The 57671-nt window shown below is 45.3% G+C and carries 46 protein-coding genes (1 of these 46 running past the window's edge); 27 read left to right on the plus strand and 19 right to left on the minus strand.

Annotated features, from left to right (window positions below; genetic code table 11):
• Window positions 1-439: 439 nt before the first annotated feature.
• From aspA to ABS362_RS17640, 6 genes are all read right to left on the minus strand, one after another.
• A complete protein-coding gene (gene aspA / locus ABS362_RS17615; RefSeq protein ID WP_434086532.1) occupies window positions 440-1849 on the minus strand; it encodes an aspartate ammonia-lyase in 1410 nt (469 codons plus the stop codon).
• Window positions 1850-1892: 43 nt separating this feature from the next.
• The gene (locus ABS362_RS17620) at window positions 1893-3065 is read right to left on the minus strand and encodes a ribonuclease D (protein ID WP_350414142.1); all 1173 of its coding nucleotides are present in this window, start codon (window positions 3063-3065) and stop codon (window positions 1893-1895) included.
• A 148-nt stretch (window positions 3066-3213) separates the two neighbouring features.
• Window positions 3214-3447 carry a hypothetical protein gene (locus tag ABS362_RS17625; protein WP_350414143.1) on the minus strand — a complete coding sequence of 78 codons (234 nt, stop codon included), beginning with the start codon at window positions 3445-3447 and terminating at the stop codon, window positions 3214-3216.
• A 263-nt stretch (window positions 3448-3710) separates the two neighbouring features.
• Window positions 3711-5483 (minus strand): M28 family metallopeptidase, encoded by a 1773-nt coding sequence (locus ABS362_RS17630; protein ID WP_350414144.1) that lies wholly within the window; start codon window positions 5481-5483, stop codon window positions 3711-3713.
• A 118-nt stretch (window positions 5484-5601) separates the two neighbouring features.
• Complete coding sequence (locus ABS362_RS17635; protein ID WP_350414146.1) at window positions 5602-7722, minus strand: T9SS type A sorting domain-containing protein; 2121 nt, start codon at window positions 7720-7722, stop codon at window positions 5602-5604.
• A gap of 117 nt (window positions 7723-7839) precedes the next feature.
• A complete protein-coding gene (locus ABS362_RS17640; RefSeq protein ID WP_350414148.1) occupies window positions 7840-8145 on the minus strand; it encodes a hypothetical protein in 306 nt (101 codons plus the stop codon).
• 524 nt (window positions 8146-8669) lie between these two features.
• Here ABS362_RS17640 and ABS362_RS17645 point away from each other — a divergent pair.
• The 4 genes from ABS362_RS17645 (at window position 8670) to ABS362_RS17660 (ending at window position 18777) form a co-directional block, all read left to right on the plus strand.
• Window positions 8670-11426 carry a 2-oxoglutarate dehydrogenase E1 component gene (locus tag ABS362_RS17645; protein WP_350414149.1) on the plus strand — a complete coding sequence of 919 codons (2757 nt, stop codon included), beginning with the start codon at window positions 8670-8672 and terminating at the stop codon, window positions 11424-11426.
• A 100-nt stretch (window positions 11427-11526) separates the two neighbouring features.
• Window positions 11527-13119, plus strand: coding sequence for a 2-oxoglutarate dehydrogenase complex dihydrolipoyllysine-residue succinyltransferase (gene odhB / locus ABS362_RS17650; RefSeq protein WP_350414150.1), 1593 nt, complete (start codon window positions 11527-11529; stop codon window positions 13117-13119).
• A 268-nt stretch (window positions 13120-13387) separates the two neighbouring features.
• Entirely contained in the window at window positions 13388-14791 is a 1404-nt protein-coding gene (gene lpdA, locus ABS362_RS17655; RefSeq protein WP_350414214.1) for a dihydrolipoyl dehydrogenase, read from the plus strand.
• A gap of 164 nt (window positions 14792-14955) precedes the next feature.
• The gene (locus ABS362_RS17660; protein ID WP_350414152.1) at window positions 14956-18777 is read left to right on the plus strand and encodes a DUF7619 domain-containing protein; all 3822 of its coding nucleotides are present in this window, start codon (window positions 14956-14958) and stop codon (window positions 18775-18777) included.
• A gap of 88 nt (window positions 18778-18865) precedes the next feature.
• On the opposite strand, the gene ABS362_RS17665 is transcribed toward ABS362_RS17660, so the two are convergent.
• On the minus strand, window positions 18866-19861 hold the full coding sequence (locus ABS362_RS17665) for a S41 family peptidase (protein WP_350414154.1): 996 nt from the start codon (window positions 19859-19861) through the stop codon (window positions 18866-18868).
• Window positions 19862-20037: 176 nt separating this feature from the next.
• On the opposite strand from ABS362_RS17665, the gene ABS362_RS17670 reads away from it, so the two are divergent.
• Window positions 20038-20829, plus strand: a complete 792-nt coding sequence (locus ABS362_RS17670; RefSeq protein WP_350414156.1) for a pentapeptide repeat-containing protein — start codon at window positions 20038-20040, stop codon at window positions 20827-20829.
• 60 nt (window positions 20830-20889) lie between these two features.
• On the opposite strand, the gene ABS362_RS17675 is transcribed toward ABS362_RS17670, so the two are convergent.
• A complete protein-coding gene (locus tag ABS362_RS17675; RefSeq protein ID WP_350414157.1) occupies window positions 20890-21519 on the minus strand; it encodes a hypothetical protein in 630 nt (209 codons plus the stop codon).
• A 186-nt stretch (window positions 21520-21705) separates the two neighbouring features.
• On the opposite strand from ABS362_RS17675, the gene ABS362_RS17680 reads away from it, so the two are divergent.
• The 3 genes from ABS362_RS17680 to ABS362_RS17690 all read left to right on the plus strand — a co-directional run bounded on the left by ABS362_RS17680 (window position 21706) and on the right by ABS362_RS17690 (window position 23564).
• Window positions 21706-22206 (plus strand): CHRD domain-containing protein, encoded by a 501-nt coding sequence (locus ABS362_RS17680; protein WP_350414158.1) that lies wholly within the window; start codon window positions 21706-21708, stop codon window positions 22204-22206.
• A gap of 296 nt (window positions 22207-22502) precedes the next feature.
• Window positions 22503-22976: a CHRD domain-containing protein gene (locus ABS362_RS17685; protein ID WP_350414160.1), complete on the plus strand. Its 474-nt coding sequence runs from the start codon at window positions 22503-22505 to the stop codon at window positions 22974-22976.
• 111 nt (window positions 22977-23087) lie between these two features.
• Window positions 23088-23564 (plus strand): GNAT family N-acetyltransferase, encoded by a 477-nt coding sequence (locus ABS362_RS17690; RefSeq protein WP_350414162.1) that lies wholly within the window; start codon window positions 23088-23090, stop codon window positions 23562-23564.
• 13 nt (window positions 23565-23577) lie between these two features.
• On the opposite strand, the gene ABS362_RS17695 is transcribed toward ABS362_RS17690, so the two are convergent.
• Window positions 23578-24138: a DUF4864 domain-containing protein gene (locus tag ABS362_RS17695; protein ID WP_350414163.1), complete on the minus strand. Its 561-nt coding sequence runs from the start codon at window positions 24136-24138 to the stop codon at window positions 23578-23580.
• A gap of 111 nt (window positions 24139-24249) precedes the next feature.
• Here ABS362_RS17695 and ABS362_RS17700 point away from each other — a divergent pair, with 111 nt between their 5' ends.
• The 5 genes from ABS362_RS17700 to ABS362_RS17720 all read left to right on the plus strand — a co-directional run bounded on the left by ABS362_RS17700 (window position 24250) and on the right by ABS362_RS17720 (window position 28717).
• Entirely contained in the window at window positions 24250-25029 is a 780-nt protein-coding gene (locus tag ABS362_RS17700; RefSeq protein ID WP_350414164.1) for a phosphatase PAP2 family protein, read from the plus strand.
• Window positions 25030-25080: 51 nt separating this feature from the next.
• Window positions 25081-26361 carry a zinc dependent phospholipase C family protein gene (locus ABS362_RS17705; protein ID WP_350414165.1) on the plus strand — a complete coding sequence of 427 codons (1281 nt, stop codon included), beginning with the start codon at window positions 25081-25083 and terminating at the stop codon, window positions 26359-26361.
• A gap of 167 nt (window positions 26362-26528) precedes the next feature.
• Window positions 26529-26972 (plus strand): hypothetical protein, encoded by a 444-nt coding sequence (locus ABS362_RS17710; protein WP_350414166.1) that lies wholly within the window; start codon window positions 26529-26531, stop codon window positions 26970-26972.
• 166 nt (window positions 26973-27138) lie between these two features.
• Window positions 27139-28224, plus strand: coding sequence for a DUF3616 domain-containing protein (locus ABS362_RS17715; protein WP_350414167.1), 1086 nt, complete (start codon window positions 27139-27141; stop codon window positions 28222-28224).
• A gap of 52 nt (window positions 28225-28276) precedes the next feature.
• On the plus strand, window positions 28277-28717 hold the full coding sequence (locus tag ABS362_RS17720) for a hypothetical protein (RefSeq protein WP_350414169.1): 441 nt from the start codon (window positions 28277-28279) through the stop codon (window positions 28715-28717).
• A gap of 63 nt (window positions 28718-28780) precedes the next feature.
• On the opposite strand, the gene ABS362_RS17725 is transcribed toward ABS362_RS17720, so the two are convergent.
• The 5 genes from ABS362_RS17725 to ABS362_RS17745 all read right to left on the minus strand — a co-directional run bounded on the left by ABS362_RS17725 (window position 28781) and on the right by ABS362_RS17745 (window position 32331).
• Window positions 28781-29011: a hypothetical protein gene (locus tag ABS362_RS17725; protein WP_350414171.1), complete on the minus strand. Its 231-nt coding sequence runs from the start codon at window positions 29009-29011 to the stop codon at window positions 28781-28783.
• A 97-nt stretch (window positions 29012-29108) separates the two neighbouring features.
• Window positions 29109-30452: a lysophospholipid acyltransferase family protein gene (locus ABS362_RS17730; RefSeq protein ID WP_350414172.1), complete on the minus strand. Its 1344-nt coding sequence runs from the start codon at window positions 30450-30452 to the stop codon at window positions 29109-29111.
• 1 nt (window position 30453) lies between these two features.
• Window positions 30454-31368, minus strand: a complete 915-nt coding sequence (locus ABS362_RS17735) for a M28 family peptidase (protein WP_350414173.1) — start codon at window positions 31366-31368, stop codon at window positions 30454-30456.
• A gap of 119 nt (window positions 31369-31487) precedes the next feature.
• Window positions 31488-31898, minus strand: coding sequence for a hypothetical protein (locus ABS362_RS17740; protein ID WP_350414174.1), 411 nt, complete (start codon window positions 31896-31898; stop codon window positions 31488-31490).
• 187 nt (window positions 31899-32085) lie between these two features.
• Window positions 32086-32331 (minus strand): hypothetical protein, encoded by a 246-nt coding sequence (locus ABS362_RS17745; protein ID WP_350414176.1) that lies wholly within the window; start codon window positions 32329-32331, stop codon window positions 32086-32088.
• A 190-nt stretch (window positions 32332-32521) separates the two neighbouring features.
• Between ABS362_RS17745 and ABS362_RS17750 the strand changes: the two genes are divergently transcribed.
• From ABS362_RS17750 to carB, 3 genes are all read left to right on the plus strand, one after another.
• Window positions 32522-32998, plus strand: a complete 477-nt coding sequence (locus ABS362_RS17750; RefSeq protein WP_350414177.1) for a hypothetical protein — start codon at window positions 32522-32524, stop codon at window positions 32996-32998.
• Window positions 32988-33188 carry a helix-turn-helix transcriptional regulator gene (locus ABS362_RS17755; protein ID WP_199111737.1) on the plus strand — a complete coding sequence of 67 codons (201 nt, stop codon included), beginning with the start codon at window positions 32988-32990 and terminating at the stop codon, window positions 33186-33188. The genes ABS362_RS17750 and ABS362_RS17755 overlap by 11 nt, the downstream gene beginning before the upstream one ends.
• Before the next feature lie 142 nt (window positions 33189-33330).
• The gene (gene carB, locus ABS362_RS17760) at window positions 33331-36144 is read left to right on the plus strand and encodes a carbamoyl-phosphate synthase large subunit (protein ID WP_350414179.1); all 2814 of its coding nucleotides are present in this window, start codon (window positions 33331-33333) and stop codon (window positions 36142-36144) included.
• A gap of 728 nt (window positions 36145-36872) precedes the next feature.
• Here carB and ABS362_RS17765 read toward each other — a convergent pair.
• The gene (locus ABS362_RS17765) at window positions 36873-38813 is read right to left on the minus strand and encodes an LTA synthase family protein (RefSeq protein WP_350414180.1); all 1941 of its coding nucleotides are present in this window, start codon (window positions 38811-38813) and stop codon (window positions 36873-36875) included.
• A 265-nt stretch (window positions 38814-39078) separates the two neighbouring features.
• Between ABS362_RS17765 and ABS362_RS17770 the strand changes: the two genes are divergently transcribed.
• The 5 genes from ABS362_RS17770 to ABS362_RS17790 all read left to right on the plus strand — a co-directional run bounded on the left by ABS362_RS17770 (window position 39079) and on the right by ABS362_RS17790 (window position 45152).
• Window positions 39079-39354: a DUF4834 family protein gene (locus ABS362_RS17770; protein WP_350414181.1), complete on the plus strand. Its 276-nt coding sequence runs from the start codon at window positions 39079-39081 to the stop codon at window positions 39352-39354.
• 83 nt (window positions 39355-39437) lie between these two features.
• The gene (locus ABS362_RS17775) at window positions 39438-40364 is read left to right on the plus strand and encodes a hypothetical protein (RefSeq protein WP_350414182.1); all 927 of its coding nucleotides are present in this window, start codon (window positions 39438-39440) and stop codon (window positions 40362-40364) included.
• A 445-nt stretch (window positions 40365-40809) separates the two neighbouring features.
• A complete protein-coding gene (locus tag ABS362_RS17780; RefSeq protein WP_350414184.1) occupies window positions 40810-43242 on the plus strand; it encodes a YfhO family protein in 2433 nt (810 codons plus the stop codon).
• Window positions 43243-43391: 149 nt separating this feature from the next.
• On the plus strand, window positions 43392-44291 hold the full coding sequence (locus ABS362_RS17785) for a 1-aminocyclopropane-1-carboxylate deaminase/D-cysteine desulfhydrase (protein ID WP_350414186.1): 900 nt from the start codon (window positions 43392-43394) through the stop codon (window positions 44289-44291).
• A 228-nt stretch (window positions 44292-44519) separates the two neighbouring features.
• The gene (locus ABS362_RS17790; protein WP_350414188.1) at window positions 44520-45152 is read left to right on the plus strand and encodes a DUF4230 domain-containing protein; all 633 of its coding nucleotides are present in this window, start codon (window positions 44520-44522) and stop codon (window positions 45150-45152) included.
• Window position 45153: 1 nt separating this feature from the next.
• Here the strand turns inward: ABS362_RS17790 and ABS362_RS17795 are convergent, their stop codons facing one another.
• Genes ABS362_RS17795 through ABS362_RS17805 form a run of 3 tightly spaced genes read right to left on the minus strand, consistent with a single transcriptional unit; the run spans window position 45154 to window position 46737 of the window.
• The gene (locus tag ABS362_RS17795; protein WP_350414189.1) at window positions 45154-45393 is read right to left on the minus strand and encodes a PLD nuclease N-terminal domain-containing protein; all 240 of its coding nucleotides are present in this window, start codon (window positions 45391-45393) and stop codon (window positions 45154-45156) included.
• A 30-nt stretch (window positions 45394-45423) separates the two neighbouring features.
• Window positions 45424-46173 carry an energy transducer TonB gene (locus ABS362_RS17800; protein WP_350414191.1) on the minus strand — a complete coding sequence of 250 codons (750 nt, stop codon included), beginning with the start codon at window positions 46171-46173 and terminating at the stop codon, window positions 45424-45426.
• A gap of 60 nt (window positions 46174-46233) precedes the next feature.
• Window positions 46234-46737, minus strand: a complete 504-nt coding sequence (locus ABS362_RS17805; protein WP_350414192.1) for a regulatory protein RecX — start codon at window positions 46735-46737, stop codon at window positions 46234-46236.
• A 237-nt stretch (window positions 46738-46974) separates the two neighbouring features.
• Between ABS362_RS17805 and ABS362_RS17810 the strand changes: the two genes are divergently transcribed.
• The 3 genes from ABS362_RS17810 to ABS362_RS17820 all read left to right on the plus strand — a co-directional run bounded on the left by ABS362_RS17810 (window position 46975) and on the right by ABS362_RS17820 (window position 50897).
• Window positions 46975-47844, plus strand: coding sequence for a DMT family transporter (locus ABS362_RS17810; protein ID WP_350414194.1), 870 nt, complete (start codon window positions 46975-46977; stop codon window positions 47842-47844).
• Between the two features lie 98 nt (window positions 47845-47942).
• Complete coding sequence (locus ABS362_RS17815; protein WP_350414195.1) at window positions 47943-50537, plus strand: DUF5686 and carboxypeptidase regulatory-like domain-containing protein; 2595 nt, start codon at window positions 47943-47945, stop codon at window positions 50535-50537.
• Window positions 50538-50603: 66 nt separating this feature from the next.
• On the plus strand, window positions 50604-50897 hold the full coding sequence (locus ABS362_RS17820) for a hypothetical protein (protein ID WP_350414197.1): 294 nt from the start codon (window positions 50604-50606) through the stop codon (window positions 50895-50897).
• 687 nt (window positions 50898-51584) lie between these two features.
• Here ABS362_RS17820 and ABS362_RS17825 read toward each other — a convergent pair.
• Window positions 51585-52535 (minus strand): EamA family transporter, encoded by a 951-nt coding sequence (locus ABS362_RS17825; RefSeq protein ID WP_350414198.1) that lies wholly within the window; start codon window positions 52533-52535, stop codon window positions 51585-51587.
• A gap of 243 nt (window positions 52536-52778) precedes the next feature.
• On the opposite strand from ABS362_RS17825, the gene ABS362_RS17830 reads away from it, so the two are divergent.
• The 3 genes from ABS362_RS17830 to feoB all read left to right on the plus strand — a co-directional run.
• Complete coding sequence (locus ABS362_RS17830) at window positions 52779-55247, plus strand: bifunctional UDP-N-acetylmuramoyl-tripeptide:D-alanyl-D-alanine ligase/alanine racemase (RefSeq protein WP_350414200.1); 2469 nt, start codon at window positions 52779-52781, stop codon at window positions 55245-55247.
• Between the two features lie 265 nt (window positions 55248-55512).
• On the plus strand, window positions 55513-55761 hold the full coding sequence (locus ABS362_RS17835; protein WP_350414202.1) for a FeoA family protein: 249 nt from the start codon (window positions 55513-55515) through the stop codon (window positions 55759-55761).
• Window positions 55762-55774: 13 nt separating this feature from the next.
• A protein-coding gene (gene feoB, locus ABS362_RS17840) for a ferrous iron transport protein B (RefSeq protein WP_350414204.1) crosses the window boundary here: on the plus strand, window positions 55775-57671 show its 5' portion. It continues 257 nt past the right edge of the window; only the first 1897 of its 2154 coding nucleotides appear in the window; the start codon lies at window positions 55775-55777; its stop codon lies beyond the right edge, outside the window.

Raw genomic sequence — 57671 nt, forward strand, 5'->3', positions numbered from 1 at the left:
CTGGGGTCACACCCGGGAGAGTAGGTGGCCGCCAACCCTTTCAAAACACCCCGCTTTAGAAATAAGGCGGGGTGTTTGCGTTTGAGGGCAGTATCTAATTAAATAGACGCTCTTACATGTGTTAGTGTTAGCTATATAAAATACCTGGTACCCCTATTCTTTAGGATCAGACTGAAACCACAAATGTTATAGAAATGCATACAAGCTGGAACTATAAGTTGTAATTGTAAGAACTTTACACACCAAATGCATATTATAGTTAAGTGTATACTATGGGATACAGTTTTATGGATTTGAGTTATAGCTTATACAATCATAATAAAGTATACTATTATGATTATATCTAAAGCCCAGATGCATATATTGATTTCTTATATAAACGAAAACGCCTCACTACAACTATAGCAGTGAGGCGTTTCTGTCTAAATATTTTATTTTATTAATTCATTATAAATTTAGGGTGCAGTAGATTCTCTAAGGAGAAGATCTCATCCCATTTAGTTTGCTCTATAAGTCCTCTTTCTAAAACAGTAATTTGATGCACAGATTTACCTGTCATTAAAGCCTCTTTGGCAATAGATGAAACAGTTTCGTAACCTAAGATCGGGTTTAAAGAGGTAACTATACCGATGCTGTTCATAACCATGTTTTTGCATATCTCTTCATTAGCAGTAATGCCAACAATACATTTATCTGTTAAAGTATGTGTTGCATTGGTGAGGTAGCTAAGAGAACTGAAAAGACTAAATGCTATAACAGGCTCCATAACGTTTAACTGTAATTGGCCAGCCTCTGCAGCCATAGTTATAGTTACATCACTGCCAATTACATAATAAGCTGTCTGGTTTACCACTTCAGGTATTACCGGGTTAACTTTACCTGGCATAATAGATGAGCCGGGCTGCATGCGTGGCAGATTTATCTCATTTATTCCTGCGCGTGGCCCAGATGAAAGCAGACGTAGGTCGTTACAGATCTTTGATATCTTAACAGCGCATCTTTTCAGTACACCCGATACCTGAACATAAGCCCCGGTATCACAAGTCGCCTCTATAAGGTCTTCTGCAAGAATTACCGGTATGCCAGTGATCTCTCTTAAGTGTTTTGTTACTATTTCAGGGTAGCCTTCAGGGGCGTTAATAGAAGTACCAATAGCTGTGGCACCCATGTTTATCTCGCAGATCAACAATCTGGCTTCTTCAAGACGCTGGATATCTTCTTTTATAGTTGTAGCAAAGCCATTAAATTCAGCTCCCAGTGTCATAGGTACAGCATCCTGAAGTTGGGTACGGCCCATTTTAAGCACATTTTTAAATTCAGTTGCTTTTGCTGCAAATGCTTCTCGTAGTTTGGTAAGCGCATCTATAAACTGACCGATCTTTATGTAAAGCGCTAAACGGAATGCTGTCGGATAGGCATCGTTGGTTGACTGAGAGAAGTTTACATGGTTATTTGGGTGAAGATGATCATAGTCTCCTTTCTCGTAACCCAGCAATTCAAGTCCTATATTGGCTATTACTTCATTTACGTTCATGTTAACAGAAGTTCCTGCACCTCCCTGGATCATATCCGTTACAAACTGATCCATGAATTTACCTTCTATTAGTTGGTCGCAAGCTTTAGAGATAGCATCCGCTAATTTTGGATCTAGTACACCACATTCCTGGTTAGCCATAGCAGCAGCTTTTTTAACATAACCAAAGGCCTGTATCAGTAGTGGCTCTTTTGAAATGGGAATACCCGTTATGTTAAAGTTTTCTAGAGCCCTTAATGTTTGTATGCCATAGTATGCTTCGTTGGGAATATCTTTTTCACCTAAGAAGTCATGTTCTTTTCTGAAAGTAGTCATTATATAAGCGAAATGATGTGATACCTGATTTTATAGTTTCCTTTTAATTAATCGCTTCCGGTTGAGGCAACTGTACGCCAATACTTGTTGCTGTATCAAGTACAATCTGCGTTGCATACCTTTTTGTACATCTTAGCTTTCCTGTGTAGCTGTATTCGTTTATCAGGCTCTGGTTTATAATAAGGCGTCCGGCAAACTCACCAAACTGCTTTACTATTTCAGCCTGTACGCTTGTCAGTTCCTCTTTGCGCTTCTCCGTTTCGGATGTACGGAAAGGACGTTTGAACTGGCTGCCCGCATAATCATGGGATATGTGTTGCGCTTCTGCCGCTTGCATTGTTTTAGAGATCGTATCTCTTAACTTATTTTCATAGTTAGGGCTTTTTAACCGGCCATGTATACCGCGCGTATGGTTAAGCCACTCATGCAGATCAACATCGGGGTTAATGGCAAGTTCTATCAGCGCATCGTTCGGAATGATGTAAGACGAAGGCTTATTTAACTGCTTACCAAGGTTCTCCCTGAAATTATAAAGTGCCTTCAAGAAAAACTGATTATAATATGTCAGGCGGGAAGCATTTTTCAGACGGAGATGCGGATTTTCTGATTCGGTGTATCGCAATTTTTCTAACAGGCTATTCTCTTCTTGCAGCCAATGCATGCGGCCTACCTGTTCAATTTCTGTTAACAGCTTATCTTTTACCTCATGCAGGTATACAACATCTATAGCAGCGTATTGTAGTTGTTGTTCTGTAAGCGGGCGCTTGTTCCAGTTACTGGATTGCTGAGATTTATCTATCTCAATATTAAATTCTTCTTTAAGAACGGTAGCCAGGGAAGAGCGTTCATAGTTCAGAATTTTAGCAGCAACATCGGTATCCATTACATTTTGTATGCTGCAGCCCAGTTTATCCAGGAGCAGAATATCGTTGTTAGAGTGATGGATGATCTTCATGATGGCTTTGTTTTCCATCAGTTGGAAGAATGGCTGCAGGTCTGGCAGGTCAAAAGGATCAATGATATAGCAGATACCTTTGCCATCGGTTATCTGGATAAGGCAAAGGTTAAAACCATAGGTAAACCGGTTCTGGTCAAATTCCAGGTCCAGGGCAAGCTCCTTTTTAGTGCTAAGGTCAGCTATAGCCGCCTGCAGTTGCTCCGGAGTACTCACCAGTTTAATCTTGATAGTATTATTTGACAGTGTAGTAAATTCCATTCCCTAAATTTAACAAGTATTATAGTTTGTGCATCACAATCAGGAAATGTTTTATAAGTAATTAAGACATGTGTGGATGCGGATAAAAGAAAAGTCTCTGCCTTTAATAAGGCAGAGACTTTTGAGTTCTATAGTTTAAGATTGATAATTATTGTACCGGTGGTACTTCTTCTTCAATATCATCTGCTACTCCGTCATTTACAGTGGTATCCTGAACAGTTGTAGTATCTACATCCATGTCAGTATCCATGTCCATGTCGGTTTCCATTTCAGTATCAACCTGTTCGGTAGTTTCTGTTTCTGTAGTATTGTCGCTTCCGCCACATGCTGTAAACGCTGCAAGAGCAAAAACAACAAGAGCTGATTTCCATATCTTTTTCATAAATAACATTATTAGTTCAACAACCAATTTTGTACATATTTATACGGAAGCGCCTGATAAGTAACCTCTGCTAAACTACAAATAAGACATTTTTAAAGGCAACATACCTTATTCATAAGTGAACGGCCTTATTTACCTGACGACCGCAGGTATTTATGTAAACGGCTATATATTATTAGTTAACAGCTTTATTTTCATGTTTAAAAAAAATACCTGATAAGTTATAGTTGCGATTTTACTATACTTAGCTATATAAACTATAGTTACATTTCTACAGTACTTGCAGCAGTAGTGTCATTTGGCTGAGATAGCATTTTATCGCGACGTGCTTTAAACTCAGAGCCTTCTTTCCAGTTAGGGTAGGCGGTTGTATTCGCGACATTATAGCCAACCCTGAAGAAAAGTTTAAGGTCTTCTACAGCGCCATCCAGGTTCCAGTCCGTTCTTACTTCGTCTGTCAGTTTGTGGTAATCATCAGTGGTGTATTTGTCCTGCCATTTCTTTACATAGTCTGCAGGTTGGTTTTTAGCTTTAACCCCAGATTTAGAATAAAGGGCTGGTACTCCTTTTTTAGCAAACTCAAAATGATCAGAGCGGTAGTAAGATCCTTTTTCAGGACTGGTTTCTGGTACAATCTGGCGGTTCTGTAATTTTGCTTCCTGGGCTAAAACATCCTCCAGATCCGAGTTGCCATACCCGATCACGATCACATCTTCGGTTGGGCCATAAGCATTCAGGACATCCATGTTGATATTGGCAAGTGTTTTATTGAGCGGGTATAAAGGGTTCTCGGCATAGTACTTGGAGCCCAGCAGCCCTTTTTCTTCGGCAGTAACTGCCAGGAACAGGATGGAGCGTTTCGGTTTTTGCTCCAGCTTGGCATAGGCCTCTGCCAGTTCCAGCAAGCCAGCGGTACCCGATGCGTTGTCAAGTGCTCCATTATAGATCTGGTCGCCTTTCAGGTTAGGATCTTTGCCCAGGTGGTCCCAGTGTGCAGTATAAACGATGTATTCATCTTTCAGCTGCGGATCACTTCCTTCAACTTTTGCTACCACGTTCTTAGATTTTATTTCGCGCAGCTTATTCTTGATACTGAAGTTTGCTTTTGCGCCCAGAGCTACCGGTTTAAAATCTTTTTTGGCAGCTGCAGCTTTTAATTGTTCAAAGTTTTTACCGGCGGCCGTAAACAGCTGCTTTGCTTTTTCCCGGGTTATCCAGGCTTCTACGGCAGCTTTGTCCATGTTCTTGTTGGGGTTGCTGATATCAAAGTTCTCGCGGCTCCAGCTTCCTGAAACCACCTCGTAAGGGTAACTGGCTGGTTCAGTCTCGTGGATGATGATGGCTGCTGCGGCTCCTTTTTCGGCAGCAATTTCATATTTGTAAGTCCAGCGACCATAGTAGGTCATTGCTTTACCGCCAAACATCGTACTGTCTAGTTTCGATTTATCTGCTGATGATGGAACAGGAGGGTCGTTGATCAGCATAACTATAGTTTTGCCTTTCACATCAAGGCCTTTGTAATCGTCCCAGCCATATTCCGGGGCAACTATTCCATAGCCCACAAACACCATATCTGAATTGTTAACATCAACAGTCGGCACGAATCTGCGCGATACTGCTACATAATCTGTCGGGAAGTTGAGGTTTATAGTTTTGCCACCTGCTACAAAAGATGCTTTGGGTGTGGCCGTAAACCCGAACATAGGTACTTCCTGTACATAAGTGCCATTCGGGTTGCCCGGTTGCAGGCCCATTTTCTTAAACTGGCGGGTGAGATAGTTTACGGTAGAGTCTTCGCCACGGGTTCCCGGGCCACGGCCCTCAAATGCATCCGAAGCCAGCACTTTGGTATGGTTAAGAATATCGGTGGTGTTGATGCTTTGAAGTGCCGGATTAAGGTTTGCAGAGTCGGGAAGGGCCTGAGTTTGGGTTGTAGTTTCAGCTTCTTCTTCCTCTTCTGCTACCTGGCGCGAGTTTTCGTTACAGCCAAAGGCAATGCCTGCCAGGAGCATCGAAAACAGGATGGTCTTTTTCATAGTTCAGTGGTGTTATAGTTCAATAAAAAATGGTCAGGGTTTATAGTATAAACTATAGCCTGACCACTTGTACGATATAAGGTGAATTAGGTGTTATTCGCGCCTCGTAATGTCTGTTTTATTGCTTAAGCAGCTTTGTTCTGTGTACTGTTTCCGGTGTTTTTATGGTCAGCATATACATGCCTGAAGTTTTTACCTGGCTGGTATTTAATCTGAAGTAGCCATCAGCAGTGCGGTTATGTAACGTAAGGTTTTGCGATAGTACTTCTCTGCCATTCAGGTCGGTTAAGGTTACTTCCACAGTTGGGGCCTCAAAAGCAAATTTTATGTGATCCTTAAAAGGGTTTGGCGATGCCTGAACTATAAAAGTTGAATTATCAGCGTTAACAACCTGGATTTTAGAGTAGCTGAATTTGCCAGAGTAGTCCAGTTGCTTCAGGCGGTAGTAAGCAACCTGTCGGCGGGTCGGGTTGATGTATACATAACGATACTGCTGCACCATGCTGCTGTTCGGAGACTTACTTTCTACAAAGGCCAGTGTTTCAAAAGTACGACCATCAGCAGATAGCTGCACTTCAAAACCCATGTTATCACGTTCAGAAGCTGTCTGCCATTCCAACACTACTACCTGGTCCTGGCGCTTTGCTTTAAACCACATTAGCTCTACTGGTAAAGGCATAATAGGTGGGGCAAGGGTGTAAGTACCGAACCTGTTGGAGCTAGTATGGCGCATGGTGCGCTGGTCAATTATAGAGCTTGGTACTGGAAAGGCTTCCTGGTTTTTGCCTTTGTTGTATAGTTTGTAATCGCCGAGCGGCTTGGAATTGAGTTCATTTGGCAGGAATTCCAAGTCCATGGTCATGCTCAGGGCTGTAATATCGCTGGTGGTATCGGTTCTGGTAATATTATATTGGCGGGTTACGCTTTCAGTGCCATCCGAAATAATAGTTGTTACTCCGGTCAGGCGCTCAACTGTTACCTGCCCCGGATCTACATTGTTCCTGGTTAATCTAAGGCCAATCTTTCCAAAATCTTCTTCAACGGTCGGTGCTAATGTACGACTGGTTTGTACAGTGCCTATAATATGCGATGCATCGGTTTCGAGAGTAGCTAAAGCAGCGTTTGGTCCTAGCCATACAGTGTTTGCTCCGGTATTCAGGTGACTGTTGTTAACGCTTATGTTGTTAACTATAGTTATGTCTTGTTGCAGCTGGGCCTGCGCAGTTCCGGCAAAGCTGAAGTTGTAAAACGTGTTGTTACCCGAAATCTGCTGTAGCGTGTTGCCCTGCAAAGCTATAGTGGAGGTAGCTGCATTAAAAGTGCCTGTATTGTTCCAGTTACCGGCTATAGTATATGTTGCGTTGCCTGCTGTTATAGTTCCGGAATTTTGCATATCGCCGCCAGCCGTTATAGTTGTAGCCTGGGTAGTAAGCGTACCGTTATTCCGAATATCCCCTGTTATAGTATGGCTATAGTTGCCTGCATTTAAAGTAGTTCCCGAGCTTATCTCCAGGTCGCCGGTAATGGTCAGGTTAGCTGAAGGTGTTTTGGTGTTGTTACCTGCTAAGTTCAGGTTGTAATAAGGTAGTGAGGGTATAGTTTGCCCGGTAGTAGCGATACCGTTTAAGGTAACTGTACCTATCCCTTCAGTAAAGATACCTGTACCACCGTACGAGCCACCTAGTTCCAGCAAACCAGCAGTCGTGGTAATATCTCCATTGTTCGATATATTGCCTTTAACCGCAACTTTCCCTGTATTGTTGTTTAATATACTGCCTCTGCCAATGGTAAGTGCAGCAGCAGTTACAGTCGCACCCATGTTTATCAGGCTGGCATACCGGCGTTCGTTTTTAGAGTTTAGCGTAAGTGTGCCCGTCGTAAGCGTTGCGCCACTTTCCAGTACCAACTCAGACTTCTCATCTATTTTAGAACTATTGACAGGCGGGATAAGGTCCAGATTTGCGCAGGAGGCCGTACCGGTTAACGTTATCTTATGCCCATCTACTATCTGTACATTCTCTCCAACTTTAGGTGGTGTGTTGCTTGACCAGGTGCTTCCGGTGTTCCACTCTCCGTTCTGTACAGTTTTTACAGTGTTTGCCTGTGCGCTGCATACCTGTGTATACAACAGCATAAGGCAGATCAGGATAGTAAGGCCAATTAATGTTCTAACATCAGCGTTCCCCTTTGTGGTGGTTTTCGGCTCGTCAGAAGGGTAGGGTGTCAATTCATTTTCCATTTTACATACGATTAAAGGTGAACTGAATCTTATGCAAGAAAATATCTCTCTTTATCTGACTGATGGAGGATATTTGGGTAATGTATAAGGTAACTATAGCAGTGTATTAAGTATCGTTTATGCCCGGTAATAGATCCGGCTCATTGTGCTGTCGTAAGGGTCATAACCAGGGCGCGTTTTACTAAATCTCTTTTCAAGTATCTTCAGATCTTTCACATCCTCCAGTAAAAAGCAGTGCCACCCAACTTTTGTACCTGCCGATTCTCCTTTGTCACCACCCCATCCGCACATGCAATCTTTCCGGCTCTTGTTCTGACCCAGTAAATGCGGCTCTAATAAATAGGTATGGCCGCCATATGTAAATTGAATAAACTGTCTTGCCCCGATAGCTTTTGAAAGTTCTTCCAGCAAAATGTTATTCATAGCTGATTAATTAAGCTTATACTTCAGGACTAATCTTTCTCTTAGTATGTGTATAAAGCTACTTTCATAATAACTCAAATAACAGGAAATGATATGCTTAAAAGTAACATGTACTCAGTGTCGTTTTTTATGTAGGTTGAGTAGCTATAGCTTGCTTTAAGGGTATTTAATCGCAGTTTTATATAGTTGTAAATATTTGGAATAGTAACATTTGATAGGTGATTGTCTTCATTTAATTCTTGATAAGGCTATATCTATAGTTACATAAGTATTATGATTGGAGAGACTTAAGTGCAGCTTTAAGGAGAGGGTTACTAAAATAGAATAACCTTTAACTGATCTTATAGCTATAACTACTATTTGGGCGTTACTAAAAAAGGTATAAAGGCTATTATTATATCATAATAAGGAATATAGTTAAAAGCTATGTGTTTGTTTATTAGATATATTTGCTTATGCGAGTATGTGTAATTTGATTTTTGAATAATACTTCTAACTTTGCCTTTATACAAAGAGGTAATCTTATGGATAAATATACTTACATCGCTAATGCGCACGGCGATTACATAGATCAGCTATATAAAGCTTATCAGCAGGATCCGGAGTCTGTTGATGCCGGATGGCGCAAGTTCTTTGAAGGTTTTGAGTTTGCAGCAACTTATGGCGAAAATGGCCACGAAGTTACTGAAGGCTTAGTAGCTGCACCGGCAAAAGGCACAGCTGCAACTATAGATTCTGATAAAGAAGTTGCTGTACGAAACCTGATTCATGCATACCGCACACGCGGCCACCTGCGTTCCAATACCAACCCGGTTCGTGCCCGCATTGACCGCAAGGCAAGACTGGACCTGGCTGACTTTGGCTTATCGGAAGCAGACCTGGACACCGTTTTCCAGGTTGGGGAAATCATTGGTATTGGTGCTGCAACACTGCGCGATATCGAGGCTGCCCTTAAAAAGATTTACACAGGCACCATAGGTTTTGAATACATGTACATCCGCAACCCGGAAGTACTGGAGTGGTTTAAGAAAAAGATAGAGGAGGAGTCGCTTAATTTTAATCCATCTATCAACTATAAAAAACGCATACTTTCCAAGCTCAACGAAGCAGTTGTGTTTGAGAACTTTTTGCATACAAAGTTCTTAGGCCAGAAGCGCTTCTCACTGGAAGGTGGCGAAACAACTATACCTGCCCTTGATGCTGCGATCGATAAGGCGTCAGAGCTTGGCGTTGAAGAGGTAGTGATAGGTATGGCGCATCGTGGCCGCCTGAACGTACTGGCTAACATCATGGGTAAAACCTATGAGCAGATTTTCTCTGAGTTTGAGGGTACTGCCGTTCCGGACCTGACTATGGGTGATGGTGACGTGAAATATCACATGGGCTTCTCTTCTGAAGTAATAACCCCGTCTGGCAATAAAGTTAACCTGAAGCTGGCACCAAACCCATCGCACCTGGAGGCAGTTAATCCGGTAGTAGAAGGCTTTGTGCGTGCCAAAATCGACTGCATGTATGGCAAAGATGAAGATAAGGTACTGCCAATATTGATACATGGCGATGCAGCTGTTGCAGGTCAGGGCATTGTGTACGAAGTGACGCAGATGGCCAACCTGGAAGGCTATAATACAGGGGGTACCATTCACTTTGTTATTAATAACCAGGTTGGTTTTACTACTGACTTCGAAGATGCCCGCTCTTCTATTTACTCAACAGATGTTGCCAAGGTAATTGATGCCCCAGTGCTGCACGTTAACGGCGATGACCCGGAGGCAGTAGTATTTGCCATGCGTATGGCAATGGAATATCGCCAGCGCTACAACAATGATATCTTTGTTGATATGGTGTGCTATCGCCGTCATGGCCACAACGAGTCTGATGAGCCTAAATTCACACAGCCGCAACTATACAATATTATCTCGAAGCACCCGAACCCACGCGAGGTTTACAATAAAGAGTTAATATCGCACGGTGAGATAGATGCTGAGCTGGCAAAAAGTATGGACAAGGAATTCCGCCAGATGCTACAGGATCGCCTGGATATGGTGAAGCAGAAGCCATTGCCATATAATTACCAGCAAATGGAAAAAGAATGGCAGAGCTTACGCCGTTCGACTCCGGAAGACTTTAACCAGTCACCGGAAACAGGTATTTCCCCGGATGCAGTTGAAACGGTAGGCCGAGCCCTTACTACCTTGCCACAGGGTTTTAAACCGCTGAAACAGATCGAGAAGCTTCTGAAAGAACGTAAAGAAATGTTCTTTGAGAGTAAGCAACTAAACTGGGCTGCTGCTGAGTTGCTGGCCTATGGATCGGTATTGCTGGATGGTAAGATCGTACGTTTCTCAGGGCAGGATGTACAACGTGGTACGTTCTCGCATCGCCATGCTATGTTACACGATGCCGTAACCAGTGCACCTTACAACAGCCTGAACTATATGAAAGAGGGCCAAGGCTCTTTTGAGATCTATAACTCCCTGCTTTCTGAGTACGGCGTGCTTGGTTTTGAATTTGGATATGCCATGGCTAACCCGAATGCACTGGTGATCTGGGAAGCCCAGTTTGGTGACTTTGCCAACGGTGCCCAGGTAATGATCGACCAGTTCATCTCTTCTACAGAGTCTAAGTGGCAGCGTATGAACGGACTGGTAATGCTGTTACCGCACGGTTACGAAGGCCAGGGCCCTGAACACTCAAACGCACGTCCTGAACGATTCCTGCAGCTGGCTGCCGAGAATAACATGTTTGTAACGTATATTACAACGCCTGCTAACCTGTTCCACTTTATGCGTCGCCAGCTGGCTCTGCCTTTCCGCAAGCCTGCTATCAACATGTCGCCTAAATCGTTACTCCGCCATCCGGCTGTAGTTTCCCCGGTAGAGGATTTTACATCAGGCGGTTTCAAGGAAGTGATCGGGGATGTGTATGCTGCTGCGAAGTCGGTTAAGAAAGTACTGCTTTGCTCTGGTAAAGTATACTTCGACCTGCTGGAAGAGCAACAGAAAAATAAGCGTAAGGATGTAGCCATTATCCGTTTGGAGCAATTGGCGCCGTTCCCGAAAGTGCAGTTGGAAGCAGAACTTAGCAAGTATAAGAATGCTAAAGTATATTGGGTACAGGAAGAGCCTGAGAACATGGGCGGCTGGACATATATCCTGCGTATCATGCGCAACAGCATCGAAGATGTAATTGCCCGTAAAGCAAGTGCATCGCCGGCTACCGGTTACCTGAAAGTGCATGCTAAAGAGCAACAGGAACTGATCGCCCGCGCTTTTGCTGTTTAATGAATAATTATTGATGGGTAATGATTAGTGAAAGGATATTAGTCATTACTCATTATTCATTCGTAATTCTTAAATCGTAATTCATAATTAGAAGAATAATATGAGCTTAGAAGTTAAAGTGCCTGTTGTAGGTGAGTCGATCACCGAGGTAACTATAGCCCAGTGGCTGAAAAAAGACGGTGACCGTGTGCAGATGGATGAGGTGATTGCGGAACTGGAATCTGACAAAGCCACATTTGAACTGCCAGCCGAAGCCGCAGGCATTTTACGCATTGTAGCACAGGAAGGCGACACTGTAAATGTGGGTGCCGTGATCTGCAGAATAGAGCAGGACGGTGCTGCAACTGCTCCATCAGCTCCTGCTGCAACCGAGGCTGCTCCGGCGCAAGCCGCAGCTCCTGCCCAACCTGCTGCTCAGCCAACCGCTGCAACTACTACCGTTGCCGGTGAGACCGTTGAGATGAAAGTACCAACCGTAGGCGAATCCATTTCAGAAGTAACTATAGCCAGCTGGCTGAAGAAAGACGGCGACTTTGTGCAGATGGACGAAGTGATCGCGGAACTTGAATCAGATAAAGCTACTTTTGAGTTACCGGCAGAGGCTGCAGGTACTTTGCAGATCGTGGCGCAACAAGGTGATACAGTTGAGATTGGTGGATTGCTTTGCAGAATTACGCCAGGTGGCGCAGGTACCACTGTAGCAAACGCTGAAGCAAATGCGAAGCAGGAAGCTGCAACACAACAAGTGGCGAAAGCTGCTTCTGCTCCGTCGGGCGCACAAACCTATGCTTCTGGTACGCCGTCACCGGCTGCCGGAAAGATTTTAGCTGAAAGAGGTATTAACGCTTCTGATGTGCAGGGTTCTGGCCGCGATGGCCGCATCACGAAAGAAGATGCGCAGAACGCACAGGCAAGACCAGCTGCACAGCCAACTACTGCTCCGGCTGCTAAACAGGAAGCTACTACTGATACACCTGCTACTACCACTGGCGACAGAAACCAGCGCCGTGAAAAAATGAGCTCGCTGCGTAAGACTGTTGCCCGCCGCCTGGTAACAGTTAAAAACGAAACGGCTATGCTGACAACCTTCAACGAGGTTGATATGAAGCCGATCATGGACATCCGCGCCAAGTATAAAGACAAGTTTAAAGAGGTACACGAAGTTGGTTTAGGCTTTATGTCGTTCTTTACCAAAGCTTGTACTGTCGCCCTGAAAGAGTGGCCAGCCGTAAATGCGCAGATCGATGGCAATGATATGATCTTTAACGATTTTTGTGATATTTCTATTGCAGTTTCTTCGCCAAAAGGTCTTGTAGTTCCGGTTATCCGCAACGCAGAGCAGTTAACGCTGGATGGTATAGAGAAAGAAGTTGTGCGTCTCGCAAAGAAGGCCCGCGATGGTAAATTGTCTATCGAGGAAATGACTGGCGGTACCTTCACCATCACCAACGGTGGTGTGTTTGGCTCTATGATGTCTACGCCGATCATCAACGCGCCGCAGTCAGCTATATTGGGTATGCACAACATCGTGCAGCGCCCTGTAGCTATCAACGGACAAGTAGAGATTCGCCCAATGATGTACTTAGCCCTTTCTTACGACCACCGCATTATCGATGGCCGTGAGTCGGTTAGTTTCTTAGTTCGTGTTAAAGAACTGTTAGAAGATCCGATGAGATTACTGTTGGGCGTTTAATTTATTGAGATAGAAGAGGAGGGGTAAGCGAAGAAGTTTGCTCCTCCTTTTTATTGTAATCATAGTTATAGATGGCGCGAGCGTCCTCGCTCGTGACGAACTATAGCTGGGGCCTCTGGCCTAAGTTAAATTAACCCACCCCTACCCCTCCCAAGAGGGGAATTGGATACTGCAGAAAATTCCCCTCCTCGGAGGGGTAGGGGTGGGTTTACAAATGCAGAAAATCAAATACAAAAACGAGAGCTTGCTCTCCTTAAAGTATAGAAAAATGAAATACGATGTTACAGTAATCGGTTCTGGTCCTGGTGGATATGTAGCAGCTATACGTTGCGCACAGCTGGGGCTTAAAACGGCAATTATTGAAAAGTATAACGTGCTGGGTGGTACATGCCTTAACGTAGGCTGTATCCCGTCAAAAGCACTACTTGATTCATCAGAGCATTACCACAATGCAGCGCACCATTTCAAGACGCACGGCATCGAGCTGAATGATCTGCAGGTGAACATGGAGCAGATGATCAAGCGTAAGGGGGAAGTGGTGAAGTCGAACAACGATGGTATTGCTTTCCTGATGAAGAAGAACAAGATCGATACCTACTATGGCCTGGGCTCTTTCGTGAATAAAAACACGATAAAGATAACAGACGCAGAAGGAAAAGAGCAGCAGATAGAGACGGATAAAACCATCATCGCGACGGGTTCTAAGCCCACTGCCCTGCCATTCCTGCCGGTTGATAAAAAGCGTATCATCACATCTACAGAAGCTTTAACACTTACAGATATTCCTAAGAACCTGATTGTGATCGGTGGTGGTGTTATTGGCCTAGAACTTGGTTCGGTTTATGCCCGCCTGGGTGCTAAAGTGCAGGTAATCGAGTACATGGATGCTATTATCCCAACTATGGACCGTGCGCTAGGTAAAGAACTGCAGCGGGTGCTGAAGAAAACACTTGGTTTTGAGTTCTTCTTTAACCACAAAGTAACCGGCGCTACCAACGAAGGCGAAATTGTAAAAGTGACTGCCGAGAATCCTAAAGGTGAAGCTGTAACGTTTGAAGGCGACTATGTGCTGGTATCTGTTGGTCGTAAGCCATATACCGAAGGCCTTGGCTTGGAGAATGCTGGCGTACAGATGGGTGAGCGTGGTATGATCGCTGTGAACGATCACCTGGAAACAAACGTGCCGGGTATCTACGCGATTGGTGACGTAGTGCGTGGCGCGATGCTGGCACACAAAGCCGAAGAAGAAGGCGTGTTGGTAGCGGAAACTATAGTTGGCCAGAAGCCACACATTAACTATAACCTGATACCGGGTGTAGTATATACCTGGCCGGAAGTGGCTGGTGTAGGCTTTACCGAAGAGCAACTGAAGGAGCAGGGTCGTGCTTACAAAGCAGGTTCGTTCCCGTTCAAAGCGTCTGGCCGTGCGAAGGCCTCCGGCGATACAGATGGTTTTGTGAAGGTGCTGGCTGATAAGGAAACAGATGAGATTTTAGGTGTGCACATGATCGGCCCGCGAATAGCTGACCTTATTGCTGAAGCTGTTACGGCCATGGAGTTCCGGGCATCTGCTGAAGATGTGGCTCGTATGAGTCATGCGCATCCAACCTATGCCGAAGCCATGAAAGAAGCCTGTTTAGCAGCAACTGAAAACCGCGCGCTGCATATTTAATCAACAAGCACAACTATAAAACACAAGCGCCACTCTGCAAAGGGTGGCGTTTTTTGTTTGGAAATAGTTGAAGTGCAAGTTTATAGATCTGTTAATTACTATATAGGTTATACTTTATTTGATCTAAATTTGTAATTTACTGCTGCGCCCATATATCTACCCAAATGAAGCACCTTATACTCACATCTATTACCTTATTCCTCCTCTTTTTTTCCATTGCTGCACAAGCCCAGTTTAACGATAACCTGCAGTCTATAGGTGGCAGTTACGACGACGCGGTAACCAAAGTAATGTATGATAAACATGGTAACCGATACCTGATGGGCAGCATCGGGATGCCTGATAAGCTGGAGAGCTTTAACGACTACAAACCTGAAACTATAGACTTTGGGACGATCAAAAAAGAGATCACGAACGGGTTTATTGCCAAGTATGATAAAAACAACCAGTGCGTTTGGGTGAAGGAAGCGCCAAGATCCATGCATAATCCATTAACGGCTTTAACTGTAGATGCTGAAGGGTTTGTTTACGTGGCAGGTAATGTTGATTATGGGCACTATTTTTTGCAGAAAATTGACCAGAATGGCATAGTAATTTGGGAAAAGACTTATCCGCACAATAGGTATAGCGACAGATTTTACACCGTAGCCTTAGCCCTGGACGCTGATGGTAATTTGTATATGACAGGTAGTTTTGACGGCTCCCCTATTGATGATTTTACCTTCACACTTGCACCCGAAAACAGCGCTGGCATGACGGAATATGTAGCTAAATTTGACCCTAATGGAAAAGCTTTATGGGTTAAGACTTCACTAGGAAATGATATACGGTTTTCAGAGCTACTTATCGACTCGCAGGGGAATTTGCTGACAATAGGGCTGCATTTGGCTACCGTAACAATAGGAAACGATACATTTGAAAACAACAACCCACCAAACACCTACGGAAGGGTTGGGAACAAGCTTATAGTTAAAAGAGACCCGGCCGGGAACATTTTATGGGCCAAAAGCTATCCGATCCACCAATTCAACCGGTCAGCTGTTTTAGACGATGATGACAATATCTATTTTACGGTAGATAATTACATAGGAGATGCCCCGGCAACTATAGATGGGGTTGTAGTTGATATAACCTTAGCACAGACACTTATAAAGTTAGACGCAAAGGGGAAAGCTGTATGGACCGTACCTTGCGGAAGAGGGTTAAATAATACGTTATCCTACGGAAATCAGAAACTATATTTAGGTGGCACTTTTGAATTAACTAGCAAATTCGGAAGCCATAATATAAAGACTGCTGAGAACCAAGAGTATGATACATTTCTGCTCGATGTTAGCCTGGATGGTGAACTGCTGGATATCAGAGGCTTTAAAGGATTTGCAAGAGTGTATATAGTACCGCAACACCAGAAGTTTGCTGTAGTTGGGGAGTTTCAGCAGGAGTTGCAGAACAACGATAAGTTTCTGATCAGTAAAGGCAAAAGAGACATTTTTTTCGGGGAATTAAGAGACACCACGCTTGCGAATGCGCCTGTAACTATAGTTAGCGGGAAGGTATATAATGATGATAACGGAAACTGTGTAGTAGATGGAGGAGAAACAGGACTTGCCAACAAATTACTGAAAATAGAGCCGGGGTCACAGTATGTTAAAACCGATGAGCAGGGCAACTATAAGTTTAACCTGCCATCCGGCAACTATACGGTTACACCACTTATAGGCCCGCTTGCAAAAACGCAGTTAATTTCGAGTTGCAGGGATAACGCTCCTCTGGCCATAGATGCATCTCAACAACAGGTTAAAGATCTTAACTTCGGCTACACCATACGCGACTGTTACCAGCTTACTGTTGATATTGCAGCTGACCGCCGCCGCCGTTGCATGCGCAGCAACACAACTGTTACCTATGCCAATGAAGGCACCCTGGATGCCCATAATGTTAAAATAAAAGTATTGTACCCTAAGTATGTAGTTCCGGTCAGCAGCAACTTACCCTGGACTGCCAGACTCGATTCCGCACTTATTTTTGATATTGGAACCTTAAAGGCTGGTGAACGAAAAAGCTTTGTTATAAGCGACTCCACCATTTGTGGTATAGAAGAGATAAGAGGGCTGAGCCAGTGTGTAAAGGCCATTATCACGCCTAAGAATAGCTGCGAACAGCAAGACCCAGTTTGGAGTTATGCCAGTGTTGCAGTTATGGCCAATTACATAAACGAAGAAAAGGTTGCGACTTTCGCTATAACTAACAACGGAGAAGGCGATATGCCAGACAGCACGTCGTACAGGATGTATGCCAACTATACACTGCTTAAAAAAGGAAAGGTGAAGTTAGCGAAAGGAGCATCTGCTCTGTTTGAAGTGCCGGCCAATGTAGCTACTTACCGGATCGAAGCCGACCAGGTACCACATCACCCGGGAGATAGTCGACCTGCTGTTAGCATACAGCCGTCCACTATACCTACCGGTAATATTCTTGCAAACACGGCTCCTATCCCTATCGATGCTTTTTACCTGGATGATGCCGATGCAGAAGAAGACATTTTCTGCCTTGAAATTACAGACAGCTTTGACCCGAATGATAAGCAGGTAAGTCCGAGAGGTATCACCAGCAAAAGGTACATTAAAGCCGAAGATGAACTGGAGTATCTTATCCGTTTCCAGAATACAGGCACCGATGTAGCCTACAACATAGTGGTAAAAGATACTATAAGCGATCACCTGGATATTGCTACGTTACGGGTCGGGTCAGCTTCTCATCCTTTTACTTACACTGTTTCGGGAGAAGGGAAGCCTGTCGTTACTTTCCGATTTAACGATATCAACCTGCCAGATCATAAAACAAATGAGCCGGGCAGCCATGGGTACATCAAATTCAAAATAGCGCAGCGCCCCGACAATCCGAAAGGCACTGTAATCCGAAACACAGCTTATAACTACTTCGACTTTAACAGCCCTATTGCTACAAATGAGGTTATAAATATTATTGGCGATACGGTATTAGCACCAACTGTGCCGATGGTTGTTTTTGATTGCGCTGAAGATGAACCAACTATAGCCCAGGCTAACCCAACTATAGCACTCTGCGAAACAGACCAGGTAACACTACAGGCCAATGCGCCGGTTTTAGGTCTAGGCAAATGGAAACTGATAAGCGGACAGGCAACCATTGTTAATCCCGATAACCCTACATCTGAACTAAAAAATATTGGTTACGGTGAAACAGTTTTGGAATGGACGGTCACGTTATGCAAAAAAGTATCCAGGGCGCAGGTAAGAATTAACCGTTACAAATTGCCATCAGCTCCACAAATAACAGCGCTGCCAGTGCAATGCGAGGGCAACGAACTGATGCCTTTGGTGGCGACCGGTGAAAACATTACCTGGTATAAGGATGCGGCCAAGCAATTTAAACTACACACCGGAAACAGCTACACCCCAGTAGCTTCGGTAACAACTACTTATTATGCTACCCAAACTATAAATGGCTGCGAAAGCCCGGTTCAGGAAGTGGAGGTTACCATTCAGCCTGCAGAGGTAATTATAACTACTAACGCAGACACACTGATTGCCCCGGCAGCAGATAGTTACCAGTGGTATTTTAACGGTGAACCGGTAGCTGAAGGTGTAGGCAAGAATCTGGTTGTTAAGAATACAGGGCAGTACTATGTGAAAACGACGGTCAATGGCTGCGTATCAGTTAGTAAAGGTTTACAGCATACTATTAACCTGCCTGTTTCTGTTTTAAAGCTGAGCCCAAACCCGGCAGGCAAAGACCTGGTGTTAGAATTTGCAGCTAACCCTACCGGTGAGATGCGGGTTATTGTTCGCAACCAGCTGGGGCAACAGGTGCTAAGTTATGTAACGTATAAAGGTACTACCGTGCAGGAGCAAACTATAAATGTAGCGAGCCTGGCACCAGGTCTGTATTTTATAGATGTGCAGGTAGGTAACCAAATGCAGAAATCGAAATTCATTAAACTATAATGTAGCAGGTTTACCTGATCAGCTTAAAAATAAATTAAAAGCGCCACTCTTTACGGGGTGGCGCTTTTGCTTTATAGGTAACTATAGTTTATTTCTTTTTTGGCTTATCGATGTGGTTAATAGCAGCCCTGATGTACAGATAGCCGTTGGTGATTGTGTTCTTTGTCAGGTTCAACTCAATGTCAGGTGTTATACCTTTGCCGTACACTTTGCCTGTTCTATCCACCATAGTTGATACAGTTAGGTTAAGGTAAGACCCATCTGATAGTTTATAAAGTTCGTTGCTCGTTGTAAGGCTCCCGGTATAGGTGCCGATCAGCTTTGTTTTTGGTTTACCAATAAATGCACCTGCTATCATTTCTGCTGAACTTGCTGTTTTATCGCTCACAAGTATACTTACAGGCGCTTTCGTATTTTTGATGGTATAAGGTGTTGCCAAAAAGTATTTTCCACCGGTTACGTCCCGAACCATACCATTTCGTACTGTATCGTAGGTAATAACATTATCAGCAGACTGCCAGCCGATAAATTGTCCTTCGCCCAGGATTGGAGCCAGCCCGGCCAGCAACGGGTGCATGTTACCACCATCGTTCAGGCGCAAATCAATTATCCAGCCTTTCGGATTTTGCGTGTCCAGTTGCCGGATTATAGTTTGCAGAGAATCCGCATAGGCCAACTGCTCATCCTTCTCAAACATATAAAAAGGAGGCACAAGTATAAAAGCATACTTTTTGTCGATCATGTGGCCCGATGGCATCGGCAGCTTCCTGCCTAGTGATTTATAGCCAACGTTATGTGCATCAAATACTTCTTTAGGGAAAAATCTGCTATGGCGATCTCCCAACTCTTCTAAAGCATTATTTAAAGCGGGATATGTCTCTCTTATAGTTTGAGCATCCTTAGTGGCTTCTAATGTTGATGCATATAGTTTCTCCCAGTCTACTTTTTGCTTGTTAATGGAGTGTTGTTTCATAATGTCCAGCGCCTGAACTACATAAGTCTTGATAGAATCTGTTGGTGCCTGGGCGTAAGAAACAGTAGAAATAAAAAGTAGAAGTAAGAGAAGGGAGTAAAGTTTTTTCATGAAATATAAGTTTGTTTAAAGTGTATACAGTAAATATAGCAAAACCAAACTATAGGTTTACGGCATCATCTAAAGCCCTGTGCAAAAAAAATCTTTTAACACCCAGGCAACCTTTCCTATAGTTGCTTCATCTATTAGTCAAACTCAGAAAGAAAAACTCCTTAAACCTTAGAACTATGAAAAAACAGGTACAACTGCTACTGGTGTTACTGATGTTTCCGTTGCTAACTATAGCGCAAACCAAAGTAGATGCATCCGAGATCATTGCTAAAATAAACCGTGGCGAAGCCGTGAGCTATAAAAATGTAGAGATCACCGGTGACCTGGATATGACCAAACTGAACAACCGAAAGCTTAGAAAAGAGAAAGGCAGCGACAACAGCACCAAAGCGTACATCAGCACGGTTACTGCACCTGTTATGTTCGAGAACTGCACTTTTAACGGCGACGTGCTTGGCTACTTTAACCCAGATAATGGGGTAACTATAGCTAAATCAACAGACGAGGTGTTTAATACCAATTTTGAGAAAGAAGTACGCTTTACGAACTGCACCTTTGAGGGTGATGCAGCTTTTAAATACAGTGAGTTTAAAGACGAGGTATCGTTTGCAGGCAGCCGATTTAAAGAAGAAGCCTTATTTAAATACACTGATTTTAAAAGATCTGCGGACTTCAGTAAAGTAGAGTTTGAAGATGACGCCAACTTTAAATATGTGACTTTCCCGGTTGCGGCAGGCTTTAAAGGTGCCCGGTTTCACGAAGAAGCCAACTTTAAGTATGCAAAGTTTCAGAAGGGAGCTGATATGGAGCAAACAACTTTTAATGGCAACGCCGACTTTAAATACACCAAATTCTCGGAAGCGGTAAACCTAAAAGGAGCCACCTTTAAAGGCAGCACCGATTTTAAATATACCAAACTAGGTAACCGCACTGTAACGCTTTCTGCTTTGCAGGAGAAGAGTAAATAAATAACAAAGAAGCTTTAGTTTTACTAAAAACGCCGCACCTGTAGTGTGGCGTTTTTGTTTTCAGGGTCTGGCTAAAAGTTCCAGCAATTTTCCGGCTCCTTCGGTTGGGTGCAAAACTGATAGTGGCGGCAGACCTAACCAGGCAGTTCGGGTATAATTCACCAGCTCCATGTCTATAGTTGGTGTATTTGTTTTGCGGGCAGCTATAGTTGCGGCAATGGCCGTTTTTAGTGAGGTGGCTTTTACCCGTATAGTTTGTGCCGCATACCGGGCCGGGTGCAGGTGTACATATCTGCCGGCTACTACGCCCCAGCGCAATACCCATCCCGAAGCATCAGAGAGTGTTATAGTGCGGTAATGGCTGCCTTTTGCAGCCAGGTAACTATGGTATGCATCGGGTTGTAGCAGGCTGTTTTGTTGCAGGTACTCCAATACTTCACTGGTGATCTGTAATGGTGTAAGGCGGCCAATATAGAAGTCGAGTTGCGAGGTGCCTATAGTTTGTAAAGCTGTTCTGATATCCGGGGCTGGTAACGTGTACTGTTCCCTTATAAACTCCTTAATGTAGCCCAGGTGGTGCTTAAGCGGATGAAAAAGTGCAGGCTCCGGCAAAGCAGCCATTGCTATAGTTGGCCTCAGGCTATAATTTATAGTTGCCATAGCTATAGTTACGCAACTTTCCAATGCCATGGCTGCTACCTATGCTATTCTGATATGCTCCTGCTAAAATGTTAATGAAATGCGACCTGTTACTTTTACAGGTAAAATAGCCAGTCTTCATAGCTAACTATAGCTGCTTACATAATAAAAGATGTTATTAGCAACTATACCTGTAATGCCAAGTAAACTATATAAAAGGTTATTTATTAGAGTACTATGAAAATAAATGTACTTCCGGATTTACGTATTCTGGCTATATGTGCGTCGCTGTTTGCTTTTACCACTGCCTGCGATGAAGATGAGGATCCTCCTGGAGTAAATAAAAGTTTAGAGTTTACTAACATTGAGTTAAGTGCCGCAAACCAGGTACCAGCCTTTAGCGATGAGGAACTGGAGTTTTCAGGGTTCGGAACCTTTAACGGTACATATAATGATGCGACCAACATATTAACCTATACTATAGTCTGGAACCTGGTCCGGTTTAATGATGCGGCAACTGGCATGCACTTTCATGGGCCGGCAGACCCGACCGAAAATGCAGCTATAGTTATGCCCATCGAAGGTTTTGACAATACAACCATAGGCACTTTTTCTGACGCGACCGATCCGCTTACAGCACAACAGGAAGCCGATTTGAAAGCCGGCTTATGGTATATCAATATTCACAGCACAACATACCCCGACGGAGTACTAAGAGGCAATCTGATAGTGGAGTAACTACAGGCTGATATAGCTGTGTATCATATTCCGGAGTCATTATAGCGCTGCTATATGAACGCGGTCTGTATCTGCTCGTGCCTGTTACATCCCTGTTTTAAGAAATATACTAATGTAAGTGGTTTACTTATAGTATAGTTGCTTGCCATAAAGTTTATAGCCTCTACACTGCTAAGTATTATAGCTTACGGGAAAGTGCCGATTATTTAAAACAAACTATATGTGGCATAGTACATTATATATTACATTACATTAATCAGAAAGCTATGAAGAAGTCTGCAATTTCAATCTTACGCATGCTAGCGATATGTATACCGCTGCTTGCCTTAACCGCCGCCTGCGACGACGATGACGACGACGTAATCCCGCCACCTGTAGAAGAGCCTGACCTGGAATTTGTTGATATAGAACTGCTTGGTGCCAACGAACGACCAACCCCTGTAGAAACAACCGGCTCTGGCTCATTAGATGCTGAGTACGATGATGATACAAATATCTTAAGCTACACTGTAACCTGGACGCTCGGCAACGCGGAAGACGAAACAGTTGCTATGCACTTCCACGGGCCTGCAGGTCCTGATGAAAGCGCTCCGCCTGTGATCACAATTGATCATGGTGACGGCGATTATGTTGGTTCGGTAACTGCTGAAACTGATCCGCTTACCGCAGCACAGGAAGCCGATCTTAAAGCTGGCCTTTGGTATATCAACATCCATAGTACTACCTATTCTAATGGCGAATTAAGAGGCCAGCTTATAGCAGAAGATTAATTTATTCATTTCCAGTTCTGAAAGGTCCTTTTCTAATGAGAGAAGGACCTTTTTGTTTTAGGTAATAACCTGAGTGCGTACCTTTGCAACTATAGTTTAGAAATTCACTTTATGCATACCCTACCAACCACAGCGGTAACTATACTTGATTTTAAGCCACAGCACGCCGCCAAATTCAGGGAACTGAACGAAGAATGGATAACACGTTACTTTGTAATGGAAGATGCCGACCATAAGTCGCTGGGCGACCCGCAAGGCTACATTCTGAATAAAGGCGGTTATATTCTGATGGCGGAGTATAATCAGGAAATTGTAGGAACCTGCGCCCTGATAAATGATGGAAATGGTGTGTTTGAGTTGGCAAAAATGGCAGTATCACCAAAAGCACAGGGCCGGAAGATCGGAAAGCTACTGGGTGAAGCGGCCATTCAAAAAGCCCGCGAAGCCGGTGCTGCAAAAGTATACCTGGTATCTAACCGGAGATTAGAAACAGCCCTTAACCTTTACAAACGACTGGGTTTTACTGAAGTACCTATGCCACCCAGCATTTACGAGCGTGCTGATATTAAAATGGAGATAATGTTATAGTTTAAACTATAGTTCAGGCACTGTAGGTTGGCCTGTTGTCTTCCAGGCGCACAACACCAACGGTTAGCCAGCAGCCTTTATAGTAGCCTTTGGTCTGGCGGGCCAGCATAAACAGGTAAGCCGCTTTCTCGTTGTTTTCAGTAGTAAGTACCACCAACTGGTAAGCCGATTTGCCGGTTATCACCATATTGCCTTTTTTGGAGGATTTAAAGTTGAGCATTGGCTTGTAAACCGGGTCACGCACCAGTACCCTGAAATGCTCTATCGGGCCCATACTTATTTTACTTACCGGGGAAGAAAAGTTAAAAACTGTGATAATGCCACTGTCGCTGCCATCGTTCTGTTGCAATGCTTTCAGCTGAATCTGAACTACCTCTTGCGGTGTAAGTGCTTTTGATGGGCGTAAATAGCTCCAGCTTGATGCTGAGGAAGAAGATGTTTCGGAGGAAGTATAATTAGCATAGTGCGCCTGGCCCTGCTCTGGCATTAAAGGAAAACTACCTATAAAAACCAGGAGCAACAACAACCCAACTACAAGTAAGGCCTTATCTACCATGCCATCCAAGCCCTTCATATAGTACTGTACTTTATATAGAAGTCTATAGTTGTGCTTTTGCCGGATTTTTGATGCCCGGAAGTATAAACAAAAAAGGTCCGCTTCGTATACCTGCTCAACGCTATATTTATGAAGGACCTGCTCACATACTATATCACCGAATTCAGGAACTGGTTTACTGGTATCCCTGCCGTACATCGGTTCAGCCGGCAACACCCTACCGTATCAGGTTTTATCAGCGACAGGTTTGATACCGACTTGTTTATGGGTTTGCCGCTTACTTTGCTGCTGGTAGTAGGGGTAGTAAATGCCATGCTGCTGTCAGAGCTGGCCGAAAGCGTGATAGATGCCGAATGGGTAGTAGTAGCAGACCAGGAATTTACAAACCTGTTGTATAGTATGCGCTCCGAAACACTGAGCCTCATATTTTTTAACCTGACCCTGCTGGGCGAACGGGAGGCCGTTTTTATTATTGGTGGTATAGCAACAATTATACTGTTGTACCGGAAACGCTACTGGGCTATAATTGCTTTCTGGCTGGCTATGGGTGGTGTTGGCCTCTCGGTAAGGTTCGCTAAAACGTTTATCAGTCGCGCCCGCCCCGCAGAAGTAGCCTATTACCAGGTCGAGCACTTTTCTTTCCCGAGCGGACATGCAACTACAGCCATGGCACTTTTTGCCTTGCTGGCCTACTTTATTTACAGGCACAACCAGAAAAAGCCGTATCGTAAGCTTATAGCCTGGCTCGCTGCTATCCTGATCATACTGGTTGGGTTCAGCAGAATTTACCTGGGAGTACATTTCTTATCCGATGTATTAGCAGGCTTTATATTAGGGCTTCTGTGGACACTGGTTGGCGTAAGCTTAGTCGAGGTGATGCTGCATAGGAAGAAAAGAAGAGAAGTATAGTACTATAACTTTATAGCTATACTTTTTAAACGTGTATTCGTATGCAAAATCATGCAAACGAGACCCTTACGCAGTTTCTACTGCCTTGCCCTTATACTTCTTTTCTGGTTGGCTGCTATGCCTGCGGCTTCGGCGTATGGTGTGCTATCGCACCAGGCTATTATTGATGCTGCCTGGGAAAAAGACCTGAAACCGCTCCTGCAGAAACGCTACCCCAGCACCACAGAAGAAGAACTTAAAAAAGCACATGCCTATGCCTATGGCGGCGCCATTTTGCAGGATATGGGCTATTTCCCGTTTGGCAGTAAATTTTTTACCGACCTGCTGCATTATGTGCGTAGCGGCGATTTTGTAATGAACCTTCTCTCCGAAGCCCGAAACGTAAACGAATATGCCTTTGCCCTAGGCACCTTAGCCCACTATAACGCCGATATTTATGGTCACTCGCTGGGTACCAACAGAGCCGTGCCGCTGGTTTACCCAGAGTTAAAGCAGGAATTTGGCAGCACCGTTACCTTTGCAGATCACCCGGTATCGCATGTAAAAACTGAGTTTGGGTTTGATGTACTGCAGGTAGCACGCGGCAACTATGCACCCGAGTCGTATCAGCAGTTTATTGGGTTTGAAGTGGCGCAGGAACCGTTGGAGCGAGCATTTGTTAAAACCTATGGCTTAGAGCTCGGCGATGTGTTTGTAAATGTTCCGTTGGCAGTTGGCACCTATCGTTATACTATAAAAAACCTGATGCCCGACCTTACCCAGGCCGCCTGGAAAGCAAAACAAAGCGATATAAAGCAAGCAAAACCCGGAGCAACCCGCCGCGATTTTGTTTACCGCATGAGCCGCGCAAAATATAACAGCAAATGGGGCAAAACCTACGAAAGACCGGGCTTCTTTACACGTGTAATGGCCTGGGTCATTAAGATCCTGCCAAAAGTGGGGCCGCTCAGGTCGCTGGGTTTTACCATGCCTACCCCCGAAGCAGAGCAGCTGTTCTATAAAAGCTTTAACACCACTGTAACCAAATATGCAGGTATGCTACAGCAACTACGCAGCAATAGATCGGATATGGCAAACATGCAGCTTGATACCGGTAAGAAAACAGAACCGGGCACCTATGCCTTAACCGATGAGACCTATACCACGCTACTTGAGAAACTGGACAGCAAGAAGTTTAAATACCTGACACCCCAATTGCAGCAGGACATAATTAATTTTTATAAAAACATGAAGCCTGCCAAGGACCGGGAACAGCAGAAAGAACAGGAAAAGGCCAAAGAAGCGCTGGAAAGGATGAAAGCACACAAACCGGTAGCGCAAAACAGTCTGTAATTATAGACAGATGTAATTGTGTATAAAACGAAATAACGCAATTGATGTAACTATATGCTCTGAAAACCGATAAAATAAGTCTGACATATCCGGAACAGGCAATGAAAAGAGGTAGTTGAGTTTCCGGATTTTCGGTTTAAACAACAGTAACTAAAAACAATAAAACCATGGAAAACAAGCAGAATAGCTCGCAGAGCAATCAATTTTCTAACCAGTCGTCACAGAGCAACCAGCCTAATGCAAGCCAGTCTTCGCAAAGCAGCAGCCGTTCGCAGAGCAGCCAGCCTACTTCGTCAAGTACTACTGGTTCAAGCATAGGCAATCAGCAAAGCTCACGTTCTGGTTCAAGCACTAACACAAACTCTAACTCAGGATCTTCATCATCTAAAATAGGTGGTATGGATATGAATACAGTAACCAGCAAGTTACAGGAGTATGGTACAACTGCCATGAACAAAGTAAATAGCCTGAGCACTACCCAGAAAGTAGTAGGTGGCTCACTGCTTGCTTTAGGTGCAGGTTGGTTAGCCATGAACCGTAACAAAACTGCGAAGAATAAGAATAAACTGAACACAACAAGAAGCAATAAGTTCGGCAAATCATCATCATAGCCGAAACTATAGTTTACCACTCAGAAAGCCCGGTGCCATTGCATCGGGCTTTCTGTTTTATAGTTGTGCCGCTAACTATAATTTCTGATTTTTATAGTTGCCGGCTACTAAAATAAAGCTGGTGCGTAAACTCTACCTCAACTAACAAACTATAAACCAACGCCGCATGGCAAAACAAGTAACCCTCCACTTCGACCCTGAGTTAAGCCTTAACAAGGAAGAGAAACATGTACGCGATGGCCTATCTACAGTGCTGCATACCGGCGACAACCTATGGCTAAGCTGCGACGAGCGCACAACTATAGAACGGCTAACCAGGCAACAGGATGGCTCATTCGGGAACCACAGATCTTTTTGCCTTAGCGACTACCTGCAGCTCCCCGACGGCTCCAACAGTGAAATAGACATTGAAGGGATGGGCATGGAAAACAACTACCTGTGGCTGATAGGCTCGCATAGTTTAAAGCGCAAAAAGCCCCGCAAGCACCAGAGCGTCGCCAAACAGATGCACCGGCTGGCACAGGTAGTAACAGACCCAAACCGTTACCTGATCGCCCGTGTGCCTGTTTATAAAGACAAGAAATCCGGAGACTACACCATCTGCAAAGAATGCCCCGACCCTAACAACCCGGGCAGGACTTTGCGTGCCGCCCAACTAAAAGGGAGCCACAACAGCAACGTGCTTCTTGAGACACTACGCAACGACGAACACATCGGGCCTTTTATGCATATACCCGGCAAAGACAACGGCATTGATATAGAAGGACTTGCTACCAGCGGCAACAAACTGTATTTGGGGCTGCGGGGGCCGGTGCTGCGTGGCTGGGCCATAATACTGGAGGTGGAACTGGAAGATGACGGAGAAGGACTGCTGAGGCTTAAACAAATAAAACCGGACAGACCTTATAAAAAACATTTCCTGCACCTGAAAGGCAAAGGCATACGCGAGCTCCGCATTATGGGCAACGATATGTACATTTTGGCTGGCCCAACTATGGATTTGGATGGTGTGATTGCTGTGTACCGCTGGCGAAACGCCATACATGTTACCGGCGAAACGATGGTGCACACCGCAGACCTGGAACGGTTATGTGAAGTGCCGCACGGCCACGGGGCAGAAACCGGGAAAGACAAAGCAGAAGGACTGGCCGTATATGATGAGCACAACCTGATGGTGGTTTTTGATAGCCCCCGGGATGCCCGTAAAGTTGGCGAGCACGGCGTCACTGCTGATGTCATTAAAGTTGATTAAGCAGCCACTGAACTATAAAACCGTATACAACAATCTACAAACAAAATAAGCTATGAAAATACTGGAAGCATTAGCAGGCGGCCTGGCAGGTGCCTGTATCGTAACCCTGACCCACGAAAGTTTAAGAAGAGTTGTGCCCGAAGCCCCGCGCATGGACATACTGGGGATGCGTGCCATTGCCAAACTAATGGAGAAAGCCGGAGCCACTCCGCCCGACGATGATACCCTGCACGACTGGGCCCTGGTGGGAGATGTGATCTCGAATGGATTATACTATAGTCTGGCAGGTGCCGATAAAAATGCTTTGTTGCGCGGCACGTTTCTGGGAGCTATGGCTGGTATTGGCGCCATTACCTTACCAGGTCCGCTGGGCTTAGGCGAAGCACCAAGCGAGCGCACCACCGAAACCAAAGCGATGGCTGTTGGCCTGTACCTGATGGGCGGTATAGTTGCCGCACTGGCAGCACGCGCTATTGTAAAAGCAACAAAATAAGAAAGACATGAAAACTATAAACCCCGGTGCCTTATGTGGTGCCGGGGTTTATAGTTTATTTTATTACTGATCTTCGTTGCCAGCACTCTCGTCTGTTGGCGGGTTCTGGTAACTGGTATCCGGATTGGTGTCTATAGTTGTGGTGTCGGTCATTTCGCCGTTCATGTTGGTCTGGGTATCTTCGGTGTTGGTATTACCTGCGTCTACGCCGGTGGTGGTTTCGGAAGAGCAGCTAGCCAGCAGGCCGGTAGCCAATACGCCAACAGCCAGTAAATTCATCGTTATCTTTTTCATAGTTGTATCAGTTTATAGTTCCGCCAAAGGGCAGATCGTCTCAGGTTTTACGCAGGTTTCGGGCAAGAGTATACTATAAACCTTTCATCAACTATAGTTAGCTCACCTTCTGAAGGTAATCCTGCTGCGCTTTTTCGAGTAAGTTGATGATATGCTGGCGCTGGCTCCGAAGCTTTTCTACAATATTTTGCCGGCTATAGAACAGGCGTAAAAGCAGCCAATGGCTTTGAGTATGCTGCAGCGTGTTCCAGTAATGCAATGTAAAAAATCCGCTTAATGGCAGGCTCAGGAAATAGAGTAGCAGCTCAAGTCCATCTATGTTCAGCCATCCGTGCGCCAGCCATAGTTCAAGCCCATAACATATCGGGAAAGTAAAAATACCAGCAGTCAGCATGATAGGGGCAATCCATTCTTCCTCTTTGGTAACAGTATGGGCCACTTTAGACGGAACAATGTACGGAATATAGTTGTGCACCAGGCCAAAAAGGTAAAGCGGAAACCCGACAACGATGTACAGCAACCCGATGATACTTTGCTTCATCACATCGTGGCTTTCTTTGCTTAATACCGGGTCCTGTATACCCAGGCGTTGCAGTTGTTTGGTGTAGTTGTTCAGTTCCTGTTTTATAGTTGCTATCCGGTTGGGTTCTGCCTGGCTAAAATGGGCTATGCTTTTAATGATGCCTTTGGTAACTATAAAATCCTGCTCGTGGGGCAAGGCGCCGACTGGTACGGTTGGCGCAAGCCGGTCCCGGTAAATAGCTTCCACCTGCCTGGCCAGTTCGTCTTCTTCGTCTGTGGGAGTATGGATGATCAGCTTTTCCAGGCGTGTGCGTATCTCTTCGGTGAGGGCAAGCACTGCAGCCGGTCCGTCCAGGTGATAAGCGTTCAGGTAATCCGAAACGGAAATAGGTTTGCCAACATTTACAAACACATCGCTCCGGAAGCGGGTAGGGGCAGAGTAATTTAACCCGACTGGTAGTATCTTCACTTCCTGAGCCGTAGTTGCAGCAGCCCCCAGGGCAATGCGGGCTGTGCCGGTTTTTAGTTTGCGCAGGCGGCGCTGGTTAAAGCTGTTGCCCTCCGGAAAAATAAGCAGTGTTTTCCGTTGATCGAGAGCCTTAAAGCTGGCGGCAAAAGCTTCGTCGTTACTTATAGTTGCGTTAGGGTTATCTTCTTTACGGTGTATTGCTATCAGGTGCATCTGGCGCAGCATCCAGTTCTGAAACGTAGAGCCAAACACAGTGCTCTTGGCTATAAAAAATACCGGCTGTTTTAGCTGTGCAGCTATCACTATCGGGTCCATAAACGTGTTCGGGTGGTTGGAAACTACCAGCAAAGGGCCGTTGTCGGGCACCAGGTGTGCATGGCGCACTTCCAGTTTCCGGAAAAAGAACCAGAGTCCGCCTTTGTAAAGCAGTTTCAGGAAAATATAAAGCATATTATGGTAAGTTCAGAATGGATGTATAAACGGCATCTACCACCTCGCCCATGCGCTTAAAATCCAGGGTATAAATGGTGTCGGTAGGTTGGTGGTAATTGCTGTTCCGGTAGAAAGAAGTATCTGTGATCATGAGCGCATCGAATCCGAAACGCCAGTAGTTCAGATGATCGGAAAAGTCTACGCCGGTTAAAAAGGCAGGTGCCCGCAATGATTTTACAGGTAGCTTAGCCGCCTTTTTATAGTTGCGCAACAAACTTCGCCCGAAACTGCCATTGCCAAAGCGCTGCACGATGGCAATATAGTTGCCGCGGCTGCCATAAAACAGTTTCAGAGGGGCTACAGGGTAACGTTGCGAGCCTTTTTCATCTTTAAAGTAACCGATCATTTCCAGGGAGATCATACCCATTACATCGGCTTGTTGCTCATAAAGCGAGTTTGCATGCACGTAGCTGCCCATGTGCTCAGTCCGAAAATACGGAGGCTCCTCTAATGTATAAGCAACAAAATCTATCCGGAAAGGCAAGGTGTGTTTATCGAGTAACCTGGCAAGTTCCAGCAGGCCGGCAACACCGCTGGCATTATCGTCTGCGCCGGGCTGGTCTTCACACACATCATAATGTGCTCCTACCACCAACCTTGGCGCATCTGCAGGGCCCACTGATAGTACAACGTTTCGGTATTCCTTGCCGTCCACAGTATATACCTGCTCCTGTACCTGTCCGTTCAACTGTTCAAACTCATGACGGATATAGGCTGCTACCTGGTTAAGTGCGTCGGTGTGCTGATGGTTGCGGGGTTGTGTTGTACCGGTAATGGCTAGCAAATGCTGCTTTAGTTTTACAGTATCTGCATTAACGGCAAAGGCCGGTGTGGCACTTACTAAACAGGCCAGCCATACAATTAATCCCTTCATCAGAGTTTTGGAAATAAAATGTAAGGACCAAGATAGCAATTTATAGTAGATAACCACCACCTGGAGGGCGGGGCAGGTCAGAGAGAAATATCAACTATAAGCTTATTTGCTGACAGGAATTAAGAATAACTTTTAACCGGAGGCACTAATGTTAGCCAGTCGTAAGCAGAGGTCAGGTCGCTGAAGGAGCGGGTCTCGATGTAGTCTTCCAGCTGTTTGTAAAGTTTTTGCTGCTGTTGCTCGGTTTCAGGGTGAAAGGAGTGGATAACAGCCATCTTTTTAAGCGGCAGTTTGGCGTAAGCTTTTGCAAATATGGTGCAGGTCCAGTGCAGATCTTCTTCCGTAACAGGCTGAAGCAGGCGCTTGTCCAACACTGCATATTCTATTTGCAGCTCACGCGCAATCCGGACAATGTTAATCAATGCCTGCCGGTATTGTAAGCTGCTGCAGCCACTATACCATTGGGTAATTAAAACATTGTTCTTTTCATGATGCTCAACCTGCAGGTAATCTGTATGGAAATATACCATGCTTTTGTGTGTTAGACTGTATAATATTAATCATAATTAATTGGTTTTGAAAACGTTTTGCAAAAATTAATATATACTTAACTGTTGATGCTCAGATTTATAGCTTTCTAACTATAAGCCCAATATAAAAGTGGCCCTGTACCAGCGTTAGCTAGGCATAGGGCCACTATAGTTACACAGGTAAAATTTACTTAGTACGCAGATTGTTAGCGTTACTGCCGTCCAGTTCGCGGGTATCTTTTTCGTTTTTAGCGGCTACATTTCCACCCACTTCCTTGCCTTCCGGCTCCGCATCCAGTATGTCTTCCGATTTTGGGGTTTTAATTTCCAGTTCGTCTTTCTTCACACCTTTCAGTGGTTCCGGGTTCTCATCGGGCAGGCGTTTGCCTTCGTCAGCGTTTGTTATGATATCGTCTTCTTTTGGAGTTTCCATAGTGCTATAGTTTAGTACACTTATAGTTACGCAAAAGCAGTACAGGGTTTATGCTGTTATAAATATTTATTTACCAATTGATCTATAGTTGAGGTTTAGAAAACAATATTAAATGGAAATAAGTATTTACTTTATGTATACTATTTTTTACATTTGGTAAATTGATTTGTACATATAAATCTTATGTTTTATGATAAATGAAACCACATTCCAGTTACAGCTGCTGCCTTATACTTATAAAAAGTACGGCTTCTGGATCCTGATCTTAGGATTACCTATAGTTGCGGCTATCGTTTACCTGTTTAAAAGCACCGGCTTGATCACAGATTCCAGGTCTTTTTTTGATGAGTGGAATGACACGCTGGTTTATTATCCGATCATAATCGGTATGGCTCTACTGGTTTTTTCGGAGGAGAAGCAGGAAGACGAAATGGTGCAGAGCCTGAGGTACAAAGCTTTTGTGAGCGGTGTATTTTTTCTGGTCATAGCGCTGCTGTTTTTGCCGGTCTTTAGCATTATAGTTGATTCTGTGAGAGGCAGGAGTCTTGGAATGCCAGATGCCGGTGGTATGCTCGGGGCGCTGTTTTTACTTCTGATCTATACCTACGCATCTTTTAAGTATAACCTGTACCGCACGCGCAAGGCCCTGGAAACTGATGAAGAATAACATAAAAGTAGAGCGGGCTAAAAAAGACCTGACCCAGGAACAGCTTGCCGAAACGCTTGGTGTTACCCGCCAGACTATAAATGCTATCGAAAAGAATAAATATCTGCCATCTACACTGCTTGCGCTTAAAATGTCGGCCTTGTTCGGTGTAACCGTAAACGAGCTTTTTATTCTTGAAGAAGGCGACTGATTTGCATGAACTACAAGCTATAGTTCATGCAGTTACAACCCAACAATCTGAAATTAAATTTGCGTTTAACCGGATTCCTTTTGCCTGCCCCAACAATTTGCCTTAACTTTGGGCAATTTATACCTACCATACAGCTCGTACTATGCCAAAAGACACCAGTATTAAATCAGTTCTCATCATCGGTTCCGGACCTATCGTTATCGGACAAGCTTGCGAATTCGATTATTCAGGCTCCCAGGCCGCCCGCTCTCTCAGAGAAGAAGGGATAGAAGTTACGCTCATCAACTCCAACCCGGCCACTATCATGACGGACCCGGTTACGGCCGACAACGTGTACCTGAAGCCGCTGGAGAAAAAATACATCATCGAGATACTGGAGAAGCATAAAATTGATGCCGTGCTACCAACTATGGGTGGTCAAACTGCCCTTAACCTGGCCATCGACTGCGAAAAAGCCGGTATCTGGAAAAAATATGGTGTCCGCATTATTGGTGTGGATATCAAAGCCATTGAGACCACAGAAGACCGCGAGCAGTTCCGACTTAAAATGCTGGAGCTTGGGGTGAATGTTTGTAAAGGCGAAACAGCCACATCATTCCTGGAAGGTAAAGAAATTGCCCAGGAGATCGGTTTCCCGCTTGTAATTCGTCCGTCGTTTACGCTGGGCGGTTTTGGTGGCGGATTCGTGAATACACCCGAAGAGTTTGATGCCGCCTTAACACGCGGTCTGCACTCATCGCCAACCCACGAGGTGCTTGTAGAGCAAAGCATCTTAGGCTGGAAAGAGTACGAACTGGAACTGCTCCGCGATAATATTGGCAACATCATCATCATCTGCTCTATCGAGAACTTCGACCCGATGGGCATACATACCGGCGACTCGATAACCGTAGCGCCAGCCATGACACTGCCAGACACCGTGTACCAACAAATGCGCGACCTGGCCATTAAAATGATGAATGGCATCGGGCAGTTTGCAGGCGGTTGTAACGTACAGTTCTCCGTTAACCCGGAGGATGATACCATCATCGCTATCGAGATCAACCCGCGTGTGTCGCGTTCATCGGCGCTGGCATCTAAAGCTACCGGTTACCCGATCGCTAAAATAGCTGCTAAACTCGCTATTGGTTATAACCTTGATGAGCTGAAGAACGCCATCACAAAAACGACATCTGCTTACTTCGAGCCTGCCCTGGATTATGTTATAGTTAAGATACCACGCTGGAACTTCGATAAATTTCCGGGTGCCGACCGTAAGCTTGGCCTGCAGATGAAATCGGTGGGTGAAGTGATGGGTATTGGCCGTACGTTCCAGGAAGCGCTGCAGAAGGCTTGCCAGAGTTTGGAAATTAAGCGTAATGGTATTGGCGCCGACGGTAAAGAGAAGACCGACTATAACTACCTGATCGATAGCCTTACAAATGCCAGCTGGAACCGCCTGTTCAGTATAAAAGATGCCATGCGCATCGGTATCCCTACCAGCACCATCCAGAAGATCACGAAAATTGATCCATGGTTCCTGGCCCAGATAGAAGAACTGGACATGATGGAGAAGGAAATAGAAAAGTATAACCTGACCAACATTCCGTCTGACCTGCTGCGTGAAGCCAAAGTAAAAGGCTACGCCGACCGCCAGATTGCGCACCTGCTGCGTTGCAAGGAAAGTGAGGTACATGCCCTTCGCACCGAGATAGGTATAAAGCGTGTGTACAAAATGGTGGATACCTGCGCTGCCGAGTTCGAAGCCAAAACACCTTACTATTATAGCACTTTTGATGGTGAGAACGAAAGCATCTCTTCTGACAGAAAGAAAGTGGTCGTGCTTGGTTCAGGACCAAACCGCATCGGGCAGGGCATTGAGTTCGACTATAGTTGCGTGCATGGCGTATTGGCTGCCAAAGAGTGTGGCTACGAAACCATTATGATCAACTGCAACCCTGAAACGGTAAGTACAGACTTCGATATTGCTGATAAACTATACTTTGAGCCCGTTTTCTGGGAGCATATTTACGATATCATCCTGCACGAAAAACCGGAAGGCGTTATAGTGCAGTTGGGTGGACAAACCGCTCTAAAGCTGGCCGAGAAACTGGATCGCTACGGTATAAAAGTGTTGGGTACCAGCTACAAAGCCCTTGACCTTGCCGAAGACCGTGGTTCGTTCTCATCTTTATTACGTGATCTGAATATTCCGTATCCGCCATTCGCGGTTATCGAGACGGCTGAAGAAGCGCTGGAACTGAGTAAAGATCTGAAATTCCCGCTGCTGGTGCGCCCAAGCTACGTGTTAGGTGGCCAGAACATGAAGATCGTGATCAACGAGAAAGAGCTCGAAGCCCACGTAATCGACCTGCTGAAAGACCACCCGGGCAACAAAGTACTGTTAGACCACTTCCTGGATAAAGCCATTGAAGCCGAAGCCGATGCCATTTGCGACGGAGAAGATGTGTATATCTGCGGAATTATGGAGCACATTGAGCCAGCCGGTATCCACTCCGGAGACTCGTATGCCGTGCTGCCACCTTTCGACCTGAGCGAGAACGTAATGCGCCAGATTGAAGAGCACACCAAAAAGATAGCTGTTGCCCTGAATACGGTTGGTGTGATCAACATCCAGTTTGCCATTAAAGATGAGGTCGTTTACATCATCGAAGCAAACCCGCGTGCGTCGCGTACCTTCCCGTTCATTGCAAAAGCTTACCGCGAACCTTACATTAACTACGCTACCAAAATTATGCTGGGCCACGCTAAAGTGAAGGACTTTACCTTTAACCCGCACAAGCAAGGCTACGCGATCAAGGTTCCGGTTTTCTCTTACAACAAGTTCCCGGAAGTAAACAAAGAGCTCGGCCCCGAAATGAAATCTACCGGCGAAGCAATTTACTTTATAGATGACCTGCAGGATGACTACTTCACCAAAGTATATTCTGAGCGAAACATGTATATGAGTAAGTAAGCTCAGATAATAAATATGGGAAGCCCTTTGCTATAGTTTAGCAAAGGGCTTTTTTGTTTTTCCCTCTTGTCATCCCTAACGTCAGCCGAGGGATCTTAACTGTCCTATAGTTTTCCTTTTGTCATTTCGAACAGCGTGAGAAATCTATCTCAGCTTATAGTTAGCTATTGTTGCAACTGTAACCAATGTAACCAAGCAATCCTTTCATAGTCACTTTTAATCCTGGGAGCTCACTTGCCTACAGTTCTATAGTTTGCTTTGGTGCCCTCACGGCCGGGAGGCCCCGTCTTTGGGCATCGCGCTGCTGCTTTCTTGCTACCCTCGCTCTGCTCGGGTTGCCTCACGGCACCGCAACAAATCAAAGGCGCTCAACCCAAAGACTGTGATCAGTTCGATAGCTATAGTTGCTATAGTTGGAACTGCTATAGTTGCATCGCCTTATCGTGCCTATAGTTCGGTAGGGACAGGTCTAGACCTGTCCGATCATGGTCTGTAACTATAGCTAATTCAGATTTCTCCTTTTGTCGAAATGACAGTTGGGCAAGCAGTAGCAGAAAAGTCCCCCTTTGAAGGGGGCGAGGGGGATGACAAACGGTAACTATAAAACAAAAAACTAAACTATAGCAACTTCAGAAATTCCCCTCTCGGGGGGGCAGGGGTGGGTTAGAACTCCAACTACAAAACAATAGCAGCTACATAACCCTACAACCAATCAACCCCTAAAAACCTTACTCCACCAATAGCTTATTATCGATCATCCGGTTGTTATACTGCTGTATAAAAGCCTTTACACGGTTTTCCATTTGCTGGCGCTTTTCAGGCAGGCTGTCTTTCAGATCCTGTTTCAGCATGATATCCTGCTGGTAATTGTAGAGGGCTATAGTTTTGGCACCATCAAACTGCAGCAACAAGTCGCCTTCTATCCACTGATATACACCGGCGTTGTAGCTTACCGCAAAATCCTGAGCAGTGGTATCCAGCATATTCTTCCCGAATGAGAAGTAAGGTTTATTATAGTTCAGGTAACTAAGCACGGTTGGCATTATATCGAGTTGCTGCACTACACGTTGTTCTGTGCCTTTAAAAGCTTTGTCGCCGGGGGCATAGAACAGGACGGGTACTGCAAAGGCTCCCCAATCAGTGTTGTACTCCGGATAGTGGCGCGGGGCACCGGCATGGTCTGCGGTTATCACGAAAAGTGTGTTGTTGTACCATGGCATTTTGCTGGCCTTCTCGAAAAATTTCTTCAGCGCCATATCGGTATAGTTGATGCCCTGGAACAACGGCAGTGGCCCTTTTTTTAATTTTCCTTCGTAACGTTCCGGTACTTTGTAAGGATGGTGAGACGATAACGTGAAAACCGTGCCCATAAAAGGCTCCTGAAAAGTATTCAGTTTATCGGCTGTGAACTGCAGGAACTCTTCATCCCAGATGCCCCACATGCCATCAAAATCAGCGTCGTTTTTATACTCGTCTGTGCCATAGTATTCCTTCACGCCTATCAAATTCATAAAAGCACTGAAGCCCATAGAGCCATTTGGTGCTCCGTGGAAGAAGGCTGTATGGTAACCTTCAGCGTTTAAAGTGCGCGGCAAACTTGGCAGATCGTTGCTCGCGTATGGTGTTAGTACGAATGGTTCCTGTATGCTGGGTATACTAGTAAGGATAGACGGCAGCGCGTCGATGGATTTTTTACCGTTCGCAAACGAGTGCCAGTAAACTTTGCTGTCCTGCATGAGCTGGTCCAGGAACGGGGTGAAACTCTGGTAGCCATCCTTGCCGATTCTATCAGGGTTGTAGCCGCCCATGGCCTCTTTGCCAAAACTCTCCAGCACTATTATCACCACATTTTTCTTTTGGAAAGCGGCTGTGTCAGAAGGCGTATGGATAGGCGAATAGATATCTTTTAGCTGTTGCTCCTCAAAATAATTAACGCGGCTATAGTTGGTCTTGCCTATAGTCCGCAGCATCGAGAATGGCGTGTTGAGCACCAGGTACATTTCGTTCGGACGTTTTACATATTCGCCGGCGTTACTTAGGGTAATAGGTCTGGTGCTGTGCGCAAAACCACCGCGCATACCTGCAACCGAAAGAAATACGATAAGAACCATAACTGCTGTGTGTGCCGGATAGTAGACCCACGACGAAACCCTTGGCGGCGACTGCATCTGTATCTTGCCATACAGCCACGCCAATAACGCGACCAGCAACAACCAGATAAGCGGAATGTACCAGAAATCAACTATAAAGCTACCAGCCAGTGCGCCCCCGTTCTCGTTGGCAAATTCCTGTAATACGCTCCAGGTAGTGCGGCGCAAGGTAAAGCGGTAATAAACAATATCGATCAGGTTGGCAGACAGGGCAATGCTGTTGGTAACTATAAATACATACTTCAGCAATTTGCGGTAGCCTGTGTTATACCGGAACCTGAATGGTAGCAGCATAAGCGCCATAAAAAGCAGGTTGGTATACAGCACCGTAGACAAGTCGAAGCGAAGACCGGCCAGCAGAAGGTAAGCAAAGTCGGCTATAGTGGTGGCCTCAAACAGATGCCTGTTCAGCACAAAGAAAAGGATGCGGGTAATGGTGTAAAACAGCATGGCCAGGCTCAGGTATAAACCCAGCGCCGCATGCACATTCTGCCACGTATATTTTTTATCTGAAAGCATGGTTAGTACAAACTATAAAAAGGCGCCCATCTTAAACTATAGCTCAGTAAAAGCGCAGTGCAAAAGTAGGCTATTTTTAGGACGAACTTTGGCGTTTACAGGATAAATACACCGGAAAACCAAAGAGCTTCGTCTGTTAGGAGCAAATGTTTTACCTTTGTAAAAAGTCGCTGGCAAACTGTCAGTAATAAACATTTGGTAAGGTAGTTGTGTAGTATAAGTAACTATAATCTACTTTTTACTCTGGCTTATAACTCTGAAATTAATGATCAAGTTCCTAATTATTACCGTTCTCATAATCCTGTTTCTCCGGTTGGTGGCACCGGTGCTGTTGCGTTTTTTATTGGGGATGTTCATCAAAAAAAGCATGCGTAACGGCACGTTTTTTACCAACATGCACCAGCAGCAACGCCCGCAACCAAATGGCAACACTGGCAATGGCCGCGCAAAGGGAGATATCAAGATCGATTACATACCTAACCAACCAGACCGTAAAGGCTTTGATGGCGGTGAGTATGTAGATTATGAGGAAGTAAAGTAAGCCCGATTTGTTTTCGCAGGCACGATACTTGTGAACTGCTGTTTTCTATAATTTCATAGTTTGTACTTAACTACGTGTACTGTATGCGGAAGCATTTCTACCTCTACCTTTCTGCTGTTTTACTGGCCGCCACTGTGGCAGGCTGCACAGCGCCCCGCTCGGTTATCCATTCGGGAAAAGTAACCCCAAAAGGCCAGTTTAAAGCCGGTTTTAACATGGGCGGCAATATCGCCAGCGAACCAATAGCACAACTTGATGATATAACTGATGCCGCTATTGACGCCATTGCCAACAAAGAAGAAGTAGACTACAACGAGCAGATAGATGTAGCCTCGAAAGCGCTGGTGGCTTACGCCCTTGACCCTGTTGGTACTACCTTCGATTTTTACCTGCGCTATGGTGTGGCCGAACGTGTTGATGTTGGGTACAAATATGCGACCGGCGTGCACGTTTTCGATGCAATGTACCAGTTTATGGGCCCGACCGGCACTCCCGAGAACCCCGGCGTAGGCGATTGGTATGGTAGCGTAGGTTTGCAATATTCAGGGCAGAGCTCCGGTATTTTCGATAAACTGTACATAGATAAGCTGATACCGGTGCTGGAGTTTTCGGCTACCCGCCGCGACATTGTCATTCCGTTGGTGTTCAGCAAATCGTTTGGGCCGGAAGAAGAGATCGGCAACATCTCGTTTGGACCGGTTTATAACCACACGTTCATAAAATATGGCTTCGACCCAAGTCGCATTGTAAAAGATGTTGGCGGCGATAAAGTACCCGTTGAAGGTGTGTATGCAAAAAATAATTTCCCGTCGTTTGGCTTCTTCGTGAATGGGAAGATCGGGTTTAAGTTTTTGTATGTGCTGCCATCGTTAACCATGTATTACCAGGACTACGGTACCTACGATTTCCTGGAAGGCAAGCAGTTTGATTTCTCTGGTATAACAGTTATTCCATCTATAGGTCTGCAGGCAAATTTTGGCGGCGGCCGTGGTGCCAGCAGAACCAGGTAAACTCTAAATAACCCTAATCTTACCGGCGCCGGAATCTATCCGGTGACGAAAAGTGCGCGCGAGTCTCCAGGCTCGCTGCAAGTAAGCAACTATAAAAAGCGGCAGGAACAGGTAAAATCGTTCCTACCGCTTTTGTTTTGTGCCTAAGTCCCGAAATGTAAGCTAGCTCTTCCGGATTTGCAATCCGGAAGTAAAGTAACAGCAGATTTATAATCCCCAACACAAAGACCTTAACAATTGGCAAACAAGCGGATTACAGATCCGCAGGGAAAAGGTTCCGGATTACAAATCCGGAACAGCAGATGACAAAAGCGTTTGGGATGCGTGCATATCCCTTACAACCATAGTTTACAGCTCAAAAACTGCTAACCCAGTCACCCCATAATGCAGAAATAAAATAAAAGTCATATCTTTCAACCTCTATATTGATGCATCTAAAACAGATATGACAGCTTCTATTAACTTTAAACGCGACGTATTACCTCATCTGATCGCGGTTCTTGTTTTCTTGTTACTTACAGTCGTGTATTTTGCCCCGGTCGTGTTCGAAGACAAAGGCATGGCGCAGCACGATATTCTGCAGTTCAGGGGCGGTGCCCAGGAAATAATGCAGCATCGCGAAAAGACCGGCGAAGAAGCCCTCTGGACAAACTCCATGTTCGGCGGTATGCCGTCTTACCTGATCAACACACGCTATCCTGGCGATCTGTCGGGAGCTATACATACCGTGCTTTCGCTTAATCTGCCGGCAATGGCGGGTAATATCTTTATAACACTCCTTTGCGGCTACATTTTACTGGTAACATTGGGCATGCGCTCATGGCTGGCTATAGTTGGCGCTATCGCATTTGGCTTCACGACTTACAACATCATTATCCTGGAGGCAGGCCACAACACCAAATCGCTGACTATAGCTTACATACCAATGGTGCTGGCCGGTTTGTTTTATACCTTGCGGAAGAATCTATGGTTAGGAGCCGCCCTTTTTGCACTTGGCCTGACGCTAAACCTGCACTTTAATCACCTGCAGATGACCTATTACATGCTGTTGCTGGTGATCGTGTGGGGTATAGTAGAAGTTATTTATGCCGTTAAGAACGGAACTATAGTGGAGCTTCTCAAGCGTGGCTCCATTCTGTTAGTGGCAGCCATTTTAGCAGTTGGTGTAAACTTTGGCCGACTGGCAACTACAGCCGAGTACAGCAAATACAGCATTCGTGGCAAATCTGAGTTAACGGCGCCAAACAGCGGCGACAAAACCAGCAGCGGCCTGGACAGAGAATATGCGTTTAACTGGAGCTACGGCATCGGCGAAACTATAACATTGCTTATCCCTGATTTTTACGGCGGTGGAAGCAGTACACCTTTAGATAAAGACTCTGAAACTTATAAAGCTTTTGTAGGCATGGGCGCGCCGCCGGTGCAGGCCGAGCAGATCGTGAGTCAGGGCATGCCAACGTACTGGGGGCCTCAGCCTATGACGAGCGGACCGGTTTATGCAGGCGCTATCATCTGTTTCCTGTTTGTTCTGGGCCTGTTTATAGTTGAACGTCGCTGGACGAGCTGGCTGGTAGCCGGAACTATACTTTCGCTGTTGCTGGCCTGGGGACATCATTTCTCGGCCTTCAATTACTTTATGTTCGATCACTTCCCGCTGTACAACAAGTTCAGAGCGGTTTCGTCGGCGTTGGTAATTGCCCAGATCATGATTCCGTTGCTGGCCATGCTGGCACTTTGGAGAGTTATCCGTGACCGCGATGTGATAAAAGAACTGGACAGAAAACTATTGATGGCTGGTGGAATTACGGCTGGTATCTGTTTGCTGGTTTGGTTGTTTGGTGGCATGGCAAGCTTCGCTTCTGAAGTTGATGCACAATTGTTACAAGCTCAATATCCTGTAGATGCTATCCGTGCTGACCGCGAAGGCATGATGAAGTCGGATGCGTTCCGCTCGTTTGCTTTTATAGTTTTGGCACTGGGCATTCTGTACTTCTATGTTAAAAATAAATTGTCGGCAACTATAGCCATTGCGGGTGTGGGTGTATTGGTGCTGGTTGATCTTTGGACGGTAGACAAACGCTACCTGAATGACGGCGACTTTAAAGAGCAGGTAATTGCCAACTATTTCCAGCCAACGCAAGCCGACCAGATCATTCTGCAGGATAAAGATAATTACCGTGTGTTTGATGCGACCAACCCGTTCAACAGCGCACGTACTTCTTATTTTCATAAAAACGTAGGTGGCTACCATGGGGCAAAGCTGCGTCGCTACCAGGATGTGATAGATCGTCATATTTCTCAAAATAACCTGGAAGTGCTGCGTATGCTGAATACCCGCTACGCCATTACCGGCGACCAAAAACAACCTGTGCAACGTGTACCGGGTGCGTTAGGTAATGCATGGTTTGTGGAGAACATCGAAAAAGTTAATACACCGGATGCTGAACTGGAAGCCTTAACCGGTTTCGATGCTGGCACCACGGCTATAGTTGACGTTACTAAGTTCCCGGTACAGGAGCAGAACTACACGGCAGATAACGCAACTATAGAACTTACAACCTATGAACCGGATTACCTGAAATACGAGTACCAGGCAGCGCAGGCAGGCTTTGTAGTGTTCTCGGAGATATATTACCCGGCTGGCTGGCAGGCTTATTTAGATGGGAAACCAGTAGATCACCTGCGTGCAAACTATATTCTGCGTGCGATGCAGGTACCGGCTGGCAAGCATACGATAGAGTTCCGCTTCGAGCCGAAGACGTACACGATCGGCAATACCGTGTCGCTGATCTCTTCTATTCTTCTGTTATTGGTAATTGCCGGTGCCATTGCTTACGGCTTCAAGAAGAAGGAAAGAGAAGAAGCGATTGCTGTGTAACTATAACTTTCTATTGTCATCTCGAACAGAGTGAGAAATCTATCTGTAATTTTAATTAGATTTCTCCTTGCGTCGAAATGACATTTGAGAATAATTAAACTATAAAAGCCCCGACTATAAAAAGCCGGGGCTTTTGCGTACTTAACTTTATGCAGGCACCTTTACAGCAACTACAGCATCCGCTTTTACAAGAGCATAAACTTATACTTTGGGTAAAGCGCGAAGACCTACTGCATCCGCACATTTCCGGTAATAAATGGCGAAAACTGAAGTATAACCTGCAGGAAGCCAAAGTGCAGGGCAAAGAAACTCTACTTACATTTGGTGGGGCTTACTCTAATCACATAGCAGCAACTGCCGCAGCCGGCGCAGAGTTTGGTTTTAAAACCATTGGTATCATTCGTGGCGAAGAGCATTTGCCCTTGAACCCAACCTTGCAATTTGCTACGGAGCAGGGCATGGAACTACACTACATTTCCCGTGAACTATACCGGCATAAAAACGAACCATACTTTTTAGCTGAGCTGGCTGTAAATTATAACCAACCCTACCTGGTTTCCGAAGGCGGCACCAACCAACTGGCTGTAAAAGGCTGCACCGAAATAATAGATGATATTGATGTTGATTTTGATGTAATCTGTTGTGCCAGCGGAACAGGCGGAACTATAGCTGGGCTGATTGCTGGGTTGGCAGGAGAAAAGCAGGTACTGGGTTTCCCGGCGTTAAAAGGCGGAGATTTTCTGAAGGATGAGATTGATCAACTGGTTTACAACTATAGCGGTGAAAACTATAGCAACTGGCAGCTTATCACGGATTATCATTTTGGGGGATATGCAAAGGTGAAGCCCGAGCTGCTGGAGTTTATTCATCAGTTTCAGGAGCAGCACCATATTCCGCTGGAGCCAGTATATACTGGCAAAATGTTTTATGGCTTGTTCGACCTGATCGCGAAAGGTTATTTTGCAAAAGGTACGCGAATAGTGGCTGTGCATACGGGCGGTTTGCAGGGCAATGCGGGCTTTAAAGAACGACTGGGGATTGACGTATAGTTGTAACAGGAACAGTTTTTGTAACCATAACTATAGTTGCAGGGTTCTTATCCTGAAAGATGATTTATCTCAAACGTAAATCATCCCCCTACCCCCTTCCAAGGGGGACTTTATCTGCAAATGTAATCCAATTATAGATTTACGCATTGCGAGTGTCCCCCTTGGAAGGGGGTAGGGGGATGACAACATCAGGAGATTTAAAAAAACAGTACATAACCAAACAACCACATGCCCTTACTCCGAGTTTTAATACGCCTGCTTCCCTGGATACTTGTGATCACGGTTGGTATTTTTATCTGGCGCAGTTTTAAGGATTTTTTCGGCACGGATGAAAAAGAAGAGCCAGCCGTGTCAGTAACCTATAATACTATACTTACATCTGTAGAAGAACTGGGTAAAATGGAGCTGGTGCGCTACAATTTTAAAGATGTGGTGGAGTATGAAAAAGAAGTATCTCGGTTTGTGCCAAACTCTAAAGTGGTGCTGATTGTGGCTGGCGAAGCAGTTGGGTGTGTTGATTTTACAAAGATACAGGCCGGCGATATCGTGTTTGAAGGCGACTCAGTGGTTCAGATCGCGTTGCCGGAGCCGGAACTATGCTACTATAAAGTAGACCACAGCCAATCGAAGGTTTTTAGCAAGGAGAACACGTATTTCCAGGATGCGGAGCTGGTGGAAGAAAGCTTTAAATATGCTGAAAACAATGTAAAAAGAGCTGCCCTGAACTCCGGAATACTTCGCCAGACAACCGAAAATGCCGAAAAGATTCTAAAGCCGATGCTCGAAGAAATTACGGGTAAGCGTGTGGTGCTTGTACCACAACGCCGCATTCAGAACCCGGAACTGCCCCGCAAACTATAGTTTATACAGATCTCACTTTCTGCCTACGACCTATTACCAGGTAAAGTATAGCGCCCAGGAATGGTATAAAAGTAACCACTACCACCCAGATCAACTTTGTAACACTATCTGCAAAATTGCTCCGTAGCAGATCGATGATAGCGCCAAGCCATATACCGAATGGTATTGCAAAAAAGAGTATGACGAATAGCAGTTCTTGTGCAGCTAATCCACCGAGGAAAAGTAAAGTTGTTTCAGGCATGTGAATGGGGTTAGATTTGTTTGATAAACTTTATTTTAAGCTAAAACGAAAAGGGAAGCTAAAGTCTGCAGATATATTTTTTCCATCATTCATAGCCGGTATCCATTTTTTCTTTGGTAATAACTTGGCGACCCTAATTGCTTCCTCATCTAATAGCGGATGCGCAGATTTAGATAGCCGTACATCTTTAAGATTTCCCTTCTCGTCAATAGTGGCCGATACCAAGACTAACCCCTGTATATTATTCTGTTTAGCCTGTTCTGGGTAATTAATGTTTTCTGTCAAGAATTTAGTAAATTCTGTGTCACCACCTGGAAATTCAGGATTTTTATCTATTTCCTGAATACCATGTTTTTCAAATTTCTCCTTTTTAGTTAAAGTAGCTAAATATTCTCGGTGAATGACATGTTGTAGTTGTTTACCTGTTATAGCGTCATAGTTGTAAGTTTCAGCAACTATATTATTTACCCATATCATCTTTTGAGTGAGCGCACCTGAATCATTATAATATTTAAACTCTCCATCTCTGACTTCAGGTTTCAAGGATGAAAAGTAACCACGCATTTGTACATTCCCTTTAGGGTAATAATCAGTGACTTCATATTTGGCTGTAGATGGAGTATTAGTCTTTATTACTCTATAAAAGTGTCTTGATTCTGTATCGCTTGTTTCTTTCCACTTCTTGTCATACCATATAGTATCTGCATTTTGAGCATTTACATTAAAGTAAAAACAATGCGCTAGGCAAAAGATGAGGGAAAATTGAAACAGCAATTTCATATATAAATGACTAAGATGAATAAGCTAAGATATAAATTATTCTTAAGTATATTCAAATATCTATTCCCGCTCCAAACCTTTCAGCGCATCCTGCACCAGGTCACTCTCATACCCTTTGCTCTGTAAATAGTAGCTCAACTTTTGTCGGCGGGTGAAGGGGTTTTGCTCTTTTTCGGTGGCGTTCTTTTTCTCGAGCAGGTGCAGGAGGTTCTGTTCGTATAGTTCGGGGTCAATTTCTTTCATGCCTTGCTTGATGCAGTAATCCGAAATGCCTTTTGACTTTAAGCCCTGCATAATTTTGCGGCGGCCCCAGCGCTTCAGGCCATACTTGCCACGCACATAGCTTTGGGCATAGCGCTCTTCGTCAATCAGTTTTTCCTGGCTCAGTCGCAGGATCAGTTCTTCCACATCGTCGGGCTCCAGGCCATAACTATAGAGCTTGGTGCGTACTTCCTGCTGCGTGCGGTCCTGGTAGGCGCAATAGGCGGCAGCTTTTATCAGCGCCTCTTTCGGGGTATAGGTTTTCTGCTTTTTCTTCTCCAAACTATAAGTCCGTTTACTCAACTATAAACATAGTATAGAGTTAGAAAGTTAAAAAGTTTAGAAGTTAGAAAGGTGATTTTAGTTAAGAGTCACTTTAGTTAAAGAGTTTAGGAGTTAGAAAGTTGGGAGGTTAGAAAGTTTAAAATCCTGCAAATCTTTAAATCCTGCAAATCCTGATTCAGATAGCAATCAACAATTTAACAATTCAACCATTTAACCATTAAAGCCTACCTTTGCAGCGCTAAACTATAGTTGCCTATGTTTTCGAAGGGAGTGCAGTACATGTTGCTATCGACGTTCTTTTTTGCGCTGATGAACGTGTGCGTGAAGCTGGTGCCGCATATTCCGGCCGTGGAGATCATCTTCTTCAGGTCGGTTATCTCTATGGCAATGAGCTATATAGTGTTACGCAGGCAGCAGGTAAACATCTGGGGCACACATAAAGGGCTGCTTATAACAAGGGGTATAACCGGGGCTATCGCGCTCATTTTATACTTCACAACTCTGCAAAATATTCCGCTGGCTACGGCTGTAACCCTGCAGTACCTGTCGCCGATCTTTACAACCCTACTGGGCATTTTTATAGTTAAAGAGAAAGTGAAGCCGTGGCAATGGGTCTTTTTCCTGGTGTCGTTTGCCGGTATTCTGGTTATTGAAGGGGTAGATGCACGTATTTCGCCATTTTACTTAATGATAGGTGTGGCAGGCGCTGCCATTTCAGGTATTTCCTATAACGTTATCCGGAAACTCAACACCCGTGAGCATCCGCTGGTTATCGTGTTTTATTTTCCGATGGTGGCGCTGCCTTTTTCGGGTATCTATAGTCTGTTTGAGTGGGTACAACCTGCCGGCTGGGACTGGGCTATTTTGCTACTGGTTGGCGTTTTTACGCAGCTGGCACAGTATTACATGACCATGTCGTACCAGTCCGAAGAACTCTCTAAAGTTGCCCACCTGAATTATATCGGTATTTTTTATGCGCTGGGGCTGGGCTTTATTATGTTTGGTGAAACCTTTACTATTGGCTCGTATGTAGGTATGGCGCTGGTGCTGGTAGGCGTAATTCTGAATATCCGGTACAAAAGTAAATTAGCCAAAACAGCCGATTTAGAGGCGATTTCAAAATAAACTCAGTATAAAAGTCAGATAAAATATGAAATAAGCGTATAATATGTAACGTTAGCTATATTTATTCCATATAAGGCCAAAAGCTAATCTATTCCTGCATGCGCTTCACCTGGTTTTTGTTCCTGCTTTTATTTGTTCCGCTGTTCTGCTTTGGTGGTACCCTGCGTGGTCGCCTTACCGACGAGAACGGACAGGGCTTGCCTTTTGCCAGCATCTACATCAAAGAAACATCCAGCGGCACTGCCACCAACGAGAACGGTTACTACCAACTACAGCTCGACTCAGGCAGCTATACGCTAGAGTTTAAGTACGTGGGCTACAAAGCCAAAACGCAGGTGGTAAAAATAAACGGCCACCCCGTGGAGCTAAATGTGCAGCTTTTCCCCGAAGTGCTTAACCTGAAAGAGGTAGTAGTGCACGCTTCCGACGAAGACCCTGCTTACCCCATCATGCGCAACGCCATCCGGCTGCGGAAATACCACCTGAGCGAGGCCCTGGCCTGGAGTGCCCGCGTGTACATGAAAAGCGTGGCCCGCATGGATAAAGTGCCAAGCAAAGTGCTGGGTGTTCGGGTAGTGGATGTGGATACAGGTATCGTTTATTTGTCCGAGTCGATATCGCAGTTGCACGTGAAACGGCCAAACAAGATAAACGAGAAAGTGATCTCATCGCGGGTGAGTGGTCAGAAGAAAGGCTTCAGCTTTAACCAGGCTTCGGAAATGAATGTGAGCTTTTACGAGAACCTGCTGAAGATTGAGGGACTGAACGAACGCGGTTTTGTGTCGCCGCTGGCCAATAATGCACTATTTTATTACCGATATCAGTACCTGGGTGCGTTTGAGGAGAATGGCCGAACTATAAACAAGATAAAAGTAATGCCGCGCCGCCGTAACGATCCTGTTTTTGAGGGCATCGTGTATATAGTTGACGGCACCTGGCGCATCCATAGCACCGACCTGAAACTGACCAAACGGGCGGGCATTGAGTTCGTGGATTTTATACGCGTGCGACAAGTGTATGCGCCGGTACTGGAGCATGTCTGGATGCCGGTATCTCAGAAATTTACTTTTGAAGCAGCAGGCCTGGGCTTTAAGGGCAGAGGATATGTTACAGGTGTTTACTCCAACTATAAAGTGCAGGCTGCCTATAAAAAACCACCGGTGCTGGAAGAAGTGGAGCCCGAACCCGAAGAAACTATAGTTGCCACTGCGCAAACTCCAAAGCCCGCTCCTAAACCGCGCTTTAAAATAATAGAGCCCGAAAAAGCCGACCCACAGGACAAACCCATCCATAGCGAGAAATTATTCACGAAAGAGATCCTGTTAATTGAAGAAGATGCCAACAAACGCGACTCGCTTTACTGGGACAGGATCAGGCCTACACCACTTACCAAAGAAGAATCCAAGGATTATGTAAAGAAGGATAAGCTGGAAGCCATTAAGGAATCTAAAGTGTACCAGGACTCGCTGGACCGAATCCGGAACAAACCTACGTTTGGCAACCTGTTTTTGAGCGGCTATACTTACCGAAACAGTTACGAAGATAATTACCTGCGCTTCGATCCGATCATCAGCCCGACAAGCAATAGCATTTTGCAATATAATACCGTGGAAGGTGTAGTTGCTGATGTGCGTGTTACCTATGGCCGCCGCTACGACGACCGCCGCCGCTTTATTGTGGAACCGACGGTCCGCTATGGTTTCTCGAACGAAAAGTTTAACGCCAAACTGCGCACTGCTTATGTATATAACACCACTACCAACAGCATTGTGCAACTGGAAGGTGGCCGTTATGTAAACCAGATCAATATTAACGAGCCTATTTTACCTTTTGTGAACTCTGCGTACACGCTCGTGGCCGGTAAAAACTATATGAAACTATACCAGCGCGATTTTATAAGGCTGGCACACCGCGGCGAACTGTCAAATGGCTTGCAGCTTACCGCTAACCTGGAATATGCGCACCGCATGCCGATGGAAAACACGACATACTATAGTTTCAAAGGTACAGACCCTGAAGGTGTAAGTTCATTCACATCTAATGTGCCGGTAAGCGCAGAACTGCCCAATGCTAATTTCAATCCGCACGAAGTACTGATGGCGTCTTTCAGTTTAAGTATAAAGCCAGGGCAGCGCTATATCTCCCGTCCGAACCAGAAAATTAACCTGGACTCGAAATACCCAACTATAAGCCTGGCCTACAGAACCGGTCTAAAAATATTAGGCGGAGATATTCAGTACAGTACAGCCGCGTTGGGTGTGAGCGATGACCTGAGCTTTGGGTTGCTGGGCAGGAGTAGCTATAATGCAGCGGCAGGCGTTTTCTGGAACAAAGAGAGCATGACCCTGATGGATTACCGCCACTTTAAAGGCAACAGAACTATTTTTGCAGGCGCTTACGACGGTTTCCAGTTACTCGACTACTATCGCTATAGCACTAACAACAATTACCTGGAAGCCCATTACGAGCATCATTTCAACGGTTTCCTGTTCAATAAAATACCGCTGTTCCGCAAACTGAAATTACAGGAAGTTGTGAGCCTGAATTACCTGAATACTCAGCAATCGAGAAATTACCTGGAACTGGGTGTTGGCATAGAGCATATCTTTAAAGTGCTGCGCGTAGATTTTGTGACATCGTTCCAGGAAGGCGAGAAAGCGCGGACAGGTGTAACGATTGGACTTGGCTTCTGATAACCGGTTCAGAACTTATTGCTACTACAGCCGTTAAAAATGGCAGGAATAATAACAGAAACGACAATGAAAACGAGACTATCTATATTTAAAACAGGAGTAGCCGTAGCTTTTGCAGCCATAGTTGGTTATGGTTGCGGTCAGCAGGATACGACTATTGACGAAGACACCGGAACAGCCGACGCTATAGTTGAAGGAGACTCCTCAGCAGCCAACCTGAACAACCCGCGTCCGGCACCTATCGGCGACACATCCGTAACTGCTAACCAGGCCGACCGTTTCGGAGAAATGAACCCAAACCAGGATTCCGCAGCCCGCGCTATGGAAAAACTAGATAAGAAGAAAGAGGGAGATCAATAGCCTTAAATAGTATTATAAACTTAACAAACCAGCCTTGCTATTTACGTAGCAAGGCTGGTTTGTTTTATGGCATACTTAGTTTAATATCTGTTTCGTCATCCTGAGCGAAGTCGAGGGATCTTAAGTGTTCTATAGTTCGCTAGACCTAGCAGTGTGCGCAGCTCCTACTAGTGTCTGTACTATAGTTCGATTCTATTTCAATTCGAACCAAGCTATCTTTTCAAATTACCTCCAATCCTGGGAGCTCTACACACCTTTAGTTTCAATCTAGCTTTGGTGCCCTCTCGGCCGGGAGGCCCCGTCTTCGGGCATCGCGCTGTGCGAATCTCTTTTGCTCCTGCGTCGCAATGCCTGCGGCACCAGATATTCACAAGGCGCTCAACCCAAAGACTGAGATCTTTCTCATAGTAACCGCTGAACTAAAGTTTAAACCGTTAAGCTTCGAGTTTTATCGTGGCTGTATTTCCGTAGGGACAGGTCGCGACCTGTCCGTGGATGGACTGTAACTATAGAACTATACTTTTAACTATAGCAGTAGCAGAACAGTCCCCCTTTGAAGGGGGTAGGGGGATGACCAACATGAACTATAGAACTATAGCCAAACCATAGCTGGGGCTTAAAAACCCCCTCTCCTGTTTTGGGGAGTAGGGGCCCTCTTCAAAAGGAGAGGGCTGGGGTGAGGTAAACCTACTTAAGTATAGTTGCTGCCGAAGTTGGTGGCACCGGCATACCACTTCCGGTTTTGCGACGCTTTTTAAGGTTGATATTGTAGATAATGACCGAGATAAAGATGAGTAGATAAGCCAGTGCTTTTACCAAAGTAGTTTCCTCGTTAAAATAAATAAAGGCTATCACAAAATTCATGATCGGGTTAATATACATCAGAATACCGATGGTGCCGGATGTAAGCTCTTTTAAGGCAAACAGGTTCAGGAACAAAGGCAGCACGGTAAACAAAGCGCTCAGAATACTCACTTTCACGAAAAAACCGCCATCCAGAACTATAGTTGAGTCGCCTTTAAAGAAACTATAGAACGGGCCTATAAATATAAAAGCTAGTAGCAACTGCAACGTCAGTAGCACAATCTTATCATAAGCACGCAGAATCCGCTGCGTTATCAGGTAAAAGGCATAGCTCAATGCGATCATCAGACTAAACAATAAACTGGTCAGTTCGCCGGTTCCGATAAGTACGCAACTTATAATACTTAACCCGATAGCCAGCCACTGGTTTGGTCGTAATTCTTCTTTCAGTAATAAAAACCCAAGCACCGCTGTAAGTATGGGGCAGAGCAGATAGGAAAAAGAGCCGGTCTGTATATCGATGTGGTTGACGACGTAGATAAACGTGAGCCAGTTTATAGTTAGCAGCATGCCGCCCAGCATAGTATAAATTATAAACTGGCGCTTATCCTTATCAGCCGCGGTTTTTAATAAACTATAGGTCAGCTTTATAGCATCTCTCCGGAAGAAAACAGAAATAAACAGTAACAATGTTACCGACAACGCCACCCGGAAATAAAGTATAAGCCCGCTTGGGTACTCGGCCAGCGCCTTTAACGGAAAAGGTATAAAACCCCAGATCACAAAAGCCGCAATGCCGGCCGCATAAAAGGGATTTGCTTTAAGTAATTTCATGTAAGTATAAAAAAAGACTACAAAGGTAGTTAATTGCTGGTTTTTGATCGCTAATTGTTAAATGGCTGAATTGCTAACTCTCCAAAAGTGTATGAAGCAACATATTACGTCTCTACAACTATAACTTTCTAACTTCTAAACTCACTAACTCTTTAACTAAACACACTTTCTAACTTCCAAACTTTTTAACTTTCTAACTGAATTAACTCTTAACTTTCAACTTTTAACCATAGTACCCCGCTTATGCTCACGTTTCAGGAACTTGCAACTATAACTAATGGTGCTGTGCTGCAGTTTGTGCAGGCATTACCGGTTATGCATTTGCTTACCGACAGCCGCAAGTTGTCGCAGCCGGCGGGTACGTTGTTTTTTGCGATAAGTGGCAAGTACAACGATGGGCATAAATACCTGGCAACTTTGTATAAGCAGGGCGTAAGGCAGTTTATAGTGGAGAAAGCGCAGGATGAGAAAGGCCATAACTATAGCGCGCTTTATCCGGAGGCAAATCTGTTACTGGTAAAGGATAGCTTGCAGGCACTGCAGCAATTAGCCGCCTGGCACAGGTCTCAGTTTTCCATACCTATAGTTGGGGTAACGGGCAGTAACGGTAAAACTATAGTAAAAGAGTGGCTGGCCCAGTTGCTGAGCCCTGATGCGTTGGTGGTTAAAAGTCCGCGCAGCTATAATTCGCAGTTGGGAGTTCCGCTTTCGGTTTGGCAGCTCAACAGCAACCATACACTAGGCATTTTTGAGGCGGGCATTTCGCTGCCTGGCGAGATGGAAAAACTGCAACCCATCATCCAGCCAACTATAGGCATCTTCACCAACATCGGCACGGCCCACGACGAAGGCTTTGCCTCGCGCCAGCAAAAGGTGCAGGAAAAACTGAAGCTGTTTACGGATGTAGAGATACTCATTTACTGCACCGACTATGAACTGCTGCACAAAGAGATCCAAAACCAAACTATAAATACCTTTACCTGGAGCAGGCATCACCAAGCAGATGTAACAATAACTGCCACCACAGCTGCCGGACATAAAACGATAGTGGTGTACACGTACCGTGGCGAAAAACAACGCCTGGCTATTCCGTTTACCGACGAAGCATCTGTAGAGAATGCGCTGCACTGCCTGGCTATGCTGCTTTACCGCGAAGTACCTTTTGCCGAAATACAGGACCGGCTAGATAAGCTGCACCCGGTTGCCATGCGACTGGAAATGAAGGAAGCCATTAACGGTTGCTATCTGATAGACGATACCTATAACAATGACCTGGCTGGTCTGGCTATTGCATTGGATCTGCTGGCTAACCAACCGCAACGGGTAAAACATACCGTCATCCTTTCCGACCTTTTGGAGTCTGGTCTGTCAGAGGAAGCACTGTATAGCCAGGTGGCGACGCTTATAATGAACCGGGATATAGATAAGGTGATAGGCATCGGCCCAACTATAAGTCATCATAAATTAAAGTTCGCGGGCAAAGCTGAGTTCTATAGTAGCACCGCCGATTTCCTGGCTCAGTTTAAGGCCGATGATTTCCGGAACGAGCTGATATTAATAAAAGGCGCGCGCGTGTTTGAGTTTGAGCGGATTGTGCATGCGTTTCAGCAGAAAGTACACGGTACGGTGCTGGAAGTTAACCTCGATGCGCTGGTGCACAACCTGAATTTTTATCGCTCTAGACTTGCCCCCGATACAAAACTGATGGTAATGGTGAAAGCTTTTGCCTATGGGAGCGGAAGTTTCGAAGTGGCCAACCTGTTGCAGTTCCACAGGGTAGATTACCTGGCTGTTGCCTATGCCGATGAAGGCGTAATGCTGCGCGAGAACGGAATTACCTTACCGGTTATGGTTATGAATCCGTCGCAGGACAGCTTTGCAAAACTGCGGCAACATAACCTGGAACCTGAAATTTACTCGCTGGAGCTACTGGAGCAATACCTTAAAGACCTTCCTGATGCTACAACACGCCACCGCATCCACCTGAAACTGGATACCGGCATGCACCGCCTCGGCTTCACTCCCGAAGATTTTGAGGCGCTTTTTCCGTTGTTACAGCAATACCCGCAGATACAGGTTATCAGCACGTTCACCCACTTAGCTGGCGCCGACGAAGCCCTTCACAACGATTTTTCACAGTTGCAGATCAGTAATTTCAGAACTATGGCTGCAGAAGTGGAGGCAAGGCTAAACTATAGCGTCATCAAACATGTGCTCAATTCGGCAGGTATCGTGCGTTTCCCGGAGTACCAACTGGATATGGTTCGCCTTGGCATTGGCCTGTATGGTGTAGAAGCAACAGGCTCGGAGCAGGAAGCCCTTAAGCCGGTAAGTACACTAAAGACTACTGTGTCGCAGGTTAAAACTATAGTTAAAGGAGAAACCGTAGGTTACAGCCGCAAAGGTATTGCCGATTCAGATAAGACCATCGCAACTATAGCCATTGGGTACGCCGACGGTTACGACCGCCGCTTCAGTAACGGAGCCGGCCAGGTCATCATCAACGGTAAACGTTGCCCTATCATCGGCAATGTGTGTATGGATATGTGTATGGTTGACGTAACCGGGCTGCAGGTGAAAGCCGGCGATGAAGCCATCGTTTTCGGACCTAAACTTACCCTTACCGATATGGCCGCCCGCATCGGAACGATCCCTTACGAACTGCTAACCAACGTAAGCTCCCGCGTAAAGCGCATTTTCTTCTCGGAGTGATTTTAATTGCTGAAGGTTAAATTGTTAAGGTCAAAATCCACTTGTTTTCGACGCTAGTGCGAGCTTGTAGCTCGTACTCTACTTTTGTTGATTTTTAGTGATGCGTAAAAGCAGAGCACGATCTGCAAGCCCGCGGCAGCAAATAATTAACAATTCAACCATTTACCCTCCAACCTCCAACCATTTAGCCAAAACTTTTGCTTTAAAGATGAACACCTTGTAACTTGCGGTTGTTTATAAACAGTCTAAATAAAAGCAGCTTACGGTGCACAACAGGGTAGAAGAGCATAAAGATAAAAAGAGTGTACGCGACCTGAAAATAGGGGAGTACGGGGTAATTTGCTGCCTTAAAGATCCGGAGATGGGCCTGAAGCTCCTCGAGATGGGTTGTTTGCCAGGTACGCAGGTAAAACTGAACAGCCGTGCACCACTCGGCGATCCGATCACGATCATTGTGAATGACTACACTTTATCGCTGCGCCTGGACGAAGCTGAAACTATAATGCTGAAATAGCGCTTACATTTACATGACTGTAGTAGCCCAACCTGAAATTAAAGAAGCGCCGCAAACCGTTCTCCGGAATGCTGTAGCGCGGGTGGCGTTGGTAGGTAATCCAAATTCAGGTAAAACTTCTTTATTTAACCAGCTCACAGGCCTTAACCAAAAGGTAGGTAACTTCCCGGGTGTTACAGTAGATAAAAAAACAGGTATCTGCCAGCTAAGTGCCAACCAGAAGGTACAGATCATTGACCTGCCGGGTACCTATAGTTTATACCCGAAGTCGCTGGATGAGCGCGTGATCACTGACCTGCTCTACGATGCGTCTTCCGCTTATTATCCCGATCTTGTTATAGTTACCGCAGATGCTTCTAACCTGAAGCGCAACCTGCTGCTGTTTACGCAACTCGCCGACCTTAAAATTCCTGCTATTCTGGCCCTGAACATGGTAGATGTAGCAGAGCAGGAGGGCGTGAAGATAGATATTCCGGCCTTACATAAGGGTCTGGGTGTGCCGGTAATACCAATGAATGCCCGTAAAGGGATAGGTATTGCAGCCCTCAAGATCTTAATATCGCAGCAACTGGAGGCAACACCGGTTCAGTTTTACGAAATACCACCGGAGCAGAAACAGCTGATCGAAAGCATAAAAGCCCGCTTTGGCCTGAATACCGATTACCTGGCCCTGCACTATGCTCATCAGTACAAAAGCTTAAAGTTCCTGACCGCCGAAGAGGCCGGTTGGATAGAAGCTCTGCTGGAAACACACGGGTTTAAGTCTAATGTAGCCCAGGCCGACGAAACCATAGCCCGCTATACTTATATAAATGAGTTGCTGCTGGATGTAGTGCGCGTAGAGCGTGTAGAGAAAGACGAGAAATTCAGTAACCGCCTCGACCAGGTACTTACCCATAAAGTTTTCGGCTACCTCATCTTCCTGGCTATTCTGTTTATCGTGTTCCAGGCCATCTTTACCTGGGCCAGCTACCCCATGGACCTGATCGACCAGGGATTTACCAGCTTAAACGGGTTGATACAGGATAATTTCAGCGGCCCGCTTGTAAACCTACTAACCGAAGGTGTTATAGCCGGATTAGGGGGAGTGATGGTGTTTATTCCTCAGATCGCTATCCTGTTTGCTTTTATTGCCGTGCTGGAAGAGACAGGTTACATGGCCCGTGTTACGTTTATGATGGATAAGATCATGCGTAAGTTCGGTCTTAATGGTAAAAGCGTTGTTCCTTTAATATCGGGTGTGGCCTGTGCGGTTCCGGCTGTAATGTCGGCCCGTACTATAGAGAACTGGAAAGACAGGATGATCACCATCTTTGTAACCCCGCTTATGAGCTGTTCGGCCCGAATTCCGGTTTATACAGTTCTTATCGCACTGGTTGTTCCGGAAACATACTACCTCGGCTTCCTGAACCTGCAGGGGCTTGTGCTGATGGCCTTATACCTGATCGGTTTCCTGGCTGCTATCTTCTCTGCTTTATTATTAAAGGTAATACTAAAAGCCCGCGAGCGCAGCTACTTTATTATGGAGTTCCCGGTGTACAAAATGCCCCGCTGGAATAACGTAGGTTTAACTATAGTAGAGAAAGTAAAAGCATTCATTTTTGAAGCCGGTAAAGTAATTGTAGCCATCTCTATTATACTATGGGTGCTGGCATCGTATGGGCCGGGCAATAGTTTTGAGGCCGCTGAACAACAGGCTATAGTTGAAGCAAAGCAGCAGAACCTTTCTCAGACAGAACTGGAGAACCTGATCAGCTCCCACCAGCTCGAATCCTCTTATGCCGGTATCATTGGTAAAACAATGGAGCCTGCCATTGAGCCATTAGGTTACAACTGGAAGATCGGTATTGCGCTGCTTACCTCTTTTGCAGCCCGCGAGGTGTTCGTAGGCACCATGTCTACTATCTATA

It is taken from the genome of Pontibacter populi, from assembly GCF_040278685.1.
In the GTDB taxonomy this organism is placed as follows: domain Bacteria; phylum Bacteroidota; class Bacteroidia; order Cytophagales; family Hymenobacteraceae; genus Pontibacter; species Pontibacter populi.

Coding starts and splice junctions, on each gene's coding strand:
- ABS362_RS17780 (WP_350414184.1), top strand. CDS start 40,810: ATGACAGCTTCTATTAACTTTAAACGCGACGTATTACCTCATCTGATC.
- ABS362_RS17750 (WP_350414177.1), top strand. CDS start 32,522: ATGATAAATGAAACCACATTCCAGTTACAGCTGCTGCCTTATACTTAT.
- ABS362_RS17785 (WP_350414186.1), top strand. CDS start 43,392: ATGCAGGCACCTTTACAGCAACTACAGCATCCGCTTTTACAAGAGCAT.
- ABS362_RS17695 (WP_350414163.1), bottom strand. CDS start 24,138: ATGAAGGGCTTGGATGGCATGGTAGATAAGGCCTTACTTGTAGTTGGG.
- ABS362_RS17705 (WP_350414165.1), top strand. CDS start 25,081: ATGCAAACGAGACCCTTACGCAGTTTCTACTGCCTTGCCCTTATACTT.
- ABS362_RS17675 (WP_350414157.1), bottom strand. CDS start 21,519: ATGGCATTGGAAAGTTGCGTAACTATAGCTATGGCAACTATAAATTAT.
- ABS362_RS17755 (WP_199111737.1), top strand. CDS start 32,988: ATGAAGAATAACATAAAAGTAGAGCGGGCTAAAAAAGACCTGACCCAG.
- ABS362_RS17720 (WP_350414169.1), top strand. CDS start 28,277: ATGAAAATACTGGAAGCATTAGCAGGCGGCCTGGCAGGTGCCTGTATC.
- ABS362_RS17690 (WP_350414162.1), top strand. CDS start 23,088: ATGCATACCCTACCAACCACAGCGGTAACTATACTTGATTTTAAGCCA.
- ABS362_RS17660 (WP_350414152.1), top strand. CDS start 14,956: ATGAAGCACCTTATACTCACATCTATTACCTTATTCCTCCTCTTTTTT.
- ABS362_RS17700 (WP_350414164.1), top strand. CDS start 24,250: ATGAAGGACCTGCTCACATACTATATCACCGAATTCAGGAACTGGTTT.
- lpdA (WP_350414214.1), top strand. CDS start 13,388: ATGAAATACGATGTTACAGTAATCGGTTCTGGTCCTGGTGGATATGTA.
- ABS362_RS17710 (WP_350414166.1), top strand. CDS start 26,529: ATGGAAAACAAGCAGAATAGCTCGCAGAGCAATCAATTTTCTAACCAG.
- ABS362_RS17800 (WP_350414191.1), bottom strand. CDS start 46,173: ATGAAATTGCTGTTTCAATTTTCCCTCATCTTTTGCCTAGCGCATTGT.
- ABS362_RS17775 (WP_350414182.1), top strand. CDS start 39,438: ATGCGGAAGCATTTCTACCTCTACCTTTCTGCTGTTTTACTGGCCGCC.
- ABS362_RS17645 (WP_350414149.1), top strand. CDS start 8,670: ATGGATAAATATACTTACATCGCTAATGCGCACGGCGATTACATAGAT.
- ABS362_RS17735 (WP_350414173.1), bottom strand. CDS start 31,368: ATGAAGGGATTAATTGTATGGCTGGCCTGTTTAGTAAGTGCCACACCG.
- ABS362_RS17820 (WP_350414197.1), top strand. CDS start 50,604: ATGAAAACGAGACTATCTATATTTAAAACAGGAGTAGCCGTAGCTTTT.
- ABS362_RS17765 (WP_350414180.1), bottom strand. CDS start 38,813: ATGCTTTCAGATAAAAAATATACGTGGCAGAATGTGCATGCGGCGCTG.
- ABS362_RS17810 (WP_350414194.1), top strand. CDS start 46,975: ATGTTTTCGAAGGGAGTGCAGTACATGTTGCTATCGACGTTCTTTTTT.
- ABS362_RS17670 (WP_350414156.1), top strand. CDS start 20,038: ATGAAAAAACAGGTACAACTGCTACTGGTGTTACTGATGTTTCCGTTG.
- ABS362_RS17620 (WP_350414142.1), bottom strand. CDS start 3,065: ATGGAATTTACTACACTGTCAAATAATACTATCAAGATTAAACTGGTG.
- odhB (WP_350414150.1), top strand. CDS start 11,527: ATGAGCTTAGAAGTTAAAGTGCCTGTTGTAGGTGAGTCGATCACCGAG.
- ABS362_RS17725 (WP_350414171.1), bottom strand. CDS start 29,011: ATGAAAAAGATAACGATGAATTTACTGGCTGTTGGCGTATTGGCTACC.
- aspA (WP_434086532.1), bottom strand. CDS start 1,849: ATGACTACTTTCAGAAAAGAACATGACTTCTTAGGTGAAAAAGATATT.
- carB (WP_350414179.1), top strand. CDS start 33,331: ATGCCAAAAGACACCAGTATTAAATCAGTTCTCATCATCGGTTCCGGA.
- ABS362_RS17730 (WP_350414172.1), bottom strand. CDS start 30,452: ATGCTTTATATTTTCCTGAAACTGCTTTACAAAGGCGGACTCTGGTTC.
- ABS362_RS17745 (WP_350414176.1), bottom strand. CDS start 32,331: ATGGAAACTCCAAAAGAAGACGATATCATAACAAACGCTGACGAAGGC.
- ABS362_RS17795 (WP_350414189.1), bottom strand. CDS start 45,393: ATGCCTGAAACAACTTTACTTTTCCTCGGTGGATTAGCTGCACAAGAA.
- ABS362_RS17625 (WP_350414143.1), bottom strand. CDS start 3,447: ATGAAAAAGATATGGAAATCAGCTCTTGTTGTTTTTGCTCTTGCAGCG.
- ABS362_RS17685 (WP_350414160.1), top strand. CDS start 22,503: ATGCTAGCGATATGTATACCGCTGCTTGCCTTAACCGCCGCCTGCGAC.
- ABS362_RS17640 (WP_350414148.1), bottom strand. CDS start 8,145: ATGAATAACATTTTGCTGGAAGAACTTTCAAAAGCTATCGGGGCAAGA.
- ABS362_RS17830 (WP_350414200.1), top strand. CDS start 52,779: ATGCTCACGTTTCAGGAACTTGCAACTATAACTAATGGTGCTGTGCTG.
- ABS362_RS17770 (WP_350414181.1), top strand. CDS start 39,079: ATGATCAAGTTCCTAATTATTACCGTTCTCATAATCCTGTTTCTCCGG.
- ABS362_RS17815 (WP_350414195.1), top strand. CDS start 47,943: ATGCGCTTCACCTGGTTTTTGTTCCTGCTTTTATTTGTTCCGCTGTTC.
- ABS362_RS17825 (WP_350414198.1), bottom strand. CDS start 52,535: ATGAAATTACTTAAAGCAAATCCCTTTTATGCGGCCGGCATTGCGGCT.
- ABS362_RS17790 (WP_350414188.1), top strand. CDS start 44,520: ATGCCCTTACTCCGAGTTTTAATACGCCTGCTTCCCTGGATACTTGTG.
- ABS362_RS17665 (WP_350414154.1), bottom strand. CDS start 19,861: ATGAAAAAACTTTACTCCCTTCTCTTACTTCTACTTTTTATTTCTACT.
- ABS362_RS17740 (WP_350414174.1), bottom strand. CDS start 31,898: ATGGTATATTTCCATACAGATTACCTGCAGGTTGAGCATCATGAAAAG.
- ABS362_RS17635 (WP_350414146.1), bottom strand. CDS start 7,722: ATGGAAAATGAATTGACACCCTACCCTTCTGACGAGCCGAAAACCACC.
- ABS362_RS17715 (WP_350414167.1), top strand. CDS start 27,139: ATGGCAAAACAAGTAACCCTCCACTTCGACCCTGAGTTAAGCCTTAAC.
- ABS362_RS17680 (WP_350414158.1), top strand. CDS start 21,706: ATGAAAATAAATGTACTTCCGGATTTACGTATTCTGGCTATATGTGCG.
- ABS362_RS17630 (WP_350414144.1), bottom strand. CDS start 5,483: ATGAAAAAGACCATCCTGTTTTCGATGCTCCTGGCAGGCATTGCCTTT.